Annotated in this window: 57 protein-coding genes (1 of these 57 running past the window's edge); 46 read left to right on the forward strand and 11 right to left on the reverse strand. The window is 73.5% G+C overall.

The window, feature by feature from the left end:
- The first annotated feature begins 441 nt into the window (after window positions 1-441).
- The 13 genes from ABZS77_RS28085 (at window position 442) to ABZS77_RS28145 (ending at window position 14191) form a co-directional block, all read left to right on the forward strand.
- Complete coding sequence (locus ABZS77_RS28085; RefSeq protein ID WP_354828935.1) at window positions 442-1716, forward strand: adenosylmethionine--8-amino-7-oxononanoate transaminase; 1275 nt, start codon at window positions 442-444, stop codon at window positions 1714-1716.
- 19 nt (window positions 1717-1735) lie between these two features.
- Entirely contained in the window at window positions 1736-2575 is an 840-nt protein-coding gene (gene pyrF, locus ABZS77_RS28090) for an orotidine-5'-phosphate decarboxylase (protein WP_354828937.1), read from the forward strand.
- A gap of 174 nt (window positions 2576-2749) precedes the next feature.
- Window positions 2750-3067: an integration host factor, actinobacterial type gene (gene mihF, locus ABZS77_RS28095; RefSeq protein ID WP_007458370.1), complete on the forward strand. Its 318-nt coding sequence runs from the start codon at window positions 2750-2752 to the stop codon at window positions 3065-3067.
- A 25-nt stretch (window positions 3068-3092) separates the two neighbouring features.
- Window positions 3093-3626 carry a guanylate kinase gene (locus tag ABZS77_RS28100; protein ID WP_354828940.1) on the forward strand — a complete coding sequence of 178 codons (534 nt, stop codon included), beginning with the start codon at window positions 3093-3095 and terminating at the stop codon, window positions 3624-3626.
- A 64-nt stretch (window positions 3627-3690) separates the two neighbouring features.
- Window positions 3691-3954, forward strand: a complete 264-nt coding sequence (gene rpoZ, locus ABZS77_RS28105) for a DNA-directed RNA polymerase subunit omega (protein WP_007075826.1) — start codon at window positions 3691-3693, stop codon at window positions 3952-3954.
- Between the two features lie 14 nt (window positions 3955-3968).
- A complete protein-coding gene (gene coaBC, locus ABZS77_RS28110; RefSeq protein WP_354828943.1) occupies window positions 3969-5180 on the forward strand; it encodes a bifunctional phosphopantothenoylcysteine decarboxylase/phosphopantothenate--cysteine ligase CoaBC in 1212 nt (403 codons plus the stop codon).
- Window positions 5181-5267: 87 nt separating this feature from the next.
- Window positions 5268-6461 (forward strand): methionine adenosyltransferase, encoded by a 1194-nt coding sequence (gene metK / locus ABZS77_RS28115; protein ID WP_354828946.1) that lies wholly within the window; start codon window positions 5268-5270, stop codon window positions 6459-6461.
- A gap of 59 nt (window positions 6462-6520) precedes the next feature.
- Entirely contained in the window at window positions 6521-8623 is a 2103-nt protein-coding gene (locus ABZS77_RS28120) for a primosomal protein N' (RefSeq protein ID WP_354828949.1), read from the forward strand.
- A 252-nt stretch (window positions 8624-8875) separates the two neighbouring features.
- On the forward strand, window positions 8876-9856 hold the full coding sequence (locus tag ABZS77_RS28125; protein WP_354828952.1) for an AAA family ATPase: 981 nt from the start codon (window positions 8876-8878) through the stop codon (window positions 9854-9856).
- Between the two features lie 107 nt (window positions 9857-9963).
- Window positions 9964-11232 carry a cytochrome P450 gene (locus ABZS77_RS28130; protein WP_354828955.1) on the forward strand — a complete coding sequence of 423 codons (1269 nt, stop codon included), beginning with the start codon at window positions 9964-9966 and terminating at the stop codon, window positions 11230-11232.
- Window positions 11233-11277: 45 nt separating this feature from the next.
- Window positions 11278-11835 (forward strand): peptide deformylase, encoded by a 558-nt coding sequence (gene def / locus ABZS77_RS28135; RefSeq protein ID WP_354828958.1) that lies wholly within the window; start codon window positions 11278-11280, stop codon window positions 11833-11835.
- Between the two features lie 5 nt (window positions 11836-11840).
- Window positions 11841-12767, forward strand: coding sequence for a methionyl-tRNA formyltransferase (gene fmt, locus ABZS77_RS28140; RefSeq protein ID WP_354828960.1), 927 nt, complete (start codon window positions 11841-11843; stop codon window positions 12765-12767).
- Between the two features lie 71 nt (window positions 12768-12838).
- Complete coding sequence (locus ABZS77_RS28145) at window positions 12839-14191, forward strand: transcription antitermination factor NusB (RefSeq protein ID WP_354828962.1); 1353 nt, start codon at window positions 12839-12841, stop codon at window positions 14189-14191.
- Between the two features lie 51 nt (window positions 14192-14242).
- Here ABZS77_RS28145 and ABZS77_RS28150 read toward each other — a convergent pair whose 3' ends face one another.
- Window positions 14243-15133, reverse strand: coding sequence for a septum formation family protein (locus tag ABZS77_RS28150; protein WP_354828965.1), 891 nt, complete (start codon window positions 15131-15133; stop codon window positions 14243-14245).
- A gap of 85 nt (window positions 15134-15218) precedes the next feature.
- Window positions 15219-16109 (reverse strand): septum formation family protein, encoded by an 891-nt coding sequence (locus ABZS77_RS28155; RefSeq protein ID WP_354828968.1) that lies wholly within the window; start codon window positions 16107-16109, stop codon window positions 15219-15221.
- Between the two features lie 253 nt (window positions 16110-16362).
- Here ABZS77_RS28155 and rpe point away from each other — a divergent pair, with 253 nt between their 5' ends.
- The 7 genes from rpe to ribH all read left to right on the forward strand — a co-directional run bounded on the left by rpe (window position 16363) and on the right by ribH (window position 22622).
- Window positions 16363-17043: a ribulose-phosphate 3-epimerase gene (gene rpe / locus ABZS77_RS28160; RefSeq protein ID WP_354828970.1), complete on the forward strand. Its 681-nt coding sequence runs from the start codon at window positions 16363-16365 to the stop codon at window positions 17041-17043.
- A 1-nt stretch (window position 17044) separates the two neighbouring features.
- Window positions 17045-18001 carry a response regulator gene (locus ABZS77_RS28165; RefSeq protein WP_354828973.1) on the forward strand — a complete coding sequence of 319 codons (957 nt, stop codon included), beginning with the start codon at window positions 17045-17047 and terminating at the stop codon, window positions 17999-18001.
- A 409-nt stretch (window positions 18002-18410) separates the two neighbouring features.
- Window positions 18411-19472, forward strand: a complete 1062-nt coding sequence (gene ribD / locus ABZS77_RS28170) for a bifunctional diaminohydroxyphosphoribosylaminopyrimidine deaminase/5-amino-6-(5-phosphoribosylamino)uracil reductase RibD (RefSeq protein ID WP_354828976.1) — start codon at window positions 18411-18413, stop codon at window positions 19470-19472.
- A gap of 1 nt (window position 19473) precedes the next feature.
- Window positions 19474-20091: a riboflavin synthase gene (locus tag ABZS77_RS28175; protein WP_354828979.1), complete on the forward strand. Its 618-nt coding sequence runs from the start codon at window positions 19474-19476 to the stop codon at window positions 20089-20091.
- Window positions 20091-20780, forward strand: coding sequence for a nicotinamide riboside transporter PnuC (gene pnuC, locus ABZS77_RS28180; RefSeq protein WP_354828981.1), 690 nt, complete (start codon window positions 20091-20093; stop codon window positions 20778-20780). The genes ABZS77_RS28175 and pnuC overlap by 1 nt, the downstream gene beginning before the upstream one ends.
- A 76-nt stretch (window positions 20781-20856) precedes the next feature.
- On the forward strand, window positions 20857-22119 hold the full coding sequence (locus ABZS77_RS28185; protein ID WP_354828983.1) for a bifunctional 3,4-dihydroxy-2-butanone-4-phosphate synthase/GTP cyclohydrolase II: 1263 nt from the start codon (window positions 20857-20859) through the stop codon (window positions 22117-22119).
- A 2-nt stretch (window positions 22120-22121) separates the two neighbouring features.
- Window positions 22122-22622, forward strand: a complete 501-nt coding sequence (gene ribH / locus ABZS77_RS28190; protein WP_354829070.1) for a 6,7-dimethyl-8-ribityllumazine synthase — start codon at window positions 22122-22124, stop codon at window positions 22620-22622.
- 71 nt (window positions 22623-22693) lie between these two features.
- Here the strand turns inward: ribH and ABZS77_RS28195 are convergent, their stop codons facing one another.
- The 3 genes from ABZS77_RS28195 to ABZS77_RS28205 are packed head-to-tail and all read right to left on the reverse strand — an operon-like array spanning window position 22694 to window position 25145.
- Window positions 22694-23437, reverse strand: coding sequence for an amino acid ABC transporter ATP-binding protein (locus tag ABZS77_RS28195; protein WP_354829072.1), 744 nt, complete (start codon window positions 23435-23437; stop codon window positions 22694-22696).
- 2 nt (window positions 23438-23439) lie between these two features.
- Entirely contained in the window at window positions 23440-24285 is an 846-nt protein-coding gene (locus ABZS77_RS28200) for an amino acid ABC transporter permease (protein WP_354828985.1), read from the reverse strand.
- Entirely contained in the window at window positions 24282-25145 is an 864-nt protein-coding gene (locus ABZS77_RS28205; RefSeq protein WP_354828988.1) for a transporter substrate-binding domain-containing protein, read from the reverse strand. The genes ABZS77_RS28200 and ABZS77_RS28205 overlap by 4 nt, the downstream gene beginning before the upstream one ends.
- A 133-nt stretch (window positions 25146-25278) precedes the next feature.
- Between ABZS77_RS28205 and ABZS77_RS28210 the strand changes: the two genes are divergently transcribed.
- The 17 genes from ABZS77_RS28210 (at window position 25279) to argH (ending at window position 42657) form a co-directional block, all read left to right on the forward strand.
- Window positions 25279-25542: a phosphoribosyl-ATP diphosphatase gene (locus ABZS77_RS28210; RefSeq protein WP_030335709.1), complete on the forward strand. Its 264-nt coding sequence runs from the start codon at window positions 25279-25281 to the stop codon at window positions 25540-25542.
- Window positions 25543-25589: 47 nt separating this feature from the next.
- Window positions 25590-26435, forward strand: a complete 846-nt coding sequence (gene hisG, locus ABZS77_RS28215; protein ID WP_354828991.1) for an ATP phosphoribosyltransferase — start codon at window positions 25590-25592, stop codon at window positions 26433-26435.
- 409 nt (window positions 26436-26844) lie between these two features.
- The gene (locus ABZS77_RS28220; protein WP_354828994.1) at window positions 26845-27318 is read left to right on the forward strand and encodes a PH domain-containing protein; all 474 of its coding nucleotides are present in this window, start codon (window positions 26845-26847) and stop codon (window positions 27316-27318) included.
- Window positions 27319-27969: 651 nt separating this feature from the next.
- Complete coding sequence (infC, locus tag ABZS77_RS28225) at window positions 27970-28617, forward strand: translation initiation factor IF-3 (RefSeq protein ID WP_354828997.1); 648 nt, start codon at window positions 27970-27972, stop codon at window positions 28615-28617.
- A 19-nt stretch (window positions 28618-28636) separates the two neighbouring features.
- Window positions 28637-28831 (forward strand): 50S ribosomal protein L35, encoded by a 195-nt coding sequence (gene rpmI / locus ABZS77_RS28230; RefSeq protein WP_007458415.1) that lies wholly within the window; start codon window positions 28637-28639, stop codon window positions 28829-28831.
- A gap of 32 nt (window positions 28832-28863) precedes the next feature.
- Window positions 28864-29256: a 50S ribosomal protein L20 gene (rplT, locus tag ABZS77_RS28235; RefSeq protein ID WP_007458417.1), complete on the forward strand. Its 393-nt coding sequence runs from the start codon at window positions 28864-28866 to the stop codon at window positions 29254-29256.
- Between the two features lie 29 nt (window positions 29257-29285).
- The gene (locus ABZS77_RS28240; protein ID WP_354828999.1) at window positions 29286-30137 is read left to right on the forward strand and encodes an RNA methyltransferase; all 852 of its coding nucleotides are present in this window, start codon (window positions 29286-29288) and stop codon (window positions 30135-30137) included.
- Window positions 30138-30351: 214 nt separating this feature from the next.
- Window positions 30352-31419 (forward strand): phenylalanine--tRNA ligase subunit alpha, encoded by a 1068-nt coding sequence (gene pheS, locus ABZS77_RS28245; RefSeq protein WP_354829002.1) that lies wholly within the window; start codon window positions 30352-30354, stop codon window positions 31417-31419.
- 41 nt (window positions 31420-31460) lie between these two features.
- Window positions 31461-34007: a phenylalanine--tRNA ligase subunit beta gene (gene pheT / locus ABZS77_RS28250; protein WP_354829004.1), complete on the forward strand. Its 2547-nt coding sequence runs from the start codon at window positions 31461-31463 to the stop codon at window positions 34005-34007.
- A gap of 153 nt (window positions 34008-34160) precedes the next feature.
- Window positions 34161-35162, forward strand: a complete 1002-nt coding sequence (gene argC, locus ABZS77_RS28255) for an N-acetyl-gamma-glutamyl-phosphate reductase (RefSeq protein WP_354829007.1) — start codon at window positions 34161-34163, stop codon at window positions 35160-35162.
- Between the two features lie 55 nt (window positions 35163-35217).
- Window positions 35218-36390, forward strand: a complete 1173-nt coding sequence (gene argJ / locus ABZS77_RS28260) for a bifunctional glutamate N-acetyltransferase/amino-acid acetyltransferase ArgJ (RefSeq protein ID WP_354829010.1) — start codon at window positions 35218-35220, stop codon at window positions 36388-36390.
- Window positions 36387-37274, forward strand: a complete 888-nt coding sequence (gene argB, locus ABZS77_RS28265) for an acetylglutamate kinase (RefSeq protein WP_354829013.1) — start codon at window positions 36387-36389, stop codon at window positions 37272-37274. The genes argJ and argB overlap by 4 nt, the downstream gene beginning before the upstream one ends.
- On the forward strand, window positions 37271-38533 hold the full coding sequence (locus ABZS77_RS28270; protein ID WP_354829016.1) for an acetylornithine transaminase: 1263 nt from the start codon (window positions 37271-37273) through the stop codon (window positions 38531-38533). Before argB ends, ABZS77_RS28270 begins: the two co-directional genes overlap by 4 nt.
- On the forward strand, window positions 38530-39465 hold the full coding sequence (gene argF, locus ABZS77_RS28275; protein WP_354829019.1) for an ornithine carbamoyltransferase: 936 nt from the start codon (window positions 38530-38532) through the stop codon (window positions 39463-39465). Before ABZS77_RS28270 ends, argF begins: the two co-directional genes overlap by 4 nt.
- Window positions 39462-39977, forward strand: a complete 516-nt coding sequence (locus ABZS77_RS28280; RefSeq protein WP_354829021.1) for an arginine repressor — start codon at window positions 39462-39464, stop codon at window positions 39975-39977. Before argF ends, ABZS77_RS28280 begins: the two co-directional genes overlap by 4 nt.
- Complete coding sequence (locus tag ABZS77_RS28285) at window positions 39974-41185, forward strand: argininosuccinate synthase (protein WP_354829023.1); 1212 nt, start codon at window positions 39974-39976, stop codon at window positions 41183-41185. The genes ABZS77_RS28280 and ABZS77_RS28285 overlap by 4 nt, the downstream gene beginning before the upstream one ends.
- 8 nt (window positions 41186-41193) lie before the next feature.
- A complete protein-coding gene (gene argH / locus ABZS77_RS28290) occupies window positions 41194-42657 on the forward strand; it encodes an argininosuccinate lyase (RefSeq protein ID WP_354829074.1) in 1464 nt (487 codons plus the stop codon).
- A gap of 43 nt (window positions 42658-42700) precedes the next feature.
- Here the strand turns inward: argH and ABZS77_RS28295 are convergent, their stop codons facing one another.
- The 3 genes from ABZS77_RS28295 to ABZS77_RS28305 form a co-directional block, all read right to left on the reverse strand.
- A complete protein-coding gene (locus tag ABZS77_RS28295) occupies window positions 42701-43054 on the reverse strand; it encodes an MmcQ/YjbR family DNA-binding protein (protein ID WP_354829025.1) in 354 nt (117 codons plus the stop codon).
- An 82-nt stretch (window positions 43055-43136) separates the two neighbouring features.
- Window positions 43137-43562 carry a DNA-binding protein gene (locus ABZS77_RS28300; RefSeq protein ID WP_354829028.1) on the reverse strand — a complete coding sequence of 142 codons (426 nt, stop codon included), beginning with the start codon at window positions 43560-43562 and terminating at the stop codon, window positions 43137-43139.
- A gap of 85 nt (window positions 43563-43647) precedes the next feature.
- Window positions 43648-44100: a hypothetical protein gene (locus tag ABZS77_RS28305; protein WP_354829031.1), complete on the reverse strand. Its 453-nt coding sequence runs from the start codon at window positions 44098-44100 to the stop codon at window positions 43648-43650.
- A 177-nt stretch (window positions 44101-44277) separates the two neighbouring features.
- On the opposite strand from ABZS77_RS28305, the gene ABZS77_RS28310 reads away from it, so the two are divergent.
- From ABZS77_RS28310 to ABZS77_RS28330, 5 genes are all read left to right on the forward strand, one after another.
- On the forward strand, window positions 44278-44919 hold the full coding sequence (locus ABZS77_RS28310) for a DNA-3-methyladenine glycosylase (RefSeq protein ID WP_354829033.1): 642 nt from the start codon (window positions 44278-44280) through the stop codon (window positions 44917-44919).
- 70 nt (window positions 44920-44989) lie between these two features.
- Window positions 44990-46075: an exo-alpha-sialidase gene (locus ABZS77_RS28315; protein WP_354829036.1), complete on the forward strand. Its 1086-nt coding sequence runs from the start codon at window positions 44990-44992 to the stop codon at window positions 46073-46075.
- A gap of 2 nt (window positions 46076-46077) precedes the next feature.
- Window positions 46078-46353 carry a ubiquitin-like small modifier protein 1 gene (locus tag ABZS77_RS28320; RefSeq protein ID WP_354829039.1) on the forward strand — a complete coding sequence of 92 codons (276 nt, stop codon included), beginning with the start codon at window positions 46078-46080 and terminating at the stop codon, window positions 46351-46353.
- A 141-nt stretch (window positions 46354-46494) separates the two neighbouring features.
- On the forward strand, window positions 46495-47637 hold the full coding sequence (locus ABZS77_RS28325) for an LLM class flavin-dependent oxidoreductase (protein WP_354829041.1): 1143 nt from the start codon (window positions 46495-46497) through the stop codon (window positions 47635-47637).
- Window positions 47634-48269 (forward strand): FMN reductase, encoded by a 636-nt coding sequence (locus ABZS77_RS28330; RefSeq protein WP_354829044.1) that lies wholly within the window; start codon window positions 47634-47636, stop codon window positions 48267-48269. The genes ABZS77_RS28325 and ABZS77_RS28330 overlap by 4 nt, the downstream gene beginning before the upstream one ends.
- Here ABZS77_RS28330 and ABZS77_RS28335 read toward each other — a convergent pair.
- The 3 genes from ABZS77_RS28335 to ABZS77_RS28345 form a co-directional block, all read right to left on the reverse strand.
- Window positions 48262-49137, reverse strand: coding sequence for a universal stress protein (locus ABZS77_RS28335; protein WP_354829047.1), 876 nt, complete (start codon window positions 49135-49137; stop codon window positions 48262-48264). The two genes, ABZS77_RS28330 and ABZS77_RS28335, sit on opposite strands and share 8 nt — an antisense overlap.
- A gap of 115 nt (window positions 49138-49252) precedes the next feature.
- Entirely contained in the window at window positions 49253-50140 is an 888-nt protein-coding gene (locus tag ABZS77_RS28340; RefSeq protein ID WP_354829049.1) for a universal stress protein, read from the reverse strand.
- Window positions 50141-50233: 93 nt separating this feature from the next.
- Entirely contained in the window at window positions 50234-52888 is a 2655-nt protein-coding gene (locus ABZS77_RS28345) for a cation-transporting P-type ATPase (RefSeq protein WP_354829052.1), read from the reverse strand.
- Window positions 52889-53107: 219 nt separating this feature from the next.
- Here ABZS77_RS28345 and ABZS77_RS28350 point away from each other — a divergent pair, with 219 nt between their 5' ends.
- The 4 genes in view from ABZS77_RS28350 to ABZS77_RS28365 are tightly spaced (at most 50 nt apart) and all read left to right on the forward strand, a layout consistent with a single transcriptional unit that may run on beyond the window.
- Entirely contained in the window at window positions 53108-53620 is a 513-nt protein-coding gene (locus ABZS77_RS28350; RefSeq protein ID WP_354829055.1) for a helix-turn-helix domain-containing protein, read from the forward strand.
- Between the two features lie 50 nt (window positions 53621-53670).
- A complete protein-coding gene (locus ABZS77_RS28355) occupies window positions 53671-55146 on the forward strand; it encodes a serine hydrolase domain-containing protein (RefSeq protein WP_354829058.1) in 1476 nt (491 codons plus the stop codon).
- A gap of 38 nt (window positions 55147-55184) precedes the next feature.
- On the forward strand, window positions 55185-55685 hold the full coding sequence (locus tag ABZS77_RS28360) for a GNAT family N-acetyltransferase (protein WP_354829060.1): 501 nt from the start codon (window positions 55185-55187) through the stop codon (window positions 55683-55685).
- Between the two features lie 9 nt (window positions 55686-55694).
- Window positions 55695-55940 carry the 5' portion of a hypothetical protein gene (locus tag ABZS77_RS28365; protein WP_354829062.1) on the forward strand. It continues 396 nt past the right edge of the window, so 246 of the gene's 642 nt are visible here — the first part of the coding sequence; it begins with the start codon at window positions 55695-55697; its stop codon lies beyond the right edge, outside the window.

The raw sequence follows: 55940 nt of genomic DNA on the forward strand, positions 1-55940 counted from the left end.
GGCTCAACGCGACCACCGGTGCCATCGACCCGACCTTCAACATCAACCCCACGGTGGGTCGGCGCCGGGTCGGCATGGCGCCGGGTCCGCGCCGGGTCGGCTTCGCGCCGGGTCTGCGCCGCGCCGGCGCCGCGCCGGGTCGGCTTCGCGCCGGGTCGGCTCCGCGCCGGGTCGGCTCCGCGCCGGGCCGGCTCCGCGCCAGGTCGGCTCCGCGCCGGGACGGGTTCGCGCCGGGTGCCCAACCCCGATGTCGGCCCTTTGCTCTGCACCCGCGGGTGCACCACCCGGCGTCCGCCACCAGCTGTCCGAAACCGCGCCGTCCGAAACCGCGCCGTCCGGGTGTCGCACCGGTGGGTGCAGAGCAAAGGCGGCGAAGGAGTGGTTCGACCTGGCCGCAGGACGTCCGCCGTCCGGCCCGTTCCCGCCCCGAAAGGAGTACGCGTGACACCCGAGGAGATCCTGGCCGTCGACCGGGCGCACATCTGGCATCCGTACGCCGCGCTGCCGCCGGCGAACCCGCCGTACGTGGTGCGCGGTGCCGAGGGCGTGCGGCTGCGGCTGGCCGACGGGCGGGAGTTGGTGGACGGGATGTCGTCCTGGTGGGCGGCGATCCACGGATACCGGCATCCGGTGCTCGACGCGGCGGTCACCGACCAGCTCGGCCGGATGAGCCACGTGATGTTCGGCGGCCTCACCCACGAACCCGCCGCGCAGCTCGCCCGGACCCTCGTCGAGCTGACACCGGACGGCCTGGAGCATGTGTTCCTGGCCGACTCCGGCTCGGTCAGCGTCGAGGTGGCGGTGAAGATGTGCCTGCAGTACCAGCGGGCCGTCGGGCGGCCGCAGCGGCGTCGGCTGGCGACCTGGCGGGGCGGCTACCACGGCGACACGTTCCACCCGATGAGCGTCTGCGACCCGGAGGGCGGGATGCACCACCTCTGGGGCGACGTGCTGCCCCGGCAGGTCTTCGCGCCGGTCCCGCCGGGTGGCTTCACCGACCCGCCCGACGAGGCGTACGTGGCGGCGCTGGTGGACACCGTCGAGCGGCACGCCGACGAGGTGGCCGCGGTGATCGTGGAGCCGGTCGTGCAGGGCGCCGGCGGGATGCGCTTTCACCACCCCGGGTACCTGCGGGTCCTGCGCGAGGTGACCCGCGCGCACGGGATCCTGCTGATCTTCGACGAGATCGCCACCGGCTTCGGCCGTACCGGCGAGATGTTCGCCGCCGAGCACGCCGGGGTCACGCCGGACGTGCTGTGCGTGGGCAAGGCGCTCACCGGCGGGTACCTGACCCTGGCCGCGACGCTGTGCACCCCGGAGGTGGCACGGGGCATCTCCGCGGACGGCGTGCTCGCGCACGGGCCCACGTTCATGGGCAACCCCCTGGCCTGCGCGGTGGCCAACGCCTCCATCGGGCTGCTGCGGGCCGGGGACTGGGCGGCCCAGGTCGCCAGGGTCGGCGCAGGCCTGCGCGCCGGCCTGGAGCCGCTGCGCGGCGCCCCCGGAGTGGCCGACGTGCGGGTGCTCGGCGCGATCGGGGTGGTCCAGCTCGACCACGAGGTCGACCTCGGCGCGGCCACCACGGCGGCGGTCGAGCAGGGAGTGTGGTTGCGGCCGTTCCGCGATCTGGTCTACACGATGCCGCCGTACGTCACCGACGACACCGACCTGGCCCGGATCGCGTCCGGGGTGGCGGCCGCGGTGGCGGCCGGCTGAGAAGAGAGGAAGTACGCCCATGGAGAGCTTCGGAACGCGGCTGCACCGGGCGGTCACCGAGCGGGGACCGCTCTGTGTGGGCATCGACCCGCATCCCGCCCTGCTGGCCCGCTGGGGCCTCGACGACGACCTCCAGGGTCTCGACCGGTTCACCCGGACCGTCGTGGACGCCCTCGGTGACCGGGTTGCGGTGGTCAAGCCTCAGTCAGCCTTTTTCGAACGTTTCGGATCCCGCGGAGCGGCTGTTCTTGAGTCAACTATCCGACAGTTACGTAATGCCGGCTCGCTCGTTCTGCTGGACGTCAAGCGCGGCGACATCGGTTCGACGGTGCGCGCGTACGCCTCCGCGTACCTCGATCCATCCAGCCCCATGTATGTCGACGCGGTCACGGCGAGCCCCTACCTGGGAGTAGGTTCGCTGGCCCCGATGGTCGAGCTGGCCACCGAGCACGGCGGCGGGGTCTTCGTGCTGGCCCTCACCTCCAACCCCGAGGGGGCCGCCGTGCAGCGCGCCCGAACGGCCGACGGGCGCACCGTCGCGCAGACCGTGATCGACGAGATTTCCCAGCTCAACAGGGGTGCGGAGCCCCTCGGCAGCTTCGGGTTGGTGGTCGGCGCGACCATCGGTGACACCGGTCACGACCTCTCCGGCGTGGGGGGTCCACTGCTCGCCCCGGGGCTCGGAGCGCAGGGTGCCGGCGCGGCCGATCTGCGTACCGTCTTCGGTTCGAACCTCGCCGCGGTCCTCCCCTCGTACTCCCGGGAAGTGCTCTCGGCGGGCCCCGACGTCACCGCGCTGCGGGCCGCCGCGGACCGGGTGCTGGGTGAGTGCCGGGCCGTTCTGGCTGCCCGGGACTGACTGACGGGTCGGTCACTTTGCGATGATCATCGCGCGCCCACGTTGCCGAAAGCTCCGTTGACCGCTAGTTTTCCCCGCGCTGGGAACCACGGACCCCTTGGTTCACAGCGACACCACGTTTCACAGATGCGGCGGTGCGCCCCGCCCGCCGCGATAGGGACCTGAGGAGAACTGGTGCCGCTCCCGTCACTGACCCCCGAACAGCGCGCTGCCGCGCTCGAGAAGGCCGCGGAGATCCGCAAGGCCCGTGCCGAGCTGAAGGAGCAGCTCAAGCAGGGCAAGACCACCCTTGGTGCCGTCCTCGAGCGCGCCGAGAGCGACGACGTCGTGGGCAAGCTCAAGGTTTCGGCCGTCCTGCAGGCGATGCCGGGCATCGGCAAGATCCGGGCTACCCAGATCATGGAGAAGCTCAAGATCGCTGACAGCCGTCGCCTGCGTGGCCTCGGCGAGCAGCAGCGCAAGGCACTGCTTGGAGAGTTCGCCGCCAACTGAACCTGGCAGCGTGTAGAAACAAGCAGTGAGCACGGATGACGAGGCGCGCCCGGCGGCTCGGCTCACTGTCCTGGCTGGACCTTCGGGTTCCGGCAGGGAGAGTGTCGTCGAGCTCGTCCGGGCGCGTTCTCCGTCCGTGTGGATCCCGGTGCAGGCCACGACCAGGCCGCGCCGGGAGCACGAGGTGGACGGCGTCGACCGGGTCTTCCTCGCACCGGCCGAGTTCGACCGCCGGGTCGCCGCCGGCGAGCTGCTGGAGTGGTCCAGGGCCGGCCCACACCGCCGGGGTACGCCGTACCCGCCGCTGCGCGCCCGGCTCGACACCGGGCAGCCGGTGCTGCTCTCGCTCGACCTGCGCGGCACCGCCGTGGTCCGGGCACGCCTGCCCGACGCCCGGCTGGTGTTGCTGAGCCCGCCAGGGCAGCGCCCCGCCGCCGCCGTCGCGGCCCGGTTCGACCACGCCCTGACCCACGACCAGACCGAGCGGGTCGTCGACGAGCTGGTAGGCTTACTCGGTTCTTCTTATCCGGATCCGGCCTGGTCGCGCGTGCGCGGCTGACCGCCGGCCGCCGTTGAGACTCAGCACCGCGTCCGCGCGGCTCGAAAGACGCAGAGGTTATTTCGTGGGATCCATCGCCAACCCCGAAGGCATCACCAACCCGCCGATCGACGAGCTCCTCGAGAAGACGACGTCGAAGTACGCCCTTGTCATCTTCGCCGCCAAGCGCGCGCGCCAGGTCAACGCGTACTACAGCCAGCTCGGTGAGGGCCTGCTCGAGTACGTCGGCCCGCTCGTGGAGACCACCCCCCAGGAGAAGCCCCTCTCCATCGCCATGCGCGAGATCAACGCGGGCCTGCTCACGGCCGAGCCGACCGACCAGCCGTAAGCCCGCAACCGTCGATGTCCGCCTCGATCGTCCTCGGGGTCGGCGGTGGCATCGCCGCCTACAAGGCGTGTGAGCTGCTGCGACTCTTCACCGAGTCGGGTCACCGGGTTCGCGTCGTACCGACCGCGTCGGCGCTCCGCTTCGTCGGAGCGCCGACCTGGGCGGCGCTGTCCGGCCAGCCGGTCGCCGACGACGTCTGGTCCGACGTGCACGAGGTCCCGCACGTACGCCTCGGTCAGCAGGCCGACCTGGTGGTGGTCGCGCCGACCACCACCGACCTGCTCGCCAAGGCCGCGCACGGGCTCGCCGACGACCTGCTGACGAACACCCTGCTGACCGCCCGCTGCCCGGTGCTGCTGGCCCCGGCCATGCACACCGAGATGTGGGAGCACCCGGCCACGGTGGCGAACGTCGCCACCCTGCGCGCCCGGGGCGTCCGGGTCATCGAGCCGGCCGTCGGGCGGCTCACCGGCGCGGACAGCGGCAAGGGTCGCCTGCCCGACCCCTCGGAGATCTTCGCCATCGCCCGTCGGGTCCTTGCCCGGGGCGGCTTCGCACCCACCGACGACCTGGCCGGGCGGCGGGTGGTCGTCACCGCCGGTGGCACCCGGGAGCCCCTGGACCCGGTCCGCTTCCTCGGCAACCGCTCGTCGGGCAAGCAGGGCTACGCCTTCGCCCGCGCGGCGGTCGCCCGGGGTGCCCGGGTCACCCTGATCGCGGCGAACGTCTCCCTTCCCGACCCCGCCGGGGTCGACCTGGTCCGCGTCGGCTCCACCGCGGAACTGCGCGAGGCGACCGTCCAGGCCGCCGACCGGGCCGACGCGGTGGTGATGGCGGCGGCTCCGGCCGATTTCCGGCCAGCGACGTACGCGCCTGGCAAAATCAAGAAGTCGGACGACGGCGTCGCGCCCACCATCGAGCTCGTCACGAACCCGGACATCGCGGCGGAGCTCGGCCAGCGCAAACGAGCCGAGCAGGTGCTCGTGGTGTTCGCCGCCGAGACCGGCGACGCCGAGGCCAACGGCCGGGCGAAACTCGCCCGCAAGCGGGCCGACCTCATCGTGGTCAACGAGGTCGGCACGGACAAGGTCTTCGGGGCCGACACCAACACGGTGACGGTCATCGGCGCGGACGGCTCGGTCAGCCGGCTGCCGGAGCAGGCCAAGGAGGATGTCGCCGACACCGTGTGGGACCTCGTCGTGGCGCGGCTGGCCGACCGCTCCTGACGGGTGGAACAGGGCGGAACCGATCCCGACACCTGCCGCAGTCGTGACTAGACTGCCGCGGAACGACATCACACGCTTAGGAGTGCCGTGACACGCCGCCTCTTCACGTCCGAATCGGTCACGGAAGGCCACCCGGACAAGATCGCCGACCAGATCAGCGATGGCATCCTCGACGCGCTGCTCGCCGAGGACCCGCACAGCCGGGTAGCGGTCGAGACCATGATCACCACCGGCCAGGTGCACATCGCCGGGGAGGTGACCACCAAGGCGTACGCCGACATTCCGACGATCGTCCGGCGGACCATCCTCGACATCGGCTACGACTCGTCGAAGAAGGGCTTCGACGGCGCGTCCTGTGGCGTCAGCGTCTCCATCGGCGCCCAGTCCGAGGACATCGCCCAGGGCGTGGACAACGCCTTCGAGCTGCGTACCGGCGCGTCGGAGAGCGCGCTCGACGCGCAGGGCGCCGGCGACCAGGGCATGATGTTCGGCTTCGCCTGCTCGGAGACGCCGGAGCTGATGCCGCTGCCGATCGCCCTCGCGCACCGTCTGGCCCGCCGGCTCGCCGCGGTCCGCAAGGACGGCACGGTCCCGTACCTGCGCCCGGACGGCAAGACCCAGGTCACCATCGAGTACGAGGGGCTGCGCCCGGTCCGGCTGAACACCGTGGTCGTGTCCAGCCAGCACGCCGCGGACATCTCCCTGGACTCGCTGCTCACCCCGGACGTGCGTGACCACGTCATCGCCCCGGAGCTGGAGAGCCTCGGTCTGGACACCGACGGCTACCGGCTGCTGGTCAACCCGACCGGCCGGTTCGAGATCGGCGGCCCGATGGGTGACGCCGGCCTGACCGGCCGCAAGATCATCGTCGACACCTACGGCGGGTACGCCCGGCACGGCGGCGGCGCGTTCTCCGGCAAGGATCCGTCCAAGGTGGACCGGTCGGCCGCGTACGCGATGCGGTGGGTGGCCAAGAACGTGGTCGCCGCCGGCCTGGCCGAGCGGTGCGAGGCGCAGGTCGCCTACGCCATCGGCAAGGCGCACCCGGTGAGCCTGTTCATCGAGACGTTCGGCACCGAGACCGTGGCCGTCTCCTCGATCGAGAAGGCCGTCGGCGAGGTGTTCGACCTGCGCCCGGCCGCGATCATCCGGGACCTCAACCTGCTCCGCCCGATCTACCAGCAGACCGCCGCGTACGGCCACTTCGGCCGGGAGCTGCCGGACCTGAGCTGGGAGAGCACCGACCGGGCCGCCGACCTCAAGTCGGCCGCGGGAGCCTGACCGCCACCAGGCGTAGCGACCGGCGACCCGCGGACGGGTCGCCGGTCGCGCGCGTCTGCGTGGACGTCCCGCTCGCCCACCTGGACCGGCCGTTCGACTACCTGGTGCCGGCCGAGCTGGACGAGGTGGCGGTGCCGGGCACCCGGGTGAAGGTGCGCTTCGCCGGGCAGCTCGTCGACGGGTGGCTGCTGTCGCGCGCCGACGACTCCGGGCACACGGGCCGGCTCGCGTACCTGGAGAAGGTGGTCTCCCCGGAGCCGGTGCTGGCGCCGGAGATCGCCCGGCTGGCCCGCGCGGTGGCCGACCGGTACGCGGGCAGCCTCGCGGACGTGCTGCGGCTCGCGGTGCCACCTCGGCACGCCCGGGTGGAGAAGGAACCCCGCGACGACCAGCCGACCCCCGTGGACGCGGCACCGGCCGAGGTCGCGGTACCGGCCGAGGTCGCGGTGCCGGACGGGGTCGCGGTGTCGGGCGAGGCCGTGGTGCCGGGCGAGGTCGCGGCGCAGGGCCAGGTCGCGGCGGCGGGCGAGGCCGCGGTGCCGGGCGAGGTTGCGGTGCCGGGCGAGGTCGCGGCGTCCGGCAGCGCGGGAGACGGTGTCGCGGCGCCCGGGGTGGACCCGCGTGGGTGGCGGGACTACCCGACCGGCCCGGCCCTGCTGCGGGCGCTCACCGACGGCCGGGCGCCCCGCGCGGTCTGGTCGGCGTTGCCCGGCGAGGACTGGGCCGCCCGCTACGCCGACGCGGTCGCCGCGACCGTGGCCGGTGGGCGGGGCGCCGTGGTGGTGGTGGCCGACGCCCGCGACCTCGACCGGCTCGACGCCGCCCTGACCGCCGTCCTCGGTCCGGATCGGCACGTCAGCCTCTCCGCCGCGCTCGGGCCGGCCCGGCGCTACCGGGCGTTCCTCGCCGCCCGGCGCGGGCGGGTGCCGGTGGTGATCGGCACCCGGGCGGCGATGTTCGCCCCGGTGGACCGCCTCGGCCTGGTCGCCGTCTGGGATGACGGCGACGACCTGCACTCCGAGCCCCGGGCACCCTATCCGCACGCCCGCGACGTCCTGCTCACCCGCGCCCAGCTCGCCGAGGCTGGCGCGCTGGTCGGCGGGTACGCCCGCACCGCCGAGGCGCAGTTGCTGCTGGAGACCGGGTGGGCCCGGGAGGTCGTTGCCGACCGGGCGACGGTGCGGGCCCGGGTGCCGGCCATCGCGCCGACCGGCGACGATCCCCAGCTGGCCCGTGACCCGGGCGCGGCCACCGCCCGGCTGCCCAGCCTGGCCTGGACGGCCGCCCGGGACGCCGTCCGGGCGGACCTGCCGGTGCTGGTGCAGGTGCCCCGGCGCGGTTACCTGCCGTCGATCTCGTGCGCCGACTGCCGGACCCCAGCGCGCTGCGCGCACTGCGCCGGCCCGCTCGCGCTGCCCTCGGCCGGCGGCACCCCGGCCTGCCGCTGGTGTGCCCGGGTGGCCGCCGCGTACGCCTGCCCGCAGTGCGGTGGGCGGCGGCTGCGGGCTGCGGTGACCGGTGCCCGGCGTACCGCCGAGGAGTTGGGGCGGGCGTTCCCGGGTGTGCCGGTGCGCACCTCGGGGCGGGAGGAGGTGCTCACCGAGGTGCCCGGCGGGGCGGCTCTGGTGGTGGCGACCCCCGGGGCCGAGCCGGTCGCCGAGGGCGGTTACGGCGCGGTGCTGCTGCTCGACTCGTGGGCGTTGCTGACCCGGGCCGACCTGCGGGCCGGCGAGGAGGCGCTGCGCCGCTGGCTGGCCGCTGCGGCGCTGGCCCGACCGGCTCCGGTCGGCCGGGTGGTGGTGGTCGCCGACGGCGCGCTCGCCCCGGTGCAGGCGCTGCTGCGCTGGGACGCGGCCTGGTTCGCCGGCCGGGAGTTGGCCGAACGCCGGGAGCTGGGATTCCCCCCGGCGGTGCGGATGGCCAGCGTCACCGGCCCGGCGGAGGCGGTCGCCGACCTGCTCGCCGCCGCCCGGTTGCCGGACGACGCCGAGGTGCTCGGGCCGGTGCCCGCCGACGAGGGCCGGGAGCGGATGCTCGTCCGGGTGCCCCGGGCCCGGGCCGCCGCCCTGGCCGGGGCGCTGCACTCGGCGGCCGGGGCGCGGGCCGCCCGCAAGGCCGCCGACCCGGTCCGTCTCCAGGTCGATCCGCTGAGCCTGTTCTGACCGGTCAGGTCGCTGCCGGCAGCCTCCGACCTGGGCCGGGGCGGTGGCGGCCGCACACCGCGTCCGGCGGAGCGCCGGCGTCCGGGTGGTAGCATCGCCCGTCATGCCCGGGCGTACGACGGTTCCTGGTTGCGGTGCGGCGTCCCAAGCGTCGAGCCGGAGCCACCGCAGGACGGCGACGGTGGCGGGAACGCGTCGGTCGGACGCGATGTCGATGATGTCAAACAGCCGGTTATCAGGGGTGGACCAGTCGTGACCGTTCGACAATCGATCGTCTTCAACGGCGACCTCGGCAGCGGCAAGAGCACGGTGTCGGTGGAGATCGCCAAGCGGCTCGGGATGCGCCGGGTCAGCGTGGGTGACCTCTACCGGGAGATGGCGCAGCAGCGGCAGATGACCGCCCTGCAACTCAACCTGCACGCCGAGCTGGACCAGGCCGTCGACGGTTACGTCGACCAGCTCCAGCGGGACATCGCCGCCTCCGGCGAGAGCCTGATCATGGATTCGCGCCTGGCCTGGCACTTCTTCACCGACGCGCTCAAGGTCCACATGATCACCGAGCCGGGTGAGGCGGCCCGCCGGGTGCTCGCCCGCCCCTCCGGGCCGGCGGAGAGCTACGCCTCGCTGGAGGAGGCCAAGGCCAAGCTCCGTGAGCGCAGCGAGAGCGAGCGCAGCCGGTTCATCGTCCGGTACGGGGTGGACAAGGCCCGCCTGCGCAACTACGACCTGGTGTGCGACACCACCCGCGCCTCGGCCGCCGAGGTGATCGAGCACATCGTCGCCGCGTACGAGGGGACGCTCGGCGCGGAGGTGCTGCGCGACGGCCCGCCGCTGCTGCTGCTCGATCCGGCCCGGGTCTACCCGACCGAGGACATCGCCACCCTGCGCGGACTGTGGGACACCGAGTTCGTCGGTGACGTCGCCGAGGCCGGTGACGAAGGGCTGGAGCCGTTGAAGATCGGGTTCACCGGCGAGTACTTCTTCGTCGTCGACGGCCACCGCCGGCTCAGCGCCGCCCTGCAGAACGGTTTCTCCCTCGTCCCGGCCCAGCTCGTGGCGGAGGTCGACGAGCCGGTGGTGGGCGGTATGAGCGCCGTCGACTACTTCGCCGCGCAGGTGCGTCCCGGCCTGGTCTACGACTGGGAGGCGGCCCACAAGATCCAGCTGCCGCTGCCCGAGCCCGCCCTGCTCGGCGGCGCGGTCCTCGCCGGGGACCCGGGCGTCAACGCCTGAGCCCACCCGGCCCGCCCCTCGGTGACGACTCTCCCGCCCGAGGGGATGCCGGATCGTGCCCGCACCGCCATGATGGGACCTCCGACGCATCGACGGGGAGGCCGGCCATGGAGGCTGCCGAGGCGCTCACACTGCTCATGTCGCCGCAGGGGCGGGTCGACCCGTACCCGACGTACGAGCGGCTGCGCGCCCACGGGCCGGTGGTGCAGGCGCTGCCCGGCCTGTACGTGGTGACCGGCTACCCGGAGGCGGACGAGCTGCTGCGCGACCCCCGGCTCGGGGTGCTCGACGACGCGCTGCGGGACCAGATGTGGCCGAACTGGCGGGACAGCCCGGCGGTGTCGTCGATCGCCCGGTCGATGCTGCGGACCAACCCGCCCGACCACAGCCGGATGCGTCGGCTCGCCGCCGGGGCGTTCAGCCCGCGCCGGATCGCCGGGATGCGGGACGTGGTGAGGGCGCAGGCCGAGGAGTTGCTCGACGCGATGGTCGAGCGCGCCGAGGGCGGCGGTCCGGTCGACGTGCTTGCCGAGTTCGCGTACCCGCTGCCGGTCGGGGTGATCTGCGCGCTGCTCGGCGTGCCGGCGGCCGACCGGCCGCTGTTCCGCCGCTGGGCCGGGGACCTGACCGGCGTGCTGGAGCCGGAGATCACCACCGAGGAGTTGGCCGTCGCCGACGCGGGCGCCGCCGAACTGCGCGACTACTTCGTCGAGCTGATCGACGCCCGACGCCGGACGCCGGCCGACGACCTGACCACCGCGCTGGTCCAGGTGCACGACGCCGACGGCGCCCGGCTCACCGGCGACGAACTGCTGGCAAACCTGGTGGTGCTGCTGGTGGCCGGCTTCGAGACCACCACCAACCTGCTCGGCAACGGCCTCGTCGTGCTGCTGCGTCATCCGGCGGCCGCCGCCGCGCTGCGCGCCGACCCCGCGCTCGTCCCGGCGTACGTCGAGGAACTGCTGCGCTACGACTCCCCGGTGCAGCTGACCACCCGGACCAGCACGGCGCCGGTGCGGTGCGGCGGGCTCGACCTGCCGGCCGGCAGTACGGCGCTGCTGCTGCTCGGCGCGGCCAACCGCGACCCGCGGCGGTTTCCCGACCCGGGGCGTTTCGACCCGACCCGCGAGCAGGCGCACCCGCTGTCCTTCGGTGCCGGCCCGCACTACTGCCTCGGTGCCGGCCTGGCCCGGCTGGAGGCGCAGCTGGCGTTCCCGCTGCTGCTGCGCCGGCTGCCGGAGCTGGCCCTGGCCGAGCCGCCCCGGCACCGGACCCGGCTCACCCTGCGCGGCTACGAGAGCCTGCTGGTGACGCTCGGCACACCGGCGCCGGTCGATCGAGGTACGCCGGCCGGTGCGCGCCCGGGCACTCCGTAGACTGGTACGGCAGAGCCCGTCCCACCCATGAAGGAGCCGTCCCGCGTGACCGTCCAGCCCATCCGTCTTTTTGGGGATCCGGTGCTGCGCACGCCGGCCGATCCGGTGGTCGACTTCGACGCCGAGCTGCGTAGGCTCGTCGCCGACCTCACCGACACGATGCGTGAGCAGAACGGCGCCGGCCTGGCCGCTCCGCAGCTCGGCGTGAGCCTGCGGGTCTTCGCCTTCGACGTCGACGACGTTCTCGGGCACCTGGTCAACCCGGTCCTGGAGTTCCCCGACGAGGAGGAGCAGGACGGCCCGGAGGGCTGCCTGTCCATCCCCGGGCTCTACTTCGACACCAAGCGCCGGCAGAACGTCATCGCCAAGGGCTTCAGCTCGTTCGGCGACCCGATGCAGATCGTCGGCACCGGCCTGATGGCCCGCTGCGTCCAGCACGAGACCGACCACCTCGACGGGGTGCTCTTCCTCGACCGGCTGGACGCCGCCGGGCGCAAGGAGGCCATGAAGGCGATCCGCCAGGCCGACTGGTACGACGCGGCGGCCCCGCCCACGGTCAAGCTCAGCCCGCACCTCAACGACCCGTTCGGTCTGGGTCGGTGATCCGGATGCGTGTGATCTTCGCCGGTACGCCGGCCGTGGCCGTACCCGCGCTGACCGCCGTCGCCGCCTCCCGGCACGAGCTGGTCGCCGTGGTCACCCGACCCGACGCGCCCGCCGGGCGTGGGCGGGGCCTGTCCCGCTCCCCGGTCGGCGAGTGGGCCGACGAGCACGGCGTGGAGGTGCTCACCCCGGCCCGCCCCCGCGACCCGGAGTTCCTCGACCGGCTGCGCGAGCTGGCACCGGACTGCGTGCCCGTGGTCGCGTACGGCGCGCTGGTGCCGCCGGCCGCCCTGGAGATCCCCCGGTACGGCTGGATCAACCTGCACTTCTCGCTGCTGCCGGCCTGGCGGGGTGCCGCGCCGGTGCAGCACGCCGTCCTGCATGGTGACGAGCTGACCGGCGCCAGCGTCTTCCAGTTGGAGCAGGGCCTGGACACCGGCCCGGTGTACGGCACCCTGACCGACGAGATCCGCCCCACCGACACGTCCGGCGACCTGCTGGAGCGGCTCGCCGACTCCGGTGCCGGGCTGCTCGTGGCGGTGCTCGACGCGATCGCCGACGGCACCGCCCGCGCCGAGCCGCAGCCCGCCGACGGGGTGTCGCTGGCGCCGAAGCTGAGCGTGGACGACGCCCGGGTCCGCTGGGCCGACCCGGCGTTCGCCGTGGACCGCCGGATCCGGGCCTGCACCCCGGCGCCGGGCGCCTGGACGACGTTCCGGGGCGAGCGGGTGAAACTCGGCCCGGTCGTGCCGGCGCCCGACGGGCCGGAGCTCAAGCCGGGGGAGTTGCTGGTGGAGAAGGCCCGGGTGCTGGCCGGTACGGCCACCGTGCCGGTGCGCCTCGGCGAGGTGCGCGCCGCTGGCAAGCGGGCCATGTCGGCGACCGACTGGGCGCGCGGTGTCCGCGTCGGCGCGGGCGAGGACCTCGCGTGACGGCCCCGGAGGGGACGCGCCCGCCGCGCTCCACCGGTCGCGGAGCTGACCGTCGGCCGGTACGACCGCCGATGGACCGTCCGCGCCGAGCGGCGTACGAGGCGGTGGCGGCGGTGCACCGCGACGACGCGTTCGCCAACCTGGTGCTGCCGATCATCCTGCGCGACGAGGGGCTGTTCGGCCGGGACGCGGCCTTCGCCACCGAGCTGACCTACGGCACGCTGCGTCACCTGGGCACGTTGGACGCGATCCTCACCGACGCGGCCGGGCGGGACGTGGCCCGGATCGACCCGCCGGTACGCGACGCGCTGCGGATCGGGGCGTACCAGCTCCTGCACACCCGGGTCCCGCCGCACGCCGCGGTCTCGTCGACGGTGGACCTGGTCCGCGCGGTCGCGCCGGGCGCCACCGGGTTCGCCAACGCGGTGCTGCGGGAGGTGTCGACCCGCGACTCCGACGGCTGGGTGGCGAAGCTGGCCCCGCCGATGGAGACCGACCCGGTCGGGCACCTGTCGGTCGCGTACAGCCACCCGCAGTGGATCGTGCGGGCGTTCTCCGAGGCGCTCGACGGTGACCTGGGTGAGACGGCGCGTCTCCTGATCGAGGACAACGAGCGGCCGCCGGTGCACCTGTGCGCCCGTCCCGGCCTGATCGACCCGGTGGAGTTGGCCGACCAGGTCGGTGGGGCGCCGGGCGCCTTCTCGCCGTACGCCGTCTATCTGCCCGGCGGCGCGCCGGGCGACATCCCGGCGGTGGTCGACGGCCGTGCCCACGTCCAGGACGAGGGCTCCCAGTTGGTGGCCGCGGCCCTGGCCGACGCTCCGCTGGACGGCCCGGACGGGCGTTGGCTGGACCTGTGCGCCGGCCCCGGTGGCAAGGCCGGGCTGCTCGGCGCGCTGGCCGCGCAGCGCGGCGCCCGGGTGACAGCGGTGGAGGTGGCCGAGCACCGCGCCCGGCTGGTCTCCCAGGCGACCCGGGACCTGCCGGTGACCGTGCTGACCATGGACGGCCGTGAGGTGGGCGGCGACCCGAAGCTGCCCGAGCAGCACTTCGACCGGGTGCTGGTCGACGCCCCCTGCACCGGCCTGGGGTCGCTGCGCCGCCGGCCGGAGTCCCGCTGGCGTCGCCAGCCCTCCGACCTGCCGCCGTTGACCCGGCTGCAACGCGAGCTGCTCGGCGCGGCCCTGCGGGCGGTCCGCCCCGGCGGGCTGGTCGCCTACGTCACCTGCTCGCCGCACACCGTCGAGACGCACGTGACGGTCACCGAGGCGGCCCGCCGCAGCGGTGTGTCGGTGGACTTCGTCGACGCCCGACCGCTGCTGCCGGCCGGCATGCCCGGCCTGGGCGACGGTCCGACCGTGCAGCTCTGGCCGCACCGGCACGGCACCGACGCGATGTTCCTCGCCGTCCTGCGCAGGGGCTGACACGACACCGCACCCGGCCGGGCCCGGCCGGGTGCGGTCACGCCCGGCCGGTCAGGTGACCGGGAGGCCCTTCGTGCCCGCGTTGCGCAGCGAACGGGTCAGGTCCCGGTCGCTGATCCACAGGAAGCACTGCACGCCCCGGTTGCCGTTCTTCCACTCCTGCTCGTACGGCTGGTAGTAGATCGTCCCGGCGCGGAAGTCGAGCTGCGAGTTGTCCGGCACCTTGGCGAACTTCGCGGTCATCGTCTGGCAGGCCCGGTGGGTCCGCTTGGTGGTGCGGGTGAACTCGGCGTAGCTGATGTCCGGGGCCTGCCAGATCCCGACGAACTCGGCGTGGTGCTTGGTGGTGCAGGGCACCGCGACCATCTCGTCGATGTCGTCCTTGACGAGCTTCGGGTTGAAACAGCGGTACGCCAGCGGCGCGGCTCCGGTCAGCGACCCCCGGAGGCTGCCGGTGCGCAGGTCGACGGCGGTGTCGTCGATGCTGGCGATCTCGGTCACGTCGCAGCGGTACCAGCGGGCGCCGCCGGTCCAGGCGGCCGCCGAGGGCAGCACGACGGTCAGGCCGAGCCGACCGGAGCGCCAGTCGGCGCCGACGGCCCTGCTGACCTCCTTGTCGCAGCCTGCCTGCGCGGCCCGCATGCCCTCCGAGCCGGGCGTCGGGGGTGTGCCCCGCTCGGCGCCCTTACCGGTCAGGGTGCCGACGAACATGGTCTCCACCCGGTGCGACTCGGCGCACGCCATCGGGTTGTAGCCGGTCAGGAAGCCGACCTGCTGGGAGGAGTGGTGGCAGACGTCGGCGGCGGGGACGAACTGCTGCGCCGCGACGGGCGCCGGCCAGTCGTCGGTGAGGTTGCGGTCGACCCCGGCGGGCGCGCCGCACCCGGCGAGCGCCAGGGCGACCGCCGCGCCCCCGGCAACCGCCGTCAACCACCGTCGCATCTCCGACCTCCCGCCGCCGGTGGCCTCCGGTCGACCCCTCGGCCGGTCGGTAGCGCCACGGCGCAGCAGCATACGGCACCGGTGCTCAGATCGCCGGTAGTCCCTCGGGACCGGCCCCGCGCATCGAACGGGTGAGTTTGCGGTCGTCGCTCCACAGGAAACACCGCACGCCACGGTCGCCCTCCTCCCACTCCCGTTGCGACGGTGGGTAGTAGATGGACCCGGCCCGGTACGGCAGCTCGGCGTTGTTCGGCACGTCGGCGTACGCGGCGATCAACGCCATGCAGCGCCGGTGCGCCTGCTCGGCGGAGCGGCTGAACTCGGCCCAGCTCATCTCGCGCTCGGTGTAGACGCCGACGAACTCGGCCCGGTGCGGCTCGCTGCACAGCACCGGCGCCATGTAGTTGAGGTTGTCGCCGATCAGCTTGGGGTCGAAGCAGCGGTGGGTCAGCGGGGCGTCGCCGATCAGCGCCCCGCGCAGGCTGCCGCTGCGGTTCACCGGCCGGGTGTTGTCGATGCTGTCGGTCTCGCTCAGGTCGCAGCGGAACCAGCGCGCGCCGCCGGCCCAGGCGGGTGCGGAGGGCAGCGCCAGCGACAGGGTGAGCCGTGCGGTGTGCCAGTCGCCGCCGAGCACCTCCCGGGCCCGCTGGTCGCACTCGGCGCGGGCGGCGCGCAACGCCGGTGTGCCCGGCCCGGGTCGGGACCTGGCCAGGGAGGCGGGAGGGGTGAACGCGCCCACGTGGATCGACTCGGCCAGGTGGCTGCGCGCGCAGTCCACCGTCTCGTACGTGCTGGCCTGCACGATGGAGGTGATGCGTGGCAGGCAGGTGTCGGTGGCCGGGGTGAACGGACGGGGGGCGCCCAGCCCGGGCCAGTCGTCGGTCAGGTCACCGTCCGCGCCCCGCGCCGGCCCGCAGCCGGCCAGCAGCGCCGATGTGACGCAGACCAGCGCCAGCACTCCGAGCCACCGTCGCATCGTCCGCCTCCCGGGAGCTGGCGGCCGGTCACCGCGCCCCGCGGCGAGACCCCGGCGGGCGTGCAGCCTACGGCACCGTCCCGGTTGGAGTGTCGTCGCGTTTCCGTCGATCGGCCAGTAGCTGATGTCTGTTCGTCCGGATTCGCCGGTCCGGACCGGGCAATTCTGCACCACTGGTCACTGCTGGGTCACAGCGCGTCCGAGGTGGTGCCGCGATGCGGGCGGCGGATGGCCGCGTTCGTACACTGGCCTCGTGACCGTACCGCCGCCGATCGTCGCGCCGAGCATCCTGGCCGCCGATTTCGCCCGCCTCGCCGAAGAGGTCCGTGCCGTCCAGGACGCCGCGGACTGGTTGCACGTGGACGTGATGGACAACCATTTCGTGCCGAACCTGACCATCGGTCTGCCGGTGGTGCAGAGCCTGCGGGCGGTCACCGAGATGCCGTTCGACGTGCACCTCATGATCGAGGACCCGCGCCGGTGGGCCCCCGGTTACGCCGACGCCGGGGCGTACAACGTGACCTTCCACGCCGAGGCGTGTGACGACCCGGTGGCCCTGGCCAAGGACCTGCGTTCGGCCGGCGCGAAGGCCGGGCTGGCCATCGACCGGGACACCCCGATCGAGCCGTACCTGGACCTGCTGCCCAGCTTCGACACCCTGCTGATCATGACGATCAAGGCGGGCTTCGGCGGCCAGCGGTTCATTCCCCAGTTGCTGGACAAGGTCCGCGCGGCCCGCCGGCACGTAGACGCCGGGCATCTCGAGCTGCGCATCGAGGTGGACGGCGGGATCGCCGCCGACACCATCGAGCAGGCGGCGTCCGCCGGCGCCGACGCGTTCGTGGCCGGCACCGCCGTCTACGGCGCCGCCGACCCGGCCCAGGCCGTACGGCACCTGCGGGCACTCGCGGAACGCGCGACTCCCGGGGCCTGAGGTGGACCCCGACGGCGACCGTAAGGACATCATCCTCGTCGTCGACGACGACGAGGACATCGCTCGTTTCGTCGAGTTCAACCTGCGGCTGCACGGCTTCGACGTGATCCACGCCAGCGACGGCCAGGAGGCCCTGGAGGTCATCGAGCGGCAGCGGCCCGACCTGGCCGTGGTCGACCTCATGATGCCCCGGATCGACGGGTTGGAGCTGACCCGGCGGCTGCGCGCCGACCCGATGACCTCCGCCCTGCCGGTGATCATGTTGACCGCGAAGGGCATGACCGTGGACAAGGTGCACGGCCTCAGCGCCGGCGCCGACGACTACCTGGTCAAGCCGTTCGACACCGCCGAGCTGGTGGCCCGGGTCTCGTCGACGCTGCGCCGCAACAAGGAGTTCCGGGAGGTCTCCCCGCTGACCGGGCTGCCCGGCAACAGCCGGATCCGCCGGGAGATCAGCGACCGGGTCCGCAACGGGGTGGACTACGCGGTCGGCTACATCGACATCGACCGGTTCAAGAGCGTCAACGACCGGTACGGCTTCGTCCGCGGCGACGACTTCATCTCCGCGCTGGCCCGCAGCCTGCACCGGGCCGTGGTGGCGGTGGGACTGCCGCCGGCGTTCCTCGGTCACGTCGGAGGTGACGACTTCGTCATCGTCTGCACCCCCGACCAGGTCCGACCGCTGACCTCCCGGGCGGTTGTCGACTTCGAGAAGTCGGCCGACACGCTCTACGACGCGACCGACCGGGAGCGGGGCTTCGTGGAGCTGAAGGACCGGCGTGGCACCATCCGACGGGCCGCCCTGGTCACCCTCTCCATCGGGGTCTCGCTCTCGGACGCCGGCAAGCGGTTCACCGACCCCCTGGAGGCCATCGCGGTGGCCTCGGAGATGAAGACGGTCGCCAAGAGCCAGCCGGGTTCGTACGTGGCGGTGGACCGTCGGCGCGGCGTCACCTGACGCGTGATGACGCTGTGAGGTAGCTCGCCTGGATAAGGACACACCGCGTTCGGCGTGTAAGACTGCGAGGTACCCACCACGCGCTGGCGGGACTCGGTGAAATTCCGAACCGGCGGTGATCCACGGTCCAACCGTGGTCAGCCCGCGACCCGGACGGCCTCGGCCGCCCGGTGGACCTGGTGAAACTCCGGGGCCGACGGTTGGGGGCGGTTCGTCCGCGCCCAGACAGTCCGGATGGGAGACAGCGCGCGGGACGGACGGGTCCGCCCGGCCGCTGGCTTCAGCGTGCCGTGCCGACCCTCCGGGGCGGCTGTGCCGTTCCCGGAATCCGCCACCGCCTGCCCGCGGCCCATGCCGCCTCCCTGACCGCCCGCGCGCGGACCGGCGAGTGAGAGGGCGGGAAAGGGCGATGGCCAGCGTCTCCGTCGACGAGGCGATGCGGCGTGCGATCGAGTTGGCCGCACGCGGGCTGGGCACGACCAGCCCCAACCCGGTCGTGGGCTGCGTGCTGCTCGACGAGGACGGCCAGGTCGTCGGGGAGGGCTTCCACGCGTACGCCGGCGGCCCGCACGCCGAGATCGTGGCGTTGGCCCAGGCCGGGCAGCGCGCCAAGGGCGGCACCGCCGTCGTCACTCTGGAACCCTGCAACCACACCGGTCGCACCGGCCCCTGCAGCACCGCGCTGGTCCAGGCCGGGGTGGCCCGGGTGGTCATCGCCGTGCCCGACCCCAACCCGGTCGCGTCCGGCGGCGCCGCCACGTTGCGCTCCGCCGGGGTCCGGGTCGACCTGGGGGTACGCGTCGACGAGGCCGAGGCCGGCAACATCGCGTGGCTGACCTCGATGCGCCGGGGCCGGCCGTACGTCATCTGGAAGTACGCCGCCACGCTCGACGGGCGTTCCGCCGCGGCGGACGGCACCAGCATGTGGATCACCTCCGAGGCGGCCCGGATGGACGTGCACGCGCTGCGCGGCACCGTCGACGCGGTCCTCGCCGGGGTGGGCACCGTGCTCGCCGACGATCCCCGGCTGACCGCCCGTAACCTGCGCGACGGCAGCCTGGCCATCCGCCAGCCGCTGCGGGTGGTGGTGGACAGTTCGGGGCGTACCCCCCTCGACGCCCGGGTCCGCGACGGCGCCGCGCGGACGTGGATCGCGACCGCCGCCGAGGTCGGCGCCGGCCCGGACGGCCGGGTCGACCTGCCGGCGCTGCTCGCGGCGCTGCACCAGCGTGACGTGCGCGCGGTGCTGCTGGAGGGCGGCCCCCGGCTGGCCGGCGCATTCCTCGCCGCCGGCCTGGTCGACAAGATCGTCGGGTACGTCGCGCCCCGCCTGCTCGGCGCCGGGCCCACCGCGCTGCTCGACGCGGGAGTGACGACCATCGCCGAGGCCATCGATCTGGAGTTCGTCGACGTTACGCAGGTCGGTCCGGACCTGCGGATCACCGCGTTGCCCCGTAAGAGGGAGGGCTGACATGTTCACCGGCATTGTCGAGGAGATGGGCGAGGTCGTCGGGGTGACCCCGACGGCGGACGATTCGGCGCTGGTCGCCGTACGCGGCCCACTGGTCACCTCCGACGCCCGGCACGGCGACTCCATCGCCGTCAACGGTGTCTGCCTGACCGTCGTGGACGTCGCCGACGGCGTCTTCACCGCCGACGTGATGGGCGAGACGCTGCGCCGCTCCGCGCTCGGCGCGCTGCGCGCCGGCGCCCCGGTCAACCTGGAGCGGGCCGCCGCGCTGGGCAGCCGGCTCGGCGGGCACCTCGTGCAGGGCCACGTGGACGGCGTCGGCGAGGTGATCGCCCGGGAGCCCGCCGAGCGGTGGGAGACGGTCCGGTTCCGGCTGCCCGCCGCCCTGTCCCGGTACGTGGTGGAGAAGGGCTCGATCACCATCGACGGCGTCTCGCTGACCGTCGCCGAGGTGGGCGTCGCCGAGTTCGCGGTGGGGCTGATCCCCACCACCCTCGCGTTGACCACGCTCGGCGCGAAGGGCGTCGGTGACCCGGTCAACCTGGAGGTCGACGTGCTGGCGAAGTACGTGGAGCGGCTGCTGGGCACCCGCGTCGCCGAGACCGGCGGGGTGGCCTGATGGGCACCCTCGGTTGGCTGCTCGACGCCCAGGTGCAGATCGCCGGCTCGTCGGTGCTGGTCCGGGAGATCGTCGGCAACGCGTTCGGGCTGGTCTCCGCGCTGCTCGGGCTGCGTCGGCTGGTCTGGGCCTGGCCGGTCGGCATGATCGGCAACGCGCTGCTGCTCACCGTCTTTTTGGGCGGGGTGTTCGCCACCCCGCAGGCCCACGACCTGTACGGGCAGGCCGGCCGGCAGGTGTTCTTCTTCGCGGTGAGCGTCTACGGGTGGTGGCGCTGGCGGCGCAACCGTCGCGCCGACGCCGGGCACGCCGCGGTGCAGCCGCGCTGGGCCACCGGGCGGGAGCGGCTGGCGATGCTGCTGGCCGCCGCCGTCGGCACCGCCGCCGCGTACCCGGTGCTCGCCGCGCTGGGCTCCTGGGGTCCGCTGCCGGACGCCTGGATCCTCACCGGCAGCCTGCTGGCCACCTACGGCATGGCCCGCGGCTGGGTCGAGTTCTGGCTGGTCTGGATCGCCGTGGACGCGGTCGGCGTGCCACTGCTGCTGCGCGGCGGGTTCTACCCGTCCGCCGTCATGTACCTGATCTACGGCGCCCTCTGCGCCTGGGGATTCGCCGCCTGGTGGCGCACCTCGCGCGTCACCCGGTCGGCCGTGGCCCGTACGCCCACCTACACGGAGGCCGTCGCATGAGCGAGCGCAGCGAGCGAACCAGCAGACTCGGCCCGTCGGCGTCCCCCGACGCCACGGAGCGCGGCGGAGCGGCGGCATGAGCGCCTTCGGGAGTATCGAGCAGGCGGTCGCCGAGATCGCGGCCGGACGGCCGGTCGTCGTGGTCGACGACGCCGACCGCGAGAACGAGGGCGACCTCATCTTCGCCGCCGGGCTGGCCACGCCGGAGCTGATGGCGTTCATGGTTCGCCACACCTCCGGGTACGTCTGCGTGGCGTTGACCGAGAGCGAGGCCGACCGGCTCGACCTGCCGCCGATGCACCACACCAACCAGGACCGGCGGGGCACCGCGTACACGGTGACCGTGGACGCCCGGGAGGGGGTCAGCACCGGCATCTCGGCTGCCGACCGCGCGCACACCAGCCGGCTGCTCGCCGACGCGGCGACAGACCCGACCGACCTGGCCCGCCCCGGGCACGTGGTGCCGCTGCGCGCCCGCGAGGGCGGGGTGCTGCGCCGCCCCGGGCACACCGAGGCGGCGATCGACCTGACCCGGCTCGCCGCGCTGCGCCCCGCGGGCGTGCTCTGCGAGCTGGTGAACGACGACGGCACCATGATGCGGCTGCCGGACCTGGAGAAGTTCTCCGCCGAGCACGGCCTCGTCCTGATCACCATCGCCGACCTGATCGCCTACCGGCGGCGTACCGAGAAGCAGGTCGAGCTTGTCGCCGACGCCCGGATGCCCACCCGGCACGGGGTGTTCCGGGCGCTCGGCTACCGCGCCGAGCACGACCCGGCCGAACACGTCGCGATGGTCCTGGGCGACCTCGGCGACGGGCAGGACGTGCTGGTCCGGGTGCACTCCGAGTGCCTGACCGGGGACGTGTTCGGCTCCCTGCGCTGCGACTGCGGCCCCCAGTTGGACGCCGCGCTGGCCCGGGTCGCCCGCGAGGGGCGGGGCGTGGTGCTCTACGTGCGCGGACACGAGGGGCGCGGCATCGGGCTGCTGCACAAGCTCCAGGCGTACCAGTTGCAGGACCAGGGCCGCGACACCGTGGACGCCAACCTCGACCTGGGTCTGCCGGCCGACGCCCGCGACTACGGCACCGGCGCGCAGATCCTCTACGACCTGGGCGTGCGCTCGATGCGGCTGCTGACCAACAACCCGGCCAAGCGCGCCGGGCTGGAGGGCTACGGGCTGACCATCACCGGCCGGGAGGGACTGCCCGCCGGAGCACACCCGGAGAACCTGCGCTACCTGCGCACCAAGCGGGACCGGATGGGTCACCTGCTGGAGTTGGGTGAGGTGACCGAGGCGCCGATGGGGCGTCCCGTCGCCAACGACGAGATCGGAGCATGACGATGGCGGGTTTCGGTGAGCCGGGGGTCGACGCGGTGGACGCCGCAGGGCTGACGGTCGGCGTGGTCGCCGCCCGCTGGCACGGTGATCTGACCGACCACATGCTCCAGCGCGCCGTCGACGCCGCCGAGGCGTGCGGTGCACGGTCGGTGGTCGCCCGGGTCGCCGGCTCGGTCGAGCTGCCCGTGGTCGCCCAGGCCCTCGCGCGTCGCTGCGACGTCGTGGTCGCGCTCGGCGTGGTGGTGCGCGGCGCCACCGCCCACTTCGACTACGTCTGCCGTTCGGTCACCGACGGGTTGACCCGGGTGGCGCTGGACGAGGGCAAGCCGGTCGCCCACGGCGTGCTCACCGTGGAGACCATCGAGCAGGCCCGGGACCGGGCCGGGCTGCCCGGCTCGGCCGAGGACAAGGGCTGGTCGGCCACCGTCGCCGCGCTCGACGCGGCCCTGGCCGTACGGGCCGTGGCCGCCGGGAACGCCCAGCGGGTCGGCTTCGGCGGCTGACCGGCCAGCCGGCTGGCGTTCGTCGGCTGGCGTTGGTGTCGGCTGGCGTTTCGTGGTGTCTGGCCGGCCCCTTACAGCCGGCCGGCCTCGATGATCCGGCGCAGGAACTGCCGGGTCCGGGGGTGCGTCGGCTCGCCGAGCACCTGCTCGGGCGGGCCGCTCTCGACGACCCGTCCCGCGTCGAGGAAGCAGACCTCGTCCGCGACCTCCCGCGCGAAACCCATCTCGTGGGTGGCCAGCACCATGGTCATCCCGTCGGCCTTCAGGTCCCGGATCATCGCCAGCACCTCACCGACGAGTTCCGGGTCCAGCGCCGAGGTGACCTCGTCCAGCAGCATCAGCCGGGGCGAGTTGGCCAACGCCCGTACGATCGCCACCCGTTGCTGCTGACCGCCGGAGAGCCGGTCCGGGTACGCGTCCGCCCTGGCGCCCAGCCCCACCCGGTCCAGGAGTTCCCGGGCCTGCGCCTCGGCCTCGGCGCGGGCCCGCCGGTGCACCCGACGCGGGGCGAGGGTGATGTTCTCCAGCACGCTCAGATGCGGGAACAGGTTGTACGCCTGGAACACCATGCCGATCCGCCGGCGTACCCGGTCCGGGTCCACCCGGGGGTCGGAGATGTCCTCGCCGTCCAGCTCGATGGTGCCGTCGTCGAGGTCGTCGAGGAGGTTCACGCAGCGCAGCAGGGTGGACTTGCCCGACCCGGAGGCGCCGATCAGCGCGACCACCTGATGCTCGGCGACCGTCAGGTCGAGCCGGTCCAGCACGACGGTACCGGCGTACTCCTTGCGCAGTCCCCGGCAGCGCAGCAGAGCCATCATCAGCCTCCCGACTGGCGGCGGGCCGAGCGCAGCGTCACCCAGTCGGTGACGGCGATCAGCGGGATCGCGAGCAGCACGAAGAGCACCCCCGCGACGACGTACGGCGTGTAGTTGAACGACTGGGCCGTGGCGATCTGGGCGGCCCGGACCGCGTCGATCGGCCCGGCCAGCGACACCAGGCCGACGTCCTTCTGCAACGCCACCACGTCGTTGAGCAGCGGCGGTGCCACCCGGCGGACGGCCTGCGGCAGGACGACGTGCCGCATCGTCTGCCGGTACGTCAGGCCCAGCGAGCGGGCCGCGGCGAGCTGGCTGGGGTGCACCGACTCGATGCCGGCCCGGAACACCTCGGCGAGGTAGCCGCCGTAGGTGAGCACCAGCGCGAGCCCGCCGAGCACCAGCACCGGCGGCATGCCCTGCAACCGCAGCCCCGGCACGCCGAGGGTGAGCAGGTACAGCACGATGATCAGGGGCAGGCCACGGAAGGTGTACGTGTAGCCGGCGGCCAACGCCCGGACCGGGAAGAAGATCGGCCCGCGCAGCGTGCGTAGCACCGCGATCACCAGGCCGAGCAGCAGCGCGCCGGCCGCACAACACACCAGCAGCCGTACGTTGAGCCACAGCCCGCTCAGCACCGCCGGCAGTGCGTCCCGGGCGATCTCCAGATCCAGGAAGGACCGCCGCACCCGCTCCCAGCCCGGCGCCCCGGTCACCGCGACGACCAGCAGCGTGCCGAGCGCCGCCGTCGAGGACGCCGCCACCAGCACGCTGTACACGGTCTGCCGCCGCCGGTACGCCGAGCGCCGCAGCTGCGCCTCGGAGGGGAGGTGATCCAGCGACGTCACCTGAGCTCGGCCGCCCCCGCCACCTGCGCCAGCCACTTCTGCTCCAACTGCCTCAGCGTGCCCGCCTCGCTGAGCTGCCCGACCGCGCCGCTCACACAGGACGTCAGCGGTGAGTTCCTGTCCAGCAGCAGCCCGAACGCCTCAGGCACGCCGACCTGCGGCACCTGCCCGACGACCGTCGCGTCGGTGATCTCCGCGCCGGTGATGTAGAACGCGGTCGGCAGGTCCACCACCAGACCGTCGATCTGCCCGTTCTGCAAGGCCTTCTTGGCGTCGTCGTTGCTGTTGTAGACCTGCGGCTTCGCGGTCGGCTTGATCACCTCGGTGATCGCCTGGTAGCTGGTCGTCCCCACCTGGGCGCCGAGCCGGGCGTCACGCAGATCGGCCAACGACGTCCGGCCGGCGATCTTCGACGACTTCAGCGCGATGACGGTCTGCCGCACCAGGTAGTACGGCGCGGAGAAGTCCACCGCCTGCTTGCGCTCCTCGGTGATGGAGAACTGGTTGATGTCGAAGTCGAAGGACTTCGGCCCGGGCGCGATCGCGGCGTCGAACTTGACGCGGGTCCACGTCACGTCGGCGCGGGCGTAGCCCAACTTCTCGGCCACCGCGTACGCGACGGCGGCCTCGAAGCCCTCGCCGCTGTCCGGCTTGTCCTGCCGGAACCACGGCTCGTAGGCAGGCTGGTCCGTGGCGATGGTGAGCTTGCCCGGCGTACGCGTGGGCAGACTCTCCTTCGCGCAGGACGACGACGCGGTGACATTCGGAGTCGGTGTCTCCTTCTGCGGCGCGCACCCGGCGGTGGCGGCGACGACGGCACCGGCGAGGGTGAGCGCGAAAAGACGCGAGCTGCTGGCCATGGCGGACAGCGTAGAGCTCCACGGGCGTCGATCGAAGATTTTCCCACCATACTGATAGGGAATTGCCCGTCTGCTGGATCCCGACGGACCCGGGGGAGGGGTGCCGCCCGGGCGGCTGGAAGAATCCTTTCCCGTGAAGACGTTCGAGGAGTTGTTCGCCGAGTTGCAGGCCAAGGCCGCAGCGGGCACCCCCGGCTCGGGCACCGTCGCCGCCCTGGACAAGGGGGTGCACTTCATCGGCAAGAAGGTCGTCGAGGAAGCGGCCGAGTCGTGGATGGCCGCCGAGCACGAGGGGCCCGAGCGCACCGCCGAGGAGATCTCCCAGCTGCTCTACCAGGTCCAGGTGCTGATGCTCGCCAGCGGTCTCGAGCTCAAGGACGTCTACCGACATCTGTGAGTGCCCCCACCCGTTGATCGCCATCCGGATCGAAGGAGCACTCCGTCATGCTGCGTGTCGCCATCCCCAACAAGGGCACCCTGGCCGAACCGGCCGCCCAGATGCTGCGCGAGGCGGGCTACCGCCAGCGCACCGACCCCAAGGACCTCGTCTGCCGCGACGAGGCCAACGACGTCGAATTCTTCTACCTGCGTCCCAAGGACATCGCCACCTACGTCGGCTCCGGTGACCTCGACCTCGGCATCACCGGCCGGGACCTGCTGATCGACTCCGCCGCACCCGCAGAGGAGGTCGTCGACCTCACGTTCGGCCAGGCCACCTTCCGCTTCGCCGCCCGCCCCGACGACATCGCCTCCGTACAGGACCTCGGCGGCCACCGGATCGCCACCGCGTACCCCGGGCTGGTCGAGCGGCACCTCGGCGACCTCGGCGTCAAGGCCGAGGTGATCCGCCTCGACGGCGCGGTGGAGAACGCCGTACGCCTCGGCGTCGCCGACGTGGTCGCCGACGTGGTCGAGACCGGTGCCACCCTGCGCCAGGCCGGCCTGGTGGTCTTCGGGGAGCCGCTGCTGCGCTCCTCGGCCGTCCTGGTCCGCCGGGCCGGCGCGCCCGCCCACCAGCAGGCCGAGCAGTTGCTGCGCCGCCTGCACGGCGTACTGGTGGCCCGCCGCTACGTGATGCTCGCCTACGACGTACCGGCCGGCCTCATGGACCGGGCCAGCGCCCTTACCCCCGGCATCGAATCGCCCACCGTGTCGCCCCTGCACCGCGAGGGCTGGGTGGCCGTGCAGGCGATGGTGCTCCGCGACGACGTGCACCGGATCATGGACGAGCTGTACGACCTGGGCGCCCGCGCCATCCTGGTCACCAACATCCACGCCTGCCGCCTGTGACCACGCCCCGCTGACCGACCCACCGACGTGGGCCAGTCCCGACGTCGGCGGGCCTGAAGTGGGTCCCGCGCGGCCAGGATCACGTCCGACCGCCAAGATCGTGCTCGAACAGGGATCGAGTGGCCTCGGTGGTGCCGGAGGCCACTCGATCCTGGATCGAGCACGATCTTGCGGGCGGCGGGCGGCGGGCGGCGGGCGGCGGGCGGCGGGCGGCGGGCGGGCGGTGGGCACGTCCGGCGGCGTACCCGTATTGGCGCGACCCGCCCGTCCGGCGTTGACGTGGAGTGCTGGGCGGTGTGGCGCTGGGCTGGCCGGCGGGGGTGCGGCAGCGCACGGTGGCGCGGCGTGCTGAGTGGCGGCTCGGCGGGTGGTGCGTTCGCTGAGCGGGAGCGGATGGCAGACTGGTGGGGTGAGTGAAACCGAGCTGGTCCGCCTGAAGCCCCGCCGCATCCGGGTGGTCTGCTGGTCGGCGGCGGTCGCGCTGGTGGTGGTGTTCGCTCTTGTCGCCACCTCGCTGAGCGGGCCGACCGGTGACGGTTACGGCAGTTTCCAACGCGGTGACCAGATCGCCATGAGCGGCCTTGGGATCTTCGGCGCGTTGGGCTTCCTGTTGTTCACCCGTCCGCGAGTGGAGGCAGACGCTCGCGGCATCCGGGTGCGCAACATCATCAGCTCATACGAGCTGCCCTGGGAGGTCGTCCGGGGGATCCGCTTCGACCGGGGCGCGCCGTGGGCCAGCCTGGAACTGCACGACGACGACCTGTTGCCGATGGTCGCTCTGCAGGCCGCTGACAAGGAGCTGGCCGTCGACGGCGTCCGCGCCCTGCGCCGGCTGCACGAGGCGCACCTGGCCCGCCTCGCCGAGCGCGCCGCCGGCCGCTGACCGCGCCCGCCCGCGCCGCCCCGCTGGCCGCTGACCGCGCCCGCCCCCGCCGGCTGACCGCCCCGCCGGCCACTGACCGCGCCCGCCTCGGCGAGCGCCCCGCCGGCCGCCCGCCTCGCCAAACGCCCCGCGGCCGCGCCGCCGGCCGCCCGCCCCGCCCGCCGCTGACCGCGCCGCTGGCCGCCCGCCTCGCCGACCGCCCACCGCACCACGATCTCAGGCCGACCTCCCGGCAAGCTGCTGCTACGGCACCGCCGAAGGCAGCACCTTCCGGGGAACCCCACCGACCGGGGACGGCAAGTGGAGGGGGAGCAGGGAGGCCGCGCGCATCAGGGTGGTGTGTGAGGCCGGCCCGGGCCGGGGTGGTAGTGTTGTGAGGTCGACCAGGCTGTCTCCGCGTGCGAGCAGGCAGCCACGAAAGCGGAGCGCCTGCTCCCACCCGAGTCGCCGCCACGGTGGCCGGGTCCGGTCCCCGGTTCCGGGTACGTCCCGGTGCCGGATGCGCGATCCTGTGATCGTGCTGACCGGTCGAGCGGGCCCTGGCATGCGCCGGGGCCTTCTGCTTTCCAGGATGACCCCCACCCGGGGGCCGCAGGGGTCGGCAACTGAGCAGAAACGACTCGAGGAGGCCCCATCAGCGTCGAACCACGCGTGAACGATCAGATCCGGGCACGTGAGGTCCGCCTGGTCGGCCCCGAGGGTGAGCAGGTGGGCATCGTCCCGCTGGAGCGCGCCCTTCAGCTGGCCGCGGACGTCGATCTGGACCTGGTCGAGGTTGCGCCGATGGCGCGCCCGCCGGTGTGCAAGCTCATGGACTTCGGCAAGTTCAAGTATGAGAGCGCACTGAAGGCGCGCGAAGCGCGGCGTAACCAGCAGCAGACCGTCATCAAGGAAATGAAGCTTCGGCCGAAGATCGACCCGCACGACTACGAGACCAAGAAGGGTCACGTGGTGCGGTTCCTCAAGGCGGGCGACAAGGTCAAGGTGACGATCATGTTCCGTGGTCGCGAGCAGAGCCGCCCGGAGCTGGGTTACCGGCTCCTGCGTCGGCTCGAGTCCGAGATCACGGACCTGGGATACGTCGAGGCCGCTCCGAAGCAGGACGGTCGAAACATGATCATGGTTCTCGCTCCGCATCGGGCCGTCAAGGCCTCCGCGGTCGCCGCTACGGCGTCCCGCGGTGCACCTCGGGACCGGGGGGCGGACGAGTCCGCGCCGGCCGCCGATGAGACCGCGGCGGGCGGCGAGACCGCAGCAGCCGTCGACGGTGGCACCGCCACCGACACCAGCGGCGAGTAACAGGGGAGAGACGTTCCACATGCCGAAGATGAAGAGCCACACGGGTATGGGTAAGCGGGTCAAGGTGACCGGCAAGGGCAAGATCGTTGCCCAGCAGGCCGGCCTCCGCCACAACCTGGAGAAGAAGCCCTCCACCCAGACCCGCCGGCTGACCGGCACGGTCGTGCTGGCCAAGGCCGACGTCAAGCGCATCAAGAAGCTGCTCGGCCGCTGACGCGCGCCACCTTTACGTAATAAGGAGTTGAGATGGCACGCGTCAAGCGGGCTGTGAACGCCCAGAAGAAGCGTCGTACCCTGCTGGAGACCGCGAGCGGTTACCGCGGTCAGCGCTCCCGGCTGTACCGCAAGGCCAAGGAGCAGGTGCTGCACTCGATGCAGTACGCCTACCGGGACCGTCGCGACCGCAAGGGCGACTTCCGGCAGCTGTGGATCCAGCGGATCAACGCGGGCGCCCGTGCGAACGGGATGACCTACAACCGCCTGATCCAGGGCCTGCGTCTGGCCGGCATCGAGGTCGACCGCAAGATCCTGGCCGACATGGCTGTCAACGACGCCGCCTCGTTCGCGGCGATCGTCGAGCTGGCCCGGGCCGCGGTCACGGCCGAGGGCACCGGCGGCGCGGCGGCTCAGGCCGCCTGATCCCCACGCACCAGAGCGAGGCGTCTCCCGTGTCGGCACCACCGTCCGGGGGGCGCCTCGATCGTGCCGGAGGAGCGCACACCATGGCCTTCACCCCGCGTACCCCGAGGGTTGTCGCCGCCCGCCGGCTGCAACGCCGCCGGGACCGCGACGCCACCGGCCGGTTCCTGGCCGAGGGCCCGCAGGCGGTCCGCGAGGCCCTGGCGCGGCCGGGGGTGGTCACCGAGTTGTTCGGTACGCCCACCGCGCTGGACCGGTATCCGGAGCTGGCCGCCACGGCTGCCCGCGCCGACGTGCCCGTCTCCGAGGTGACCGACGACGCCCTCGCCGCGCTGGCCGAGACCGTCGCCCCGCAGGGGCTGGTCGCCGTCTGCCGGCACCTCGACGTGTCGTTGGAGCAGGCCCTCGCGGGTGCGCCCCGGCTGGTGGCGGTGCTCGCCGAGATCCGCGACCCGGGTAACGCCGGCACGGTGCTGCGCACCGCCGACGCGGCCGGGGCGGGTGCGGTGGTCTTCGCCGGCGACGCCGTCGACCCGTACAACGGCAAGTGTGTCCGCGCGTCCGCCGGCAGCCTCTTCCACGTCGACGTGGTCCGCGCGCCCGACCCGGTCGCGGTGGTCGGCGCGCTGCGCGCCGCCGGGCTGTCGATCTTCGCGACGACGGGGTACGGCGACAGCGACCTGGACGACCTCACCGACTACGGACGGCTCGTCGGGCCCACCGCCTGGCTGTTCGGTTCGGAGGCGCACGGCCTGCCCGAGGAGTTGACAGCCGCCGCCGACGCCCGGGTGCGGGTGCCTCTGTACGGGCGCGCGGAGAGCCTCAACCTGGCTGCCGCAGCGGCGGTGTGCCTGTACGCTTCAGCGAGAGCACAGCGCTGAGGCATGCCCGGCGCGACTGACAGCAGGGGAGAGCGTCCGTCCATGAACGCGCCACGGCGTTCGTTTAGCCAGCCCGCCGGTGTCGGCGGGCGGCGGGCCTGACCTGCTCCCTGCACGACTCCTACCGGCGGGCTGCGGCACAGCCGCGCGTCCGTAGACTCGCTTAGCCGCCCCGGTGAGGGCTGGCGCCGCCGTGAGGGAGTGCCCGTACGCCATGAGCTACCGCAACGATCCGTACGACCCGAAGCAGGTCGCCCTGCTCGACCCCGCCGCCCTGGCCGAGGCCGTCGCGGACGCCACGAAGGCGTTCGAGGCCGCCGCCGACCCGGACGCGTTGACCGCGCTGCGCTCGGTGCACCTGGGGGACCGGTCACCGGTCTCCCTCGCGCGCCGGGAGATCGGCGCGTTGCCGCCGGCCGCGAAGTCCGACGCCGGAAAGCGGGTCAACGAGGCCCGCCGGGCGATCGAGTCCGCGTACGCCGAGCGCGCCGAGGTGGTGGAGCGCGAGCAGGCCGAGCGGGTGCTGGTGGAGGAGCGGGTGGACGTCACCCTGCCGTACGCCAGGCGTCCGCGCGGTGCCCGGCATCCACTGAGCACCCTGATGGAGTCGATCAGCGACCTGTTCGTCGGGATGGGCTACGAGGTGGCCGAGGGGCCCGAGGTCGACCTGGAGTGGGTCAACTTCGACGCGTTGAACATCCCCGCCGACCATCCGGCGCGCGGTCTGATGGACACCTTCCACATCGCGCCGGAGGGTTCCGGTCTGGTGCTGCGGACGCACACGTCGACCGTGCAGACCCGCACCATGCTCAGCCGTAAGCCGCCGATCTACGTGATCGTGCCCGGCCGCGTCTACCGCACCGACGAGATCGACGCCACGCACAGCCCGGTGTTCCACCAGGCTGAGGGTCTCGTCGTGGACAAGGGCATCACGATGGCGCACCTGCGGGGCACGCTCGATCACTTCGCCCGGGCGATGTTCGGCCCGGAGGCGAAGACCCGGTGGCGGCCGCACTACTTCCCGTTCACCGAGCCGTCGGCGGAGTTCGACGTCTGGTTCCCGGAGCACCGCGACGGTCCGCAGTGGGTCGAGTGGGGTGGCTGCGGAATGGTCAACCCGCGGGTGCTGCGCGCCTGCGGCGTCGACCCGGAGGTCTACTCCGGATTCGCCTTCGGCATGGGCATCGACCGGACCCTGATGGTCCGGCACGGGGTCAGCGACATCCGCCACCTCTTCGAGGGTGACGTGCGGTTCAGCCGGGCGCTCGGGACCGGGGCGTAGGGCGATGCGGGTACGAGACACGGGAACGGTGGTCTGAAGTCATGCGAGTTTCTGTCAGTTGGCTGCGGGAGTACGTCGACCTCCCCGCCGACCTGCCCACCGGCGACCTGGAGCAGGCCCTGGTCGACCTCGGCATCGAGGTCGAGTCCGTGGTGGACCTGGCCGGGTCGGTCACCGGTCAGCTCGTCGTCGGCGAGGTCCGCGAGATCGAGGAGCTGACCGGCTTCAAGAAGCCGATCCGGTTCTGCCGGGTGGATGTGGGCGCCGCCAACGGCACCGGCGAGCCGCAGGAGATCGTGTGCGGGGCGCGCAACTTCGCGGTCGGTGACCGGGTGGTGGTGATCCTGCCCGGTGGTGTGCTGCCCGGCGGGTTCGCCATCGGCGCCCGCAAGACGTACGGGCACAACTCGGCGGGCATGATCTGCTCGGCGAAGGAGCTGGGCCTGGGCGACGACCACTCCGGCATCATCGTCCTGCCGTCGGACGTGGCGGCCAAGCCGGGCGACGACGCGCGGCCCGTCGTGGGCCTCGACGACGTCGTGCTCGAGCTGGAGATCACCCCGGACCGGGGGTACGCGCTGAGCCTGCGCGGCCTGGCCCGGGAGCTGTCGCACGCGTTCGACGTGCCGCTGCGCGACCCGGCCCTGGCACCGGCCCCGCGCGGCACCGAGACGCCCGCGTACCCGGTGGAGGTCCGTGACCCGGTCGGCTGCGACAGGTTCACGGCCCGCCTGGTCCGCGGCGTCGACCCGACCGCGCCCACCCCGGCGTGGATGGCCAAGCGGCTCGTCACCGCGGGCATCCGCAGCATCTCGCTGCCGGTGGACATCACCAACTACGTGATGCTGGAGCTGGGCCAGCCGATGCACGCGTTCGACGCCGACCGGATCGTCGGGCCGCTCGTGGTCCGCCGCGCCGAGGCGGGGGAGAAGCTGACCACCCTCGACGGGGTCAACCGGGTGCTCACCGCCGACGACATGGTCATCTGTGACGACACCGGCCCGATCTCCCTCGCGGCGGTGATGGGTGGTGAGACCAGCGAGGTCGTCGCCGACACCACCACCGTGCTCTTCGAGGCGGCGCACTGGGACCCGGCGATGGTCGGGCGGACCGCCCGCCGGCACAAGCTGTTCAGCGAGGCCGCGAAGCGCTGGGAGCGGGGCGTCGACCCGGCCGTCGCGCTTGTCGCGCTGGAACGGGCCGTCGGGCTGCTCACCGAGCACGGCGGCGGCACCCCGGGCGCCGAGATCCTGGACATCGACCACGTCCGCCCGCGTACCCCGATCACCCTGCCGGCGGACCTGCCCAGCCGGCGGGTCGGTGTCGAGTACCCGCCCGCGCGGGTCGTGGCCCTGCTGGAGCGGGTCGGCTGCACCGTCGCGCAGGGCGCGGACCGGTTGTCCGAGGACCCGGGCGCGGTCGGCGTGGCCAGCGGCGCGGGGGTGGCGCTGAGCGTCACCCCGCCGAGCTGGCGACCCGACCTGACCGACCCGGCCGACCTGGTCGAGGAGGTCGTGCGCCTCGACGGGTACGACCGGGTGCCGTCGGTGCTGCCGACCGCGCCCCCCGGTCGCGGCCTGACCCCCCGGCAGCGTCGCCGCCGGGCCGTCGCCGGGTCGCTCGCCGAGCGGGGGTACGTCGAGGTGCTCGCGCACCCGTTCGTGTCGCCGGAGCTGGCCGACCAGCTCGGTCTGCCGGCCGACGACAGCCGCCGACCCGCGGTGCGCCTGGCCAACCCGCTGTCCGAGGAGGAGCCGCTGCTGCGCACCACGCTGCTCGGCCCGCTGCTCGGCATCCTCAAGCGCAACCTCGGCCGGGGTCACCGTGACCTCGCCCTCTACGAGATCGGCGCGGTCTTCCACCCGCGCCCCGGTGCCGGCAGTCCGCCCGCCATGGGCGTGGACCGGCGTCCCACCGACGCGGAGTTCGCCGCCGCCGACGCGGTGGTGCCGGCGCAGCCGGTGCACGTCGCGGTGGTCCTCGCCGGCGACCTGGACCCGGCCGGCTGGTGGGGTGCGGGTCGACCGGCCGGCTGGGCCGATGCCATCGAGGCGGCCCGGGACGTGCTGGCCGCCGCCGGGATCCCCGACGAGCGGGTCGAGGTGCGTGCCGCCGAGTACGCGCCGTGGCACCCCGGCCGCTGCGCGGAACTGCGGGTCGACGACACGGTCGTCGGGCACGCCGGTGAGCTGCACCCCACGGTGGTGGCGGCGCTGGAACTGCCCCGGCGCACCTGCGCCATGGAGCTGGACCTCGACGCGCTGCCGCCGACCCCGGTGACGCCCGCCCCGACGGTGTCCGGCTTCCCGCCCGCCCTGATCGACGTGGCCCTGGTGGTGGACGACTCGGTGCCGGCCGAGCAGGTACGCCGGGCGCTGGAGGCGGGCGCCGGTGAGCTGCTGGAGGACGTGCGGCTGTTCGACGTGTACTCCGGCGCGCAGCTGGGCGACGGTCGCCGGTCGCTGGCGTACAAGCTGACCTTCCGGGCGCCGGACCGGACACTGACCGTCGAGGAGGCCGTGGCGGCCCGGGACGCGGCGGTGGCCGTCGCGGCGGAACGCGTCGGAGCGACCCTGCGCGGCGCCTGACCTGATCTGTCCCGCGTCGGGATTCGCCCGACGCGGGACCGGCCCGGCGCGATCCGAATCACGCCTCTCCATTTACATGCAGACTACTGTATTAACTTGCAACCAAATGATCGTCGCTGCTAATGTCCTCTGCATAGTCATGCGGAGGTGAGTATGGGGATCCGAGTCGCGGTTGCCGGTGCGAGCGGCTACGCCGGGGGTGAGCTGCTGCGCCTGGTTGCCGGGCATCCGGAGTTCAACCTGGTCGCCGCCACCGCGCACAGCCAGGCCGGGCACCGCGTCGACGTGGTGCACCCGCAGCTCACCGGCCTGGATCTGGTGTTCGGGGAGACCGACCCATCGACCCTCGCCGACGCCGACCTGGTCTTCCTGGCTCTGCCGCACGGCGAGTCGGCGGCCCTCGCGGCGCAGCTTCCGGCCCAGGTACGCGTCGTCGACCTGGGTGCCGACCACCGCCTCGCCGATCCGTACGCCTGGGCGCAGTACTACGGCGGGACCCACGCCGGGCAGTGGACCTATGGTCTGCCCGAGCTGCCCGGCCAGCGGGAGCTGATCGCCGGCTCCACCCGGGTGGCGAACACCGGTTGCTACGCCGCGGCGATCACCCTGGCGCTGGCGCCGCTGATCGCCGACGGCGCGGCCGACCCGGCCGACGTGGTGGTGGTCGCCGCCTCCGGCACCTCCGGCGCCGGGCGGGCGGCGAAGCCGCACCTGCTGGCCAGCGAGGTGATGGGTGACCTGTCGCCGTACCGGGTCGGCACCCACCAGCACGTACCGGAGATCAAGCAGGCGTCCGGGGCGACTGGCCTGTCGTTCACCCCGGTCCTGGCGCCGATGCCGCGCGGCATCCTGGCCACGGTGACCGCGACGCCGGCGCGTGGCGTCGATCCTCAGGAAGTGCTGGCGCAGGCGTACGCCGACGCGCCGTTCGTGCACGTGTTGGCGGAGGGCCGTTGGCCGCACACGGCTGCCACGTTGGGTTCGAACTCGTGTCACCTCCAGGCGACCGTCGACGTCGACTCGGGTCGGCTGATCGTGCTCAGTGCCCTGGACAACCTGGGCAAGGGCGCGGCCGGTCAGGCCGTGCAGAACGCCAATCTCATGCTCGGCCTGCCGGAGACGACGGGCCTGTCCATCTGGGGAGTCAGCCCGTGAGCGCGAGGAGTGCAGCGCAGCGGAGCCCCGCAGTCGCGAACGATAGGGAAATACCGTGAGCGTCACCACCCCTCGGGGGTTCCGGGCGGCCGGGGTGGCCGCCGGGTTGAAGGCCAGCGGTGGCGCGGACGTCGCGCTCGTGGTCAACGACGGCCCGGACGCCGGTGTCGCCGGTGTCTTCACCACGAACCGGGTCCGGGCCGCGCCGGTGCTGTGGAGCCAGCAGGTCGTGCAGGGTGGCGTGGTGCGCGCGGTGGTGCTCAACTCCGGTGGCGCCAACGCCTGCACCGGCCCGGCCGGCTTCCAGGACACGCACGCCACCGCCGAACACGCCGCCGCCGCGCTGACCTCGGTCAGTCCGCGGCTGATCCTCGGCGCCGGTGAGGTGGCGGTCTGCTCCACCGGTCTGATCGGTGAGCGGCTGCCGATGCCGAAGCTGCTGCCCGGGGTCCGCGCGGCGATCCGGGCGCTGTCCCGCGACGGCGGCCAGGCGGCCGCCGAGGCCATCATGACCACCGACACCCGGCCGAAGACCACTGTGGCCCGGGGCAGCGGGTGGACGGTCGGCGGGATGGCCAAGGGCTCCGGCATGCTCGCGCCGGGGATGGCCACCATGCTCTGCGTGCTCACCACCGACGCGGTGGCGGGGCCGGCCACGCTGGACGAGGCGCTGCGCGCCGCCACCCGGGTCACCTTCGACCGGGTCGACTCGGACGGCTGCATGTCGACGAACGACACCGTGCTGCTGCTGTCCAGTGGCGCGAGTGGCATCGAGCCGACGCCGGCCGAGTTGGCCGCCGCGGTCACCGCGGCCTGCCACGACCTGGCCCAGCAGCTCATCGCCGACGCGGAGGGCGCCACCAAGCAGGTCGCCATCGATGTGGTGGGCGCGGCGAGCGAGGACGACGCGGTCGAGGTGGGTCGGTCGGTGGCCCGCAGCAACCTGGTCAAGACCGCGCTGTTCGGCAACGACCCGAACTGGGGCCGGATCCTCGCCTCGGTCGGCACCACGGCCGCCGCCTTCGAGCCGGACGAGGTGGACGTGGCGGTCAACGGCGTGTGGCTGTGCCGGGGCGGTGCCGCCGCCGAGGACCGTTCGAAGGCCGACCTGACCGGGCGGGACGTGACCATCCGCATCGACCTGCACGCCGGAACGTCCGCCGCGACGATCTGGACCAACGACCTGTCCCACGCGTACGTGCACGAGAACTCGGCGTACTCGACATGAGCCTCAGCGGTGATCTCACCCGCGCGCAGATCAAGGCGGAGACGCTGATCGAGGCCCTGCCCTGGCTGGCGCGGTTCTCCGGCTCGACCGTGGTGGTGAAGTACGGCGGCAACGCCATGACCGACCCGGCGTTGCAGCGGGCGTTCGCCGCCGACATGGTCTTCCTGCGCTACGCGGGCCTGAAGCCGGTCGTGGTGCACGGCGGCGGTCCGCAGATCTCGGCCATGCTGGGCCGGCTCGGGATCGCCAGCGAGTTCCGGGGCGGTCTGCGGGTGACCACGGCGGAGGCGATGGACGTGGTCCGGATGGTGCTGGTCGGGCAGGTGGGCCGGGAGCTGGTCGGGCTGATCAACTCGCATGGTCCGTTCGCCGTCGGCCTCTCCGGCGAGGACGCCCGCCTGTTCACCGCTGTGCGCCGGCCGGCGTACGTGGACGGGCAACCCGTGGACGTCGGCCAGGTCGGCGACGTCGAGTCGGTCGACGTGTCGGCGGTGACCGACCTGATCGACGCCGGCCGGATCCCGGTGATCTCCACGGTCGCGCCGGACGTCGACGGGGTGTTGCACAACCTCAACGCGGACACCGCGGCCGCCGCTCTGGCGATCGCGTTGCGGGCCCGCAAACTCGTCGTGCTCACCGACGTGCCCGGTCTGTACGCCGACTGGCCGGACACCACCAGCCTGGTCTCCGAGATCACCGCGGACGACCTGGCGAAGCTGCTGCCCAGCCTCGAGTCGGGGATGGTGCCCAAGATGGAGGCCTGCCTACGGGCGGTGCGCGGGGGAGTGCCCGCCGCGCACGTCGTCGACGGTCGGGTGGCGCACTCCACATTGCTCGAGGTGTTCACTTCGGAAGGGTTCGGAACGATGGTGATCGGGTCATGAGCGCCCTGACGCAGCGCTGGGGTCAGTCCATGATGGACAACTACGGCACGCCACCGCTGGCGCTGGTGTCCGGTTCCGGCGCCGTCGTGGTCGACGACGCCGGCCGGGAATACCTGGATCTGGTGGGCGGCATCGCCGTGAACTCCCTCGGCCACGCCCACCCGGCCGTGGTGGCCGCCGTGTCGAAGCAGGTCGCCACGCTCGGGCACGTCTCCAACCTCTACATCGCCGAGCCGCCGGTCGCCCTGGCCGAGCTGCTGCTGGCCCTCGCCGGCCGGCCCGGCCGGGTCTTCTTCGCCAACTCCGGCGCGGAGGCGAACGAGGCGGCGTTCAAGCTGTCCCGGCGTACCGGGCGCAGCCACGTCGTCGCCACCGTGGGCGGCTTCCACGGCCGCACGATGGGCGCCCTCGCGCTGACCGGCCAGCCCGCCAAGGCCGACCCGTTCCGGCCGTTGCCGGGCGAGGTGACCCACGTCGCGTACGGCGACGTCGCCGCGCTGGAGGCGGCCGTCACCGACGCGACCGCCATGGTCATCCTGGAGCCGATCCAGGGCGAGAACGGTGTGGTCGTCCCGCCTGCGGGTTACCTCGCCGAGGCGCGGCGGATCACCGCCCGGCACGGCGCGCTGCTGGTGCTCGACGAGGTGCAGACCGGCATCGGCCGGACCGGGCACTGGTTCGCGCACCAGGCCGAGGGCGTGGAGCCGGACGTGGTCACGCTGGCCAAGGGCCTGGGCGGTGGGCTGCCGATCGGCGCCACGCTCGCCTTCGGCCGGGCCGCCGACCTGCTCACCCCCGGCTCGCACGGCACCACCTTCGGCGGCAACCCGGTCAGCTGCGCCGCGGCGCTCGCCGTGGTGGCGACCATCGCCCACGAAGGGCTGCTCGACCACGTCAAGCGCGTCGGCGAGCGGCTGCGCCGGGGCGTCGAGGCACTGGGACACCCACTGATCGGCGGCGTACGCGGTGCCGGGCTGCTGCTCGGCGTGACGCTCACCGCGCCGGTGGCGACGGTTCTGGCCGAGGCGCTGCGCGCGGCCGGCTTCCTGGTCAACCCGGTGCAGCCGGGTGTGCTCCGGCTCGCCCCGCCGTTGATCCTCACCGTCGCCCAGGTGGACGCCTTCCTCGCCGCGCTCCCCGCCGCACTGGACGCGACGGCCCCGGCCGCCGCCGGCACGAGCGCCCACCCGACCCCGGCTAAGGCCGGCACGGCACCCGCACACTCCACGCAGCCGACCACGACGGGGACGATCGCATGATCCGGCACTTCCTGCGCGACGACGACCTCTCGCCCGCCGAGCAGTCGAGCGTGCTCGACCTGGCGGCGCGGATGAAGGCCGACCGGTTCGGCCACCAGCCGCTGGCCGGGCCCCGCTCGGTGGCGGTGCTGTTCGACAAGCAGAGCCTGCGCACCCGGATCTCGTTCGACGCCGGGATCGCCGAGCTGGGCGGTCACCCGCTGGTCGTGGACACCCAGGTCACCCACTTCGGCCGGGGGGAGACCCTCGCGGACGCCGGACGGGTGCTGTCCCGCTACGTGGCGGCGATCGTGCTGCGTACGCACGGCGACGACCGGATCGCCGAGGTGGCGCAGGGTGCGAGCGTGCCGGTGGTCAACGCGCTCACCGACGGCTTCCACCCCTGTCAGCTGCTGGCCGACCTGCTCACCGTCCGGGAGCGGTGCGGCGGTACGGCCGGCCGCACCCTGACGTACGTCGGTGACGGCGCGAACAACATGGCGCAGTCGTACCTGCTGGCCGGGGCGACCGCCGGGATGCACGTCCGGGTCGCCGGGCCGGCCGGGTTCGCACCGGGCCAGGCCGTGGTGGAGCGGGCGGCCCGGATCGCCGCCGACACCGGCGGATCGGTACGGGTGCTCACCGACCCGGTCCAGGCGGTCCGCGACGCCGACGTGCTCGCCACCGACACGTGGACGTCGATGGGGCAGGAGGCCGACGGTCTGGACCGCGTCACGCCGTTCCTGCCGTACCAGGTCAACAAGGAGCTGCTCGGTCAGGCCGCGCCGGACGCGATCGTGCTGCACTGCCTGCCCGCGCACCGGGGTGAGGAGATCACCGACGAGGTGCTCGACGGGCCGCAGAGCGCGGTCTTCGACCAGGCGGAGAACCGGCTGCACGCACAGAAGGCGCTGCTGACGTTCCTGCTCTCCGTCACCGGGACGACGCGATGACCGCCCCGTGGACCCGCGCCGCCCGGCACGCCCGGATCGTGGAGCTGATCCGGGACCGGTCCGTAAGGTCGCAGACCGAGCTGGCCGACCTGCTCGCCGCCGACGGCGTCGGTGTCACCCAGGCCACCCTCTCGCGGGACCTGGAGGAGTTGGGCGCGGTCAAGGTACGCGGCGGCGACGGCCCGGCCGTCTACCTCATCCCCGAGGACGGCCACCGGCCGCTGCGCGACGCCGAGGCCGCACCGGCCCGTCTGGTGCGGCTGCTGCGCGAACTGCTCAACGGCGTCGACTCCAGCGGCAACATCGCCGTACTGCGTACCCCGCCGGGCGCAGCCCAGTACCTGGCCAGCGCGTTGGACCGGGCGGGACTACCCGAGGTGGTCGGCACCATCGCCGGCGACGACACCATCCTCGTGGTGGCCCGCGAGTCCGTCGGCGGTGCCGCGCTCGGCGACAAGCTCGCCGGCTGGGCACGCCGGGACGACAATCTCGAAGGGAACAGCACACCATGACCGAGCGGGTCGTCCTGGCGTACTCCGGGGGGTTGGACACCTCCGTGGCCATTCCCTACCTGGCCGAGCAGACCGGCGCCGAGGTGATCGCGGTGGCGGTCGACGTCGGTCAGGGCGGCGAGGACCTCGACGCGATCCGGCAGCGCGCCCTGGACTGCGGCGCCGCCGAGTCCGAGGTCGTCGACGCGCGCGACGAGTTCGCCGCCGACTACTGCCTACCGGCGATCCGGGCCAACGCCCTCTACATGGACCGCTATCCGCTGGTGTCGGCGCTGTCCCGGCCGCTGATCGTCAAGCACCTGGTGGCTGCGGCGCGCACGCACGGCGGCACGATCGTGTCGCACGGCTGCACCGGCAAGGGCAACGACCAGGTCCGGTTCGAGGTGGGCCTGAACGCCCTCGCCCCCGACCTGAAGATCATCGCGCCGGCCCGGGACTTCGCCTGGACGCGGGACAAGGCGATCGCCTTCGCCGAGGAGAAGGGCCTGCCGATCGACGTGTCGGCGAAGTCCCCGTACTCCATCGACCAGAACCTGTGGGGTCGCGCGGTGGAGACGGGCTTCCTGGAGGACATCTGGAACGCCCCGATCGAGGACCTGTACTCGTACACCGCCGACCCGGGGCAGGAACGCGACGCCGACGAGGTCGTGATCACCTTCGACGGCGGCGTGCCGGTGGCGATCGACGGCGAGACCGTCACCCCGTACCAGGCGATCCTGGAGCTGAACCGGCGCGCGGGCGCGCAGGGCGTCGGCCGGCTCGACATGGTCGAGGACCGCCTCGTCGGCATCAAGAGCCGCGAGGTGTACGAGGCGCCCGGCGCGATCGCGCTGATCACCGCCCACCAGGAGCTGGAGGCGGTGACCGTGGAGCGCGACCTGGCCCGGTTCAAGCGCGGCGTGGACCAGCGCTGGGGTGAGCTGGTGTACGACGGCCTGTGGTTCTCACCGCTGAAGGAGTCGCTCGACGCGTTCATCGACGACGCGCAGCGGCACGTCAGCGGTGAGGTACGGATAACCCTGCACGGCGGACGCGCCACCGTCACCGGTCGGCGCTCCGAGGCGAGCCTGTACGACTTCGGCATGGCCACCTACGACACCGGCGACACCTTCGACCAGTCCCTGGCGAAGGGCTTCGTGCGACTGTGGGGCCTGCCGAGTGGGATGGCCGCCGCACGGGACGCCCGGCTGGGCGGGGGCGGACGGTGACCCCCACAATGGGCGGCGTGGACGACAAGAGCCTCACCGAGAACAGCGCCGGCACGAACCGGACGAGCCTGTGGGGTGGCCGGTTCGCCGGCGGCCCCGCCGAGGCGCTCGCCCGCCTGTCGGTGAGCGTGCAGTTCGACTGGCGCCTGGCCCCGTACGACATCGCGGGGTCGCGGGCGCACGCCCGGGTCCTGGCCGGGGCCGGCCTGCTCGATCCGGAGGAACTGGGCCGGATCCTGGCGGCCCTGGACGACCTGGAGGCCGCCTGCGCCTCCGGCGCGTTCCGCCCCACCATCGACGACGAGGACGTTCACACCGCGCTGGAGCGGGGGTTGCTGGAGCGGCTCGGCAGCCTCGGCGGCAAGCTGCGTGCCGGCCGTTCCCGCAACGACCAGGTCGCCACGGACCTGCGGCTCTACCTGCGCGACCACGCCCGGGGGGTGGCCAGTCGCCTGGTCGAGCTGGCCGAGGCGCTGGTCGAGCAGGCCGAGCGGCACGTGGACACCGCCGCGCCCGGCATGACGCACCTGCAGCACGCCCAGCCGGTCACCTTCGGGCACTGGCTGCTCGCCCACGTGCAGCCGCTGCTGCGGGATCTGGAACGGCTGCGTGACTGGGACCACCGGGCGGCGATCAGCCCGCTCGGCGCGGGCGCCCTGGCCGGTTCCGGGCTCCCGCTGGACCCGGTGGCCGTGGCCAAGGAGCTGGGTTTCCGGACGTCGTTCGCCAACTCGATGGACGCCGTCGCCGACCGGGACTTCGTCGCCGAGTTCCTCTTCACCACCGCCCTGATCGGCGTGCACCTGTCCCGCCTCGGCGAGGAGGTGGTGCTCTGGACGTCGCACGAGTTCGGTTGGGTGGAGCTGGACGACGCGTTCGCCACCGGCTCGTCGATCATGCCGCAGAAGAAGAACGCGGACATCGCCGAGCTGGCCCGGGGCAAGTCCGGTCGGCTCGTCGGTGGCCTGATGACGGTGCTGACCATGCTCAAGGGTCTGCCGATGACGTACGACCGGGACATGCAGGAGGACAAGGAGCCGGCGTTCGACGCGGTCGACACGCTGGAGCTGCTGCTGCCGGCCCTGGCGGGCATGATCTCCACGATGACGGTCCGGGTGGACCGTCTCGTCGCCGCCGCGCCGGTGGGCTTCTCGCTCGCCACCGAGGTCGCCGACTGGCTGGTCCGGCGCAACGTGCCGTTCCGCGACGCGCACGAGATCACCGGCCGGTTGGTGGCGTTGTGCGCGGCCCGGGAGTGTGAGTTGGAGGACGTCTCCGACGAGGACCTGGCCGCGGTCAGCGAGCACCTCGACCCGTCGGTGCGCGACGTGCTCTCGGTGCGGTCGGCCCTGGCGGCCCGCACCACGCCCGGCTCGACCGGCCCCGGCCCGGTCGCCGACCAGCTCGCCGACGCCGCGGACCGTCTCGTCGGCTGGCGGGAGTGGGCAACCGAGCGGGTCGTACCCCGCTGATCTCGCCGTGGCGCCGGCGCGTGTCGCCGGCGCCACGGTCGGTTCAGGCCGTCGGACGCTCCCGCCTGGGGAGCTTGGCCACCACCATGTCGTACGACGCGTCGACCGCCTCGGTCAGCTCGTCGGGGTCGATGCCGCCGTCGAGGCTCAGCGTGTTCCACCCGGACCGGCCGATGTAGGCCATCGGGCGGGCGTCGCCGGGGTGGCGGTGCAGCCACTCGTCGGCGATCTCGCGGGTCGCGCCGCACTTGATGCCGACCGTGGGTCGTCCGTCGCCGTTGCCGAGGAACGCGAAGATCCGGCTGCCGACCTTCACCACCTCGTCGTTCTCCCACGGCCGGTCCAGCCATGCTCCCGGCTTGGCCAGGCAGTACGCCAGCATCTCCGCGCGTTCCATGGGCGCCTCCTCGTCGTGCACAGTGTGCCCGCCGTGCCCGTCGGTGCGCGCGTGTCGTGCCGGACCGGTCGCCGAGCCCGGATCAGGCGGTCTGCTCGGCCGAGCGTGCCGCGACCCGTTCGTAGCGCTGCCGTGCCGCCTGCGCGCTGCCCAGCCCCAGCCCGTAGGCGATGGTCTGCCAGGTGAGCCCCCGGTCGCGGGCCAGCGTCAACAGCCCCGCCTCCAGGGCGTCCAGCTCGGCGCGGACGTACGGCAGGAGGGTCAGCGCGGCGGTCAGGTCGGCCGCGTCGACCGGTTCCTCGGTGGGCTCGCGCTCGGCCCCGCCGGCGGCCAGCGCGGTGACCAGGGCGACGGCCTCCCACGGGTCGAGCACGAACGGGTGTGCCCAGCGCCCCCGCTGGGCTGCCGAGCCGGCATGCCGGTCGCTGATCCGTTGCAGCGCCTCATGGGTGCGGCGGGCGCGGGCGCGGGCCGGATCGGGCGCGGTGAACAGGTCCTCGGTCGTCATGTCCCGAGCACACACCATGAACGCATCGTTGTCAACAGAATGTTGAAGCCTGGCGGCGCGGCGCGCCGCGCCGCCAGGCGTCACGTCAACGCGCCAGGTCGAACCGGTGCTCGTCGGTGAGGGTGGCGCAGGTCGGGTCGCAGGAGCTGGCGCTCACCACGCCGAACGCGACGCCCCGTGCGAACGGGCGCTCGACCGGGATCACCGCGATCCGCACCTCCTGGGTGGCCGCCGCGCAGGTGACCCGCCGAACGGTGGTGCCCGCGCGCATCGTCTCGCCCACCGCCTGCGCGACCTTGACCGTGAGGTCGAACTCGGTGGCCCTCGAGCAGGTCAGGGTGACCGGCACGAACACCGCCGCGCCGTTCGCGTCGAGCTTGCCGGTGGTGCCGAGCGCGATCGCGGTCAGCGCCCCGTCGGCCTGCGCCGCGGCCCGCAGCGGGACGCTCGCGCTGGCGGACGGGGTGAAGGCCAGGATCGTGGCGGCCGCGACGAGGCCGGTGGCGATCAGTGACCGCCGCATGTTCCGTACCGTCATGGTGACTTCCCTTCGGTGCGGTCGTCGCCTCCTGCGACGACACGCCTCACACACCCCTGGACCACCGCCCGGGTTCCGCCGCACCTCCGAATGACAAATGTGCGACACGAGCCCTGTCCGGTCCGACCGAGGAGGTCGGCCCGACTGCCGGGGCGGCGGGATGGGTACCGTCGGGACATGGACCTGTCGCCCGGTGACCACGCCACCGACGCCGACCTGGCCGCGCTGGCGGACCTGCTCGCCGGCCCTCTGCTGCCGGCGGCGCGCGGGCTGCTGGGCTGTCGGCTGTCCGCCGGCGGGGTCACCGTCCGGATCACCGAGGTCGAGGCGTACGCCGGCACGGCCGGAGACCCCGCGTCGCACGCCCACCGCGGCCGCACCCCGCGCAACGAGGTGATGTTCGGCCCCGCCGGACACGCCTACGTCTACTTCACCTACGGCATGCACTGGTGCATGAACGTGGTCACCGGGGTCGAGAGGGAGGCCTCCGCCGTGCTGCTGCGCGCCGCCGAGGTGGTCGACGGGCTGGGCGCGGCACGGGAGCGTCGGCCGGCCATCCGACGGGACGTGGACCTGGCCCGCGGCCCGGCCCGGCTCTGCGCGGCGCTGGGCATCGACCGTGCGGCGTACGGCCGGTATCTGTTGGGCGACGGGCCGGTCCGGTTGCGCCCGCCGGCGCGGCCGGTGCCACCGGAGGCGGTTGTCGCCGGCCCGCGGGTCGGTGTGACGGGCGCGCACGACCTGCCGTGGCGGTTCTGGCTCGACGGCGACCCGACGGTCAGCGCGTACCGGAGGCACGTGCCCCGCGTCCGGCGCTGACACCCTCCGAACTGTCGGGGGATGTGGCCATAATCACCCGGATCCGCTCACCGACGATTCGGAGGACGTCATGGCAACACTGCTCGCGATCGGTACGGCCAAGGGTCTGTTCCTCGCCACCAGCGCCGACGACCGGCGCAGCTGGGAGATCACCGGCCCGCACTTCTCGATGAGCGGCGTGTACGCGGTCGCGGTCGACACCCGTCGCGCCACCCCGCGCCTGCTCGCCGGAATGACCAGCTCGCACTTCGGCCCCAGCGTCGCCACCAGCGACGACCTCGGCGCCTCCTGGGACGAGCCCGACCACGCCCCGGTCGCGTTCCCGGCCGACACCGGCGCCTCCCTCGGGCGGGTCTGGCAGTTGACGCCGGCCGGCCCCGACGAGCCGGACGTGGTCTGGGCCGGCACCGAGCCGTCGGCGCTGTTCCGGTCCACCGACGGTGGCCGCAGCTTCGAGCTGGTCCGCTCCCTCTGGGATCATCCGCACCGTCCGCAGTGGGACGCCGGTTTCGGTGGCCAGGCGGTGCACACCGTGCTGCCGCACCCGCGCGACCCGGCCCGGGTGCTGGTCGCCATGTCCACCGGCGGCGTCTACCGCTCGCAGGACGCGGGGGCGAGCTGGGCGCCCGGCAACACCGGCATCCGCGCCTACTTCCTGCCCGACGAGTGGCCGGAGTTCGGCCAGTGCGTGCACAAGGTCGCCCGCGACTCCGGCAACCCCGAGCGGCTGTACGCGCAGAACCACCACGGCGTCTACCGCTCCGACGACGACGGCCGCACCTGGTCCTCGATCGCGGACGGGCTGCCCAGCGACTTCGGCTTCCCAATGGTGGCGCACCCCTCGCGGCCCGGCACGGTGTGGGCGTTTCCGCTGGTGGCCGACAGCGAGCGCTTCCCCGTCGACCATCGCTGCCAGGTGTTCCGTTCGACCGACGCCGGCGCGAAGTGGGAGTCGCTGTCGGTGGGCCTGCCCGACGGTCCGTTCTATCCGGCGGTGCTGCGCGACGCGATGTGCGCCGACGACGCCACCCCGGCCGGGGTCTACTTCGGCACCCGCTCCGGTGAGGTGTACGCGAGCCGCGACGAGGGCGACTCCTGGTCGCTGGTGGCCGCACACCTGCCCGACGTGCTCTGCGTCCGCGCCGCGGCGGTCTGAGCGTGGTCACCGTGCTGCTGCCCGGCCCGCTGCGCGGCGAGGCCGGCGGCGCCAGTCGGGTGAGCGTCTCCGCCACCGGCACGCTGCGGGCGGTCCTCGACGAGCTGGCCGTCGCGCATCCGCGACTGGCCCGGCGGCTCCGGGACGAGCGGGGCGAGCTGCGCCGCTACGTCAACGTCTACGTCGACGGTGAGGACTGTCGGCACTCGGGCGGGCTGGCCACGCCGGTCGGTGCGGACGCCGAGGTGCGGGTGCTGCCCTCGGTGGCCGGCGGCTGAGCTCGAAGGGACGGTGTCCGTTTCGGGCGTGATCCGCGCCACCCCGAGATAGGCCGCCCACGGAATAGTTGCGTCGTCAAATAAGTTGTGAGCTGCGTCCGGGTACCAGAGGGGACCCGGTAGACACGCGAGGAGCTGGTCATGCAGTTCGGAGTCTTCACCGTCGGCGACGTCACGGTCGACCCGACCACCGGTCGGGAGCCGACCGAGCATGAGCGGATCAAGGCGATGGTCGCCATCGCGCTCAAGGCCGAGGAGGTCGGCCTGGACGTCTTCGCCGCGGGCGAGCACCACAACCCGCCGTTCGTGCCCTCGTCGCCGACCACGATGCTCGGTCACATCGCGGCGCGCACCGAGCGGCTGCTGCTGTCCACCGCGACCACGCTGATCACCACCAACGATCCGGTGAAGATCGCCGAGGACTACGCGATGCTCCAGCACCTGTCCGACGGCCGCGTGGACCTGATGATGGGTCGCGGCAACACCGGGCCGGTGTACCCGTGGTTCGGCAAGGACATCCGCGCCGGCATCCCCCTCGCCATCGAGAACTACGACCTGCTGCACCGGCTGTGGCGCGAGGACGTGGTCGACTGGAAGGGCAAGTACCGCACGCCCCTGCAGTCGTTCACCTCGACGCCGCGCCCGCTCGACGGTGTGCCGCCGTTCGTCTGGCACGGCTCGATCCGCAGCCCGGAGATCGCCGAGCAGGCCGCGTACTACGGTGACGGCTTCTTCGCCAACCACATCTTCTGGCCCAAGGAGCACACCCAGCGGATGGTCGGCCTCTACCGGCAGCGGTACGCGCACTACGGCCACGGCACCGCCGACCAGGCCATCGTCGGTCTCGGCGGGCAGGTGTTCATGCGGCGCAACTCGCAGGACGCGGTCCGGGAGTTCCGGCCGTACTTCGACAACGCCCCGGTCTACGGGCACGGGCCGTCGTTGGAGGAGTTCACCCGGGAGACCCCGCTGACCGTGGGCAGCCCGCAGCAGGTCATCGACCGCACGCTCGGGTTCCGCGAGTACGTCGGTGACTACCAGCGCCAACTGTTCCTGATGGACCACGCGGGGCTGCCCCTGAAGACGGTGCTGGAGCAGCTCGACCTGCTCGGCGAGGAGGTCGTTCCGGTGCTGCGCAAGGAGTTCGAGGCGCTGCGCCCGGCGCACGTGCCGCAGGCGCCGACCCACGCCTCGCTGGTCGCCGCCGCCGGTGGCGCCAAGGACAGCACCGTGCACGCCGTCGACGACGTGACGGGCAAGGCGCCGGAGGGGGCGACCCGATGACCCGCCGTACCCTGGCCGTGGTCTCGGCGGGGCTGAGCCAGCCCTCGTCGACCCGGCTGCTCGCCGACCAGCTCGCCGCGGCGACCCGCGACGAGCTGGTCCGGCGCGGCCACGAGGTGGAGCTGCGCGTCGTGGAGCTGCGGGAGTACGCCCACGACGTGGTGAACAACATGCTCACCGGGTTCCCGCCGACCGCGCTGCGCGAGGCCGTCGGCGCGGTGACCGGGGCGGACGGGATCATCGCCGTCACCCCGATCTTCAGCGCCTCGTACAACGGTCTGTTCAAGTCCTTCTTCGACGTGTTGGAGGCGGGCTCGCTCGTCGACCGACCGGTGCTGATCGGCGCCACCGGCGGTACCGCCCGACACTCGCTGGCCCTGGAGCACGCCGTCCGCCCGATGTTCAGCTACCTGCGGGCGGTGGTGGTCCCCACGGCGGTCTTCGCCGCACCTGAGGACTGGTCGGACGGCACCGCGGACGGCGCGTTGCGTGGTCGGATCCGGCGTGCCGCCGGGGAACTGGCCGATCAGGTCGAGCGTCGGCCGCCGGCGAGCGGCCCCGCCGACCCGTTCGCCCTCACCACCGACTTCCTCCAGATGCTCGGCCGGGGTGGCGACACCACGGTCAGCTGACCGGGTGGGCGACCAGCACCGGGCAGTGCGCGTGCTGGATCGCGGCCTGACTGACCGAGCCGAGCAGCAGCCCGGCGAATCCGGACCGGCCCCGGGTGCCGACGACCAGCAGTGACGCCGCTCCGCTGGCCTCGACGAGCCCCTGGGCCGGGCCGGCCGCCCGGACCGGATGCTCCCGCACCACCAGATCGGGATGCTCGGCCCGGACGGCGGCGGACGCGTCGGCGAGCAACCGCACCGCCTCGGCCTGGTACGCGGCCTGCGACTCCTCGATCTCCTCCGGCACCGGGCGGTCCCCGTCCGGGGGCGGGCTGACGTGCGTCAGCACGAGCGGCACGTCGCGCAGCACGGCCTCCTGCGCGCCGTAGCCGACGGCGAGTCGGGACGACTCGGACCCGTCCACGCCGACGAGCACCGGCGCGTCCAGCGGGATCGGCTGCTCGTCGGGTCGGACCACCAGCACCGGGCAGTGCGCGTGCGCGGCGACCTGCGCGCCCACCGAGCCGAGCAGCAGCCCGGCGAACCCGCCCAGCCCACGGCTGCCCACGACCACGAGGTCGGCCCGGCGGGACTCCTCGACCATCGTGGCGCCGGGGCCGCCGGCGACCTGGCGCACCTCGACGGTGAGACCGGGCCACCGGTCGGTGAGGTCCGCCGCCGTACGCTCCAGCATCTTCTGCGCCTCCTCGGACGGCGCCGGCACCCCGAGGTCGTACGGGTTGAGCGGCACGCCGTAGCCGAGCGGGTGCAGGTAGCCGTGCACCAGCCGCAACGGGCGGGACCGGAGCAGCGCGACGCGGGCCGCGTGCTCGGCGGCGACGAGGCTGGACGGTGATCCGTCCACACCCACCACGACAGGTCGGTTCATCGGCTGCTCCCTGGGTCGGTCAGGCCATTGTCGGCGCACCCACGGCGCGACGCGGGCATTTGCCGGTTCGCGTCACCGCGTCGGACGGGTGCCGACGCGGTGGGCGTACGAGGTGTCAGCTCTGCCGATCCTCGCGGTTGCGGACGATCACCACCGGGCTGTGCGCGTGGTGCAGCACCGCGTGGCTCACCGAACCGAGCAGCATGCCGGCCAGCGCGCCCCGTCCGCGTGCCCCGACCACGGTGAGCTGCGCCGCGGCCGACTCCTGCACCAGCATCCGCGCCGGCGCGCCGTACGCGACGTGTCGCCGTACCGGCACGTCGGGATAGCGCTGCGACCAACCGGCGACCGCCTCGGCGAGTTCCCGCTCCTCCTCGGCGACGAGCGCGTCCACGTCGTATCCGATCGGCAGGAGGTCGGACGGCGCGACCGGGATGATCCAGGCGTGCACGGCCACCAGCCCGGTGCCCCGCAGTGAGGCTTCCTCGAAGGCGAACCCCAGGGCCTCGGTGGACAGGGCCGAGCCGTCGACTCCGACCACCACCGGTCCGTCGGCGCGGGCCTCACCCTTGACGACGAGGACGGGGCAGCCGGCGCGGGCGGAGACCTGAACCGCCACCGAACCGATCAGCAGCCCACCGAAGCCGCCCAGGCCCCGGCTGCCGAGCACCAGCAGCGCGGCGTCCCGGGCCTCGGCCAGCAGCACCGGCGTGGGGGCACCGTCGACGACCGCGCTGGTGACGGCGAGATCCGGCGCGACCTTGCCGGCCTCGGCCACCGCGTCCGCGACCAGCTGTTCGGCCTGGCGCCGGAACCCGGAGTCGGTGGGGGCGCCGGGCGCCGGCTCCATGGACACGCCGTAGAGCGCCCAGATGAACGCGTGCACGACCCGCAGCGGACGTCCCCGCGTCACGGCCTCCCGGGCGGCGACACGCACCGCCTCCAGCGCCGACGTCGAGCCGTCCACCGCCACCACCACGGGGGCACCAGATCTGATGGTCATTTCCGTCCTCCTTCGTTGCGCCTCCATCGTCCCCGCGGAGCTGGCCGGACGGTCAGGGGCGGAGGGTAGGGGACCCGGGGGTCTTTGGTCCCGTCACGCGGCGCCCACCGCCTCCTCGCTCCGCGACTCCGGGGCGGCATCGCCGTCCCGCGCCGGGCCGTCGTCACCGTCGGGTCGTCGCGCCGGCGGCGTCGCCGGCCGGCGCCGGGTCAGCCGCAGCACCAGCGCGGGCAGGACGCTCACCACCGTGCAGGCCAGCAGCACGCCCGGTGTCAGGGGGTCGGTGCCGAGCAGGTCCCGCAGCGGGGCGATCAGCACCCCGCCGACCTGGAGCAGCGCCGACACGGCGACCGCGACGAGGAGGCCGGGGTTTCCGTGCCGCGCGCCGGCCGGCCGGGGCGCCCGGACCGCCAGCGCGACGCCGAGCTGGGCCAGGCCGAGCACCACGAAGACCACCGACTGCCAGGGCAGGTCCCTCCCGGCCGCGACCACTCCCGCGCCGAGCACCACGGCGGCGATGAGGGCACCGGTGACCAGGACGTCCCTGCCGAGTCCGGCGCCGAGCACCGACTCCTGGGGCGAGCGGGGTGCCCGGCGCAGCGTGCCCGGCTCGGCCGGTTCGGCGCCGAGGGCCACCCCGGGTACGCCGTGCGTCAGCAGGTTCACCCAGAGGATCTGGGCGGGCAGCAGTGGCACGGCAAGCCCGAACAGCGGCCCGACCAGCATCACCAGAATCTCGGCCACCCCACCGGAGAGGGCGTACCGCAGGAACCGGCGGATGTTGTCGTAGATGCGCCGTCCCTCGCCGATGGCGGTGGCGACGGTCGACAGGTCGTCGTCGACCAGGACCAGGTCGGCGGCCTGGCGGGCGACCTCGGTGCCGCCGCCCATCGCCACCCCGATGTCGGCGCGGCGCAGCGCCGGGGCGTCGTTGACCCCGTCGCCGGTCATCGCGACCACGTGTCCGCGGGCCTGGAGGCCGGCGATGATGTCGAGCTTCTGTTCCGGTTGGGTCCTGGCGTACACCCGGGTGTCCGGGTGCGGCGTCGCGTCGTCGTCGCCGCGGGCGAGGGGGTCGCCGTCGCGCCAGAGCCCGAGCTGGGAGCCGATCGCGGCGGCGGTGGCCGGGTGGTCTCCGGTGATCAGCAGCAGCCGTACGCCGGCGGTGTCGAGACTCTCGGCGATCTCGGGGGCGCCCGGGCGCAGCGGGTCACCGACGGCGACCAGCCCGAGCGGGCGCAGACCGGTCGGCGCGGCGGGGTCCGGCGGGGTGTCCACCAGGGCCGCGGCGACGGCGAGCACCCGCAGTCCCTCCCCGGCGAGCCGGTGCGCGGTGCGGGTCAGCGCGGCGATCTCGTCGTCGGTGGCGTCGAGCAGGGGCGCGCCGAGAACGCTCTCCGGAGCGCCCTTGCAGACCACGAGGTGGCGCTGGTCGCAGGAGCGGTGCACCGTCACCATCCGGCGCTGGGTCTGGTCGAAGGGGTGCTCGGCGACCCGGGGCCAGGCACCGCGGGTGGCCTGCGGGTCGAGACCGCACCGGGCCGCGAAGGCGACGAGCGCCGCTTCGAGGGGGTCGCCGACGGCGCCCCAGTCGGGTCGTTCGGCGTCCGGGGGTGACAGGGTGGCGTCGTTGCAGAGCAGCCCGGCCCGCGCCAGCCGGCCCAGCTCCTCGGGTACGGCCACCGCCGCGCCGTCGCGGTGGACGGCGCCGTGCGGGGCGTACCCGCTGCCGGTGACCCCGTACCGCGTCCCGTCGGTGGTGACGGCCCGCTGGACGGCCATCCGGCCCTGGGTGAGGGTGCCGGTCTTGTCCGAGGCGATCACGGTCACCGAACCGAGCGTCTCGACCGCGTGCAGCCGGCGCGGAATGGCGTGCGCGACCGCCATCCGGCGCGCGCCGAGCGCCAGCGCGAGGGTCACCACCGCCGGCAGTGACTCGGGTACCGCCGCGACGACCAGGCTCACCGCCGTGATGGCCATGTCGACCACCGGTCGGCCGCCGATCACGCCGATCGCGAAGACCAGCCCCGACAGCGCGACCGCGAGCAGGCCGAGTGTGCGGCCCAGGGCGGAGAGCCGGCGCTGAAGTGGCGTGGCGGTGGGCCGGGTGCCCGCGACCAGCGTGCTGATCCGGCCCAGCGCGCTCGCCGGTCCGGTCCGGAGCACCGTGCCGTCCGCACGCCCGGTGGTGACCACCGTCCCGGCGAGGGCCTCCTGGCCGGCGGTCCGCCCGACGGGCACCGACTCACCGCTCAACGCGGATTCATCCAGTTGCAACCGGTTCGCCTCGACCAGCAGCAGGTCGGCCGGCACGATGTCGCCGGCCTCGACGCGGACCAGGTCGCCGCGGACCAGGTCGGCGGCGGGTACGGCCAGGTCCCGGCCGTCGCGGACCACCCGGGCGGCGGGGGCGGCGAGCTGGCCCAGCGCGGCGACGGCCCGGTCCGCGCGGATCTCCTGCACCACCCCGATGACCGTGTTCACCAGTACGACCAGCACGATCACGGCCGTGTCCGGGTAGTCGCCGAGCACGGTGGTGACCACGGCGGCGGCGAGCAGCAGCGCCACCAGGGGATCGGTGAGCTGGCGCAGCACCCGTACGGCCAGGTGCCGGCGTGGTGGCGGTGCCACGGTGTTGGGTCCGTCCGCCCGCAGCCGGGCGGCGGCCTCCTGCGCGTCGAGCCCGACCGGGACGGGCTCGCCGACGGCGCCTTCCAGCGTCTGGTTCTGTCCGCTGGTCTTCGCCACCGTGCGCTCCCCACCCTCGTGCGGCGCGTCGCGGGCACGCCGTCTTCATCCACCCTCGCGCGACGGGTTCGGGGCAGGCAGGGGCATTGCGCCCGCCGGAGCCGGGACCAACGGCCCGTGTCGGTCCCGGTCGCGGCACCGGGCCGGGTCCGACCTGCGTCGCAGGACGACGACCGATTACTACTTGCACGGAAGTACGTATGTTCGTAGTATCGATCCGTGACGCAACTCGAAGATCGACTGGCCGCGCTGGAGACCCAGGTGGCCGCCTTGACCGAGCGCCTGACGTCGGCCCCCGCCCCATCCGAGACACCCCCCGCACCCGAGGGCACGTTCTGGGCGCTGGACGGCCTCAAACAACGCCTGCCGTCCGACGGCACGGGCGCCGTGCTCTACACCGGCACCGTCCGCGTCGCCGACCAGCACTACGACTGGCAGTACGGGCGCACCGTCGACGACCTGCTCGACGGCGACTGGACGGAGCTGGCCGCCACCCTGTCCGCGCTCGCCCACGCGGTGCGGCTGCGGCTGCTGCGGGAGGTTCTCGGCGGCCGGCAGGGCACCGGCGAGCTGGCCGAGATCGAGGAGTTGGGCACCACCGGCCAGCTCCACCACCACCTGCGCCAGCTCACCGCCGCCGGTTGGCTGCGCAGCGTCGGCCGAGGCCGGTACGCCGTCCCCGCCGAACGCGTGGTGCCGCTGCTTGCCGTCCTCACCGCCGCCGGCCGCTGAACCGGTCACCCCGTCGCGCCCCGCTGAACACCCCCGACCGAAGGAGCACCATGCGGAGAGCAACCGTCACCACCCTCGTCGTCGCGCTCGCCGCCGGCCTCGTCGGGGCCGCGCTGATGCCCCGCGTCCCCCGCCTCGGGGTGCAGGCGACAGGCGATCCCGACCTGGCCCGCACCGCCCGGGCCGCCGTACCCGACCCGAAGGGACACCGCGGGCTCGCCGTCGCCCTGGTCGAGAACGGCCAGGTCCGCACCGCCGGCCTGGGTGACCGGGACCGGACCGGCCGGCCCGTCGAGCCCGGCACCTCGTTCGAGATCGGCTCGGTCACCAAGGCGCTCACCGGCATGCTCCTCGCCGACCAGGTCGCCGCCGGGGTCGTCCGCCCCGACGACCCTCTCGGCGCCACCTGGCCCACGGTCACCGGCCCCGCCCGCGACGTGACGCTCGCCGAGCTGTCCAGCCACCGCGCCGGCCTGCCCCGGCTCGCCCCCGGCGGCATCCTGGGCTGGGCCCGCATCCTCTGGTCCAACGTGTCCGGCGGCAACCCGTACGCCGGGCAGGACACCGACGCCATCCGCAGCGCCGCCGACCGGGTCACCCCCGACGGCGACGAGCGCGGCGAGGTCCACTACTCCAACCTCGGGCCGTCCGTGCTCGGCCACGCGCTCGCCGCGAAGGCCGGCGTCGCGTACACCGATCTGCTGCGTGAGCGGCTGCTCCGGCCGCTCGGGATGAACGCCACGGTGATCGCCACCCACGCCGACGACCTGCCGGCCGGCCGCGCCCACGGCGGTCGGGCCGCCGGCCGGCCCCTGGACACCTGGTCGGGAGTGGGGTACGCCCCGGCCGGCGTCGGCCCCTGGTCCACCGCCGAGGACCTGGGCCGGCTGGCCGCCGCGACCCTCGCCGGCACCGCGCCGGGCGCCGACGCCACCACGGCCCGCTTCCGTGAGGACCAGGACACCCACATCGGGTACGGCTGGTTCACCACCCGGCACGGCGACCACGAGGTGGTCTGGCACAACGGCGCGACCAGTGGATTCCGCTCCTACATCGGTCTGGAACGGGCCACCGGCCGGGCGGTGGTGGTGCTCGGCAACACCGACAGGGGTGTCGAGCCGATCGGGCTGCGACTGCTCGGCGTACCGGAGAAGGAGGCGGGGGAGGCGGCACCGGTGGCCCCCGTCTGGATCGGCGCCGGTCTCGCGGTGGCGTTCACCTTCCTCGGCGGCCTGTCCCTGCTCGGCACCGCCCGTCGCCGCGAGCTGGACCGGGTCACCCTGGTGGCGGCGGTGGTGTGGGCGTTCGCCTACCTCGGGCTGGCACACCGGATGGGCGACTGGTCGGTGGTGCCGGTCTGGCTCTGGCCGATCGGGGCCGGCCTGTCCGCGGCGGGAGCCGCACTGGCCGTGACCCGGTGGCCCGACCTGCCGGTGGTCGACGCGCGGGTGCCGTGGCGTCGCCTGCTGTCGGTGGCCAGCTCCCTGCTCGCCGCCACGCTCGCGGTCGCCGCCGTGAGCGACTGAGCGAGTCGCGCGGGCCCGCCGTTGCGTACCCTCGTCCGATGACGTCTGATCTGCGGCTGCGCCCGGTCCGGGAGGACGACCTCGTCGAGTTCTTCCTGTACCAGCAGGACCCGGAGGCCACCCGGATGGCCGCCTTCGTCGCCGAGGACCCGACCGACCGTCGGGAGTTCGCCCGGCACTGGGCGCGGGTGCTCACCAACCCGGCGAACCTGGTCCGCACCGTCGAGGTCGACGGCGACGTGGTCGGCTACGTGAGCGCCTTCCCGGTCGGCGACCAGACCGAGGTCAGCTACTGGATCGACCCGCAACGGTGGGGCCGGGGCCACGCCACCGCGGCCCTGGCCGCCCTGCTGCGCGAGCTGCCCCGACCGGTGCGCGCCCGCGCCGCGAAGGACAACGCCGCCTCCCTCGCGGTGCTGCGCAAGTGCGGCTTCGTCGTGGTCGGCGAGGATTCGGGGTACGCCAACGGCCGCGGCGAGGACGTCCAGGAGTGGCTGCTGGAACTGCCCGCCGACGCCCCTGACCTGGTCGGGCACTAGTCTCGCGGCGTGAACTGGTTGGATCTCGTCGGCTGGGCCGGCTCCGCGGTGCTGGTCTGGTCCCTGTTGCAGTCGCGCATCCTGCGGCTGCGTGCGCTCAACCTCCTCGGCTGCCTCGTGCTGATCGGCTACAACGCCGCGATCGAGGTCTGGCCCATGGTCGGGCTCAACATCGTGCTCACGGTGATCAACCTCTGGTACCTGCGGGGGATGCTCGCCACCCGGCACGACGAGAAGACCTACCAGGTGGTCGAG

The organism is Micromonospora sp. NPDC005298, assembly GCF_040607375.1.
GTDB lineage: Bacteria > Actinomycetota > Actinomycetes > Mycobacteriales > Micromonosporaceae > Micromonospora.

Bases quoted from the DNA above. Each gene is read 5' to 3' on its own strand.
- pyrF (WP_354828937.1), top strand. From the start codon at position 1,736: ATGGAGAGCTTCGGAACGCGGCTGCACCGGGCGGTCACCGAGCGGGGA.
- coaBC (WP_354828943.1), top strand. From the start codon at position 3,969: ATGTCCGCCTCGATCGTCCTCGGGGTCGGCGGTGGCATCGCCGCCTAC.
- ABZS77_RS28130 (WP_354828955.1), top strand. From the start codon at position 9,964: ATGGAGGCTGCCGAGGCGCTCACACTGCTCATGTCGCCGCAGGGGCGG.
- fmt (WP_354828960.1), top strand. From the start codon at position 11,841: ATGCGTGTGATCTTCGCCGGTACGCCGGCCGTGGCCGTACCCGCGCTG.
- ABZS77_RS28145 (WP_354828962.1), top strand. From the start codon at position 12,839: ATGGACCGTCCGCGCCGAGCGGCGTACGAGGCGGTGGCGGCGGTGCAC.
- ABZS77_RS28150 (WP_354828965.1), bottom strand. From the start codon at position 15,133: ATGCGACGGTGGTTGACGGCGGTTGCCGGGGGCGCGGCGGTCGCCCTG.
- ABZS77_RS28155 (WP_354828968.1), bottom strand. From the start codon at position 16,109: ATGCGACGGTGGCTCGGAGTGCTGGCGCTGGTCTGCGTCACATCGGCG.
- ribD (WP_354828976.1), top strand. From the start codon at position 18,411: ATGGCCAGCGTCTCCGTCGACGAGGCGATGCGGCGTGCGATCGAGTTG.
- ABZS77_RS28175 (WP_354828979.1), top strand. From the start codon at position 19,474: ATGTTCACCGGCATTGTCGAGGAGATGGGCGAGGTCGTCGGGGTGACC.
- pnuC (WP_354828981.1), top strand. From the start codon at position 20,091: ATGGGCACCCTCGGTTGGCTGCTCGACGCCCAGGTGCAGATCGCCGGC.
- ABZS77_RS28185 (WP_354828983.1), top strand. From the start codon at position 20,857: ATGAGCGCCTTCGGGAGTATCGAGCAGGCGGTCGCCGAGATCGCGGCC.
- ribH (WP_354829070.1), top strand. From the start codon at position 22,122: ATGGCGGGTTTCGGTGAGCCGGGGGTCGACGCGGTGGACGCCGCAGGG.
- ABZS77_RS28195 (WP_354829072.1), bottom strand. From the start codon at position 23,437: ATGGCTCTGCTGCGCTGCCGGGGACTGCGCAAGGAGTACGCCGGTACC.
- ABZS77_RS28205 (WP_354828988.1), bottom strand. From the start codon at position 25,145: ATGGCCAGCAGCTCGCGTCTTTTCGCGCTCACCCTCGCCGGTGCCGTC.
- hisG (WP_354828991.1), top strand. From the start codon at position 25,590: ATGCTGCGTGTCGCCATCCCCAACAAGGGCACCCTGGCCGAACCGGCC.
- rpmI (WP_007458415.1), top strand. From the start codon at position 28,637: ATGCCGAAGATGAAGAGCCACACGGGTATGGGTAAGCGGGTCAAGGTG.
- rplT (WP_007458417.1), top strand. From the start codon at position 28,864: ATGGCACGCGTCAAGCGGGCTGTGAACGCCCAGAAGAAGCGTCGTACC.
- pheS (WP_354829002.1), top strand. From the start codon at position 30,352: ATGAGCTACCGCAACGATCCGTACGACCCGAAGCAGGTCGCCCTGCTC.
- pheT (WP_354829004.1), top strand. From the start codon at position 31,461: ATGCGAGTTTCTGTCAGTTGGCTGCGGGAGTACGTCGACCTCCCCGCC.
- argC (WP_354829007.1), top strand. From the start codon at position 34,161: ATGGGGATCCGAGTCGCGGTTGCCGGTGCGAGCGGCTACGCCGGGGGT.
- argB (WP_354829013.1), top strand. From the start codon at position 36,387: ATGAGCCTCAGCGGTGATCTCACCCGCGCGCAGATCAAGGCGGAGACG.
- ABZS77_RS28270 (WP_354829016.1), top strand. From the start codon at position 37,271: ATGAGCGCCCTGACGCAGCGCTGGGGTCAGTCCATGATGGACAACTAC.
- argF (WP_354829019.1), top strand. From the start codon at position 38,530: ATGATCCGGCACTTCCTGCGCGACGACGACCTCTCGCCCGCCGAGCAG.
- ABZS77_RS28280 (WP_354829021.1), top strand. From the start codon at position 39,462: ATGACCGCCCCGTGGACCCGCGCCGCCCGGCACGCCCGGATCGTGGAG.
- ABZS77_RS28285 (WP_354829023.1), top strand. From the start codon at position 39,974: ATGACCGAGCGGGTCGTCCTGGCGTACTCCGGGGGGTTGGACACCTCC.
- argH (WP_354829074.1), top strand. From the start codon at position 41,194: ATGGGCGGCGTGGACGACAAGAGCCTCACCGAGAACAGCGCCGGCACG.
- ABZS77_RS28295 (WP_354829025.1), bottom strand. From the start codon at position 43,054: ATGGAACGCGCGGAGATGCTGGCGTACTGCCTGGCCAAGCCGGGAGCA.
- ABZS77_RS28300 (WP_354829028.1), bottom strand. From the start codon at position 43,562: ATGACGACCGAGGACCTGTTCACCGCGCCCGATCCGGCCCGCGCCCGC.
- ABZS77_RS28305 (WP_354829031.1), bottom strand. From the start codon at position 44,100: ATGACGGTACGGAACATGCGGCGGTCACTGATCGCCACCGGCCTCGTC.
- ABZS77_RS28310 (WP_354829033.1), top strand. From the start codon at position 44,278: ATGGACCTGTCGCCCGGTGACCACGCCACCGACGCCGACCTGGCCGCG.
- ABZS77_RS28315 (WP_354829036.1), top strand. From the start codon at position 44,990: ATGGCAACACTGCTCGCGATCGGTACGGCCAAGGGTCTGTTCCTCGCC.
- ABZS77_RS28325 (WP_354829041.1), top strand. From the start codon at position 46,495: ATGCAGTTCGGAGTCTTCACCGTCGGCGACGTCACGGTCGACCCGACC.
- ABZS77_RS28330 (WP_354829044.1), top strand. From the start codon at position 47,634: ATGACCCGCCGTACCCTGGCCGTGGTCTCGGCGGGGCTGAGCCAGCCC.
- ABZS77_RS28335 (WP_354829047.1), bottom strand. From the start codon at position 49,137: ATGAACCGACCTGTCGTGGTGGGTGTGGACGGATCACCGTCCAGCCTC.
- ABZS77_RS28340 (WP_354829049.1), bottom strand. From the start codon at position 50,140: ATGACCATCAGATCTGGTGCCCCCGTGGTGGTGGCGGTGGACGGCTCG.
- ABZS77_RS28355 (WP_354829058.1), top strand. From the start codon at position 53,671: ATGCGGAGAGCAACCGTCACCACCCTCGTCGTCGCGCTCGCCGCCGGC.
- ABZS77_RS28360 (WP_354829060.1), top strand. From the start codon at position 55,185: ATGACGTCTGATCTGCGGCTGCGCCCGGTCCGGGAGGACGACCTCGTC.